Raw genomic sequence first — 57,671 nt, forward strand, 5'->3', positions numbered from 1 at the left:
GCCTGGCGCCGGCGCTTCATCGACGACGAGCAATTGGCACGCATTGCCGAGCCGCTGCGCAAATCGGGCTATGGCGAATATCTGCTCACCCAGTTGCGGCTGGGCCGATGAAGGTCGAGGCTACCGCCCTGCCCGGCGTCATGCTGCTCACGCCCCGCGTGTTCGGCGATGACCGGGGCTTTTTCCTCGAAAGCTGGAATGCATCGGTGTTTGCAGCTGCCGGGATTGGTGCGACGTTCGTGCAGGACAATCACAGCCGGTCGGCACGCGGCGTGCTGCGCGGGCTGCATTATCAACTCGCGAATCCGCAGGGCAAGCTGGTGCGCGTGACACAGGGCGCCGTGTTCGATGTCGCGGTCGATGTCCGCCGTTCCTCGCCGCATTTCGGGCAGTGGGTGGGCGCCGAACTGTCCGATACCAACAAGCAAATGCTGTATGTGCCGCCGGGTTTTGCACATGGTTTTGTCGTGCTGAGCGACACGGCCGATTTCCTCTACAAATGCACCAGCCTGTATGATCCGGCCAGTGAACGGTCGGTGCGATGGGACGATCCCGCCATCGGTATCGACTGGCCGACAACGGTGTCGCCGACGCTGTCCGCCAAGGACGCTGCCGCGCCGTGCCTTGCAGATGCGGAGGTGTTTCCATGAAGGTCCTGATCGCCGGCAGCGCCGGACAACTTGGCCGCGCCTTGCAGGCCTGTGCGCCGTCCGATGCCGTCATAACGGCTCCGGCCGAGGCAGATTTCGACATCACCGACCCGGACATGGTCGATGCCGTGGTCGCTGCCGCGCATCCCGATCTGGTCATCAACGCTGCCGCCTACACCGCCGTTGACCGCGCCGAAAGCGACGAGGCTGCAGCCCGCGCCGTCAACGTCAACGCCGTCGGCCTGATCGCCAGCGCCGCCCGCCATGCCGGGGCGCGGCTGGTGCATGTCTCGACCGATTTCGTTTTCGACGGCAATGCCAGCCGGCCTTACTTGCCCGATGCCCCGGCCAACCCGGTCAGCGCCTATGGCCGCACCAAATGGGCTGGCGAGGAAGCTGCGCGCGACCTGCACGGTGCCCCGCTGATCGTGCGCACTGCCTGGGTCTATGCCGCCACCGGCAACAATTTCGTCGCCACCATGCTGCGGCTGATGCGTGAACGCGACGAGGTGCGTGTCGTTGCCGACCAGATCGGCACCCCCACCCATGCCGCCAGCCTGGCCCGCGCCATCTGGGCGCTACAGGGCCAGACGCGCGTGTTTCACTGGACAGACGCCGGCGTTGCCAGCTGGTATGATTTTGCCGTCGCCATCCAGGAAGAGGCGTTGGCCATCGGTTTGCTGGCCCGCGAAGTGCCGGTCATTCCCATCCGGACCGAAGAGTATCCGACCCCGGCGCGGCGCCCGGCCTATGGCGTGCTCGACAAATCCGCGAGCACGGCTTTGATCGGCCCGGCGCGGCACTGGCGGGCGGAATTGCGCGACTGCCTCAAGGACATCAAGATGCACGCTGGTAACCGCACATGACACGGATGCTTGTGACGGGCGGCGCTGGCTTCATCGGGGCCAATTTCGTGCATTTCTGGGCGGCACATCGCCCAGATGACACCATCGTCGTGCTCGATGCGCTGACTTATGCCGGCAACCGCGCTAATCTGGCCGGCACCGATGTGGAATTCATCCACGGCGATATCCGCGACACCGCGCTGGTGGAAACACTGCTGGCAGGCCGCAACATCGACACTATCGTGCATTTCGCCGCCGAAAGCCATGTTGACCGCTCGCTGCACGGGCCTTCGGCTTTTGTCGACACCAACGTCATAGGCACGCTGTCGATGCTCAATGCCGCCCGCGCTGTCTGGCTGGCCGGCGACGGCAAGCCACACCGTTTCCACCACGTATCGACCGATGAAGTCTATGGCAGCCTCGGCGCCGATGACCCGGCGTTCAGCGAAACCACGGCATACGCCCCCAACAGCCCCTATTCGGCCAGCAAGGCCGCCAGCGACCATCTCGTGCGCGCCTGGCACCACAGCTATGGCCTGGCTGTCACCACGTCCAATTGCTCTAACAACTATGGTCCGTTCCAGTTTCCGGAAAAGCTGATCCCGCTGTTCCTGATCAACGCCCTGCATGGCCGGCCGCTGCCGATTTACGGTGATGGTATGCAGATCCGCGACTGGCTGCATGTCGAGGATCATTGCCGGGGCATCGCCGCCGTGCTGGACCGTGGCCGCATCGGCGAAGTGTACAACATCGGCGGCGGCGCCGAACTGCCCAACATCACTGTCATCGACACCTTGTGCGCTGCCGTGGACGCCGCCTTTGCCGCCGATCCGGCGCTGGTGCTGCGTTTCCCCGGCGCGCCGGCAGCGAAGGGCGTGGCAACCGCCAGCCTCAAGACATATGTCACCGACCGGCCCGGCCATGACCGCCGCTACGCCATCGATGAAACCAAGGCCCGCACCGAACTGGGCTATGCGCCGACACGCACGTTCGAACAGGGCTTTGCCGACACACTGGCCTGGTATCTGGGCAACGAACCCTGGTGGCGTGCCATCATGGACGGCAGCTATCGCACATGGGTGGACACCAACTACGCAGGGCGTTGAAGCTGGCCCGGAATCGGGCAGTTGAAGTCCGAAATCATTGGGGAACCTGGCACAGTACCGCTAGACTTGGGGCGTGATACGCCGCCTTTCCTCCCATGTTGTCCGCCGGGCGACAGCCATTCGCGCCCTGCTGAAAACACAAGCGGCGGGCGGTTATGTACTGATGGCGGCGGCGGCAGCGGCGTTGCTGATCGCCAATTCGCCAGCGTCCGGGGCCTATTTTCACATCCTGCACCGGATGCTCGGCCCGTTGTCGGTGCTGCACTGGATCAATGATGCGCTGATGGCGCTGATTTTCTTGCTCGTCGGCCTTGAGATCAAGCGCGAGATGATCGACGGCGAAATGTCGTCATGGCCGCGCCGCATCCTGCCCGGCGCGGCGGCGCTTGCAGGGATGGCGGTGCCGGCGCTGGTGTTCGTGATCGTCAATCGCGGCGTGCCTGCCAACCTTGCCGGCTGGGCGATCCCGTCGGCCACGGACATTGCCTTTGCGCTGGGCGTGCTGGCGCTGCTTGGCCCCCGAGTGCCGGCGTCGCTCAAGCTGCTGCTGACAGCCATCGCGGTCATCGACGACCTTGGTGCCATTGTCATCATCGCAATTGCCTATACCGACACGCTCGATCCGACGGCGCTCGGCGCGGCGGCGCTGCTGTGCGCGCTGCTCTGGGGGCTGAACCGCGCTCGGGTCATGGCGATCTGGCCTTATCTGATGGCCGGCGCGGCGCTTTGGGCCGCTGTCCACGCCTCGGGCATCCATGCAACGCTGGCCGGGGTGGCGACGGCGCTGGCGGTGCCGCTACGTCGGACCATTGCCCTGCCCGAGGACGCACATTCACCGCTGATCCGGCTGGAACATGCGCTGGCGCCTGTCGTGGCGTTTGCGATCGTGCCGCTGTTCGGCTTTGCCAATGCCGGCGTCGATCTGTCGGGGGTGACCATGGCGGCGGCGACGGCGCCGCTGCCACTGGGCATCGCGCTTGGGCTAGTGCTGGGCAAATCTCTCGGCATTTTCGGCAGCATCACGCTGCTGGTGCGTTCAGGACGGGCCAACGCGCCGGCCGGCGCCAGCACCCGCCAAATCGCCGGCTTGTCCATGCTATGCGGCATCGGCTTCACCATGAGCTTGTTCATAACCGCGCTGGCGTTCGGCGAAGGCAGCGTGCAGGAAAGCTCTGCCAAGATCGGCATCATCGCCGGGTCACTGGTGGCGGCGCTGGTCGGCATGGCCGTGCTGGGGTGTGGCAGGCAGCCATGAAGGCCTTGGCGCGGTTTCCCCATTTTCTGGTTTTTGCCGGCATTCTGGCGCTGCTATGGCCCATGCTGCTGCGCCATCTGAGCACCGATACGGCGTTGTTGCTGGGGTTTGATGTTGCCGTCCTTGGTTTTCTGCTGACTTTGGCACGGCGCATGCACCGGACCCCGGTTGGCATCCTGCGATCACGGGCGGCTGAACCGGGGCATGGCGTGCTCCGTGTTATCGCGATGGTGGTGATCGCCGTGGTATTGGTTGCGGTGGCAAAGGAACTTGGCGAGGGCGGACGGGCCACTGGCGGGCTCATCCTGGCGGCGGGCTCGCTCTCCATGGCGTGGCTGTTCGCCAACAGCCTGTTCGCATTGCATTACATGCATCTTTATTATCAGCCGGGAACAGCCTCTGGTGATCGCGGCGGCCTGGTATTTCCCGGCGATCGCAAACACCCCGATTTCTGGGATTTCTGCTATTTCGCCTTCACGATAGGCATGACATTCCAAGTGTCGGATGTCGTCATCACGGCGACGACTGTGCGCAGGCTTGTGTTGCTGCACAGCCTGTTGGCCTTTGCCTTCAATATCGCGGTGATTGCGCTGACCGTCAGCTTGGTGGCCAGCGCAATCGGCTGATCAGCCCAGATTGGCGCGCAGCATCCATGCCGTCTTTTCGTGCACCTGCATCCGCTGCGTCAGCAGATCGGCTGTCGGCTCGTCGTGCGCCTCGCTCGCAGCCGGGAATACCGCGCGGGCAGTGCGGACGACCGCCAACTGGTCCTCGGCAAGGATACGCACCATGTCTTCGGCGCCGGGCTTGCCGTCCGCTTCGGCAATGGACGACAGCGTGGCAAAGGCCGAATAACTACCGGGCGCAGGCTCGCCCAGTGCGCCGATGCGCTCGGCGATCACGACCACGGCAAGCGCCAGTTCGGTATACTGGCCCTCGAACATCAGGTGCAGCGAATTGAACTGCGGGCCTGTCACGTTCCAGTGGAAATTATGGGTCTTGAGATACAGCGTATAGGTGTCGGCCAGCAGCCGCGACAGACCGTGCGCGATGGCACGGCGCTGCTTGTCATCCATGCCAAGGTCGATGGATCCGGCGGGGGCGGTTTTCTTCTTGGGCATGGCGATTCTCCTTGAAGAACCAAGCGTATCGCAACGGCCGATGGCGTCCAGCGGCTTTTGCCACTGAACGCCATTACCGTTATCGATCAGCTTAGCGGCAGACGATCCGGTCGCGATCGATGCTGTTGCCGATCACCGCGCCCAGCGTGCCGCCGAGCAGGGCGCCGATGGTGCGATTGCGCCCCGGTGCGATAGCGGCGCCAAGCGTGCCGCCGGCAATGCCGCCGACGATCAGCCCGGTGGTGCCATCGCTGCGGCGGCAGTAATAGCGCCCGTCATAACCGCCATAGATCTGGTCGTTGTATCCAAGGTTGCGCGGGCGATAATTGCCCTGGCGATAGAAATGTTCGGCGTGCCAGCCGTCATGGCGCCAGTCGTCGCGGCCCCAGCCACGCCCACGGCCATTGCCCCGGCCATTGCCGTTACCGTTGCCCCAGCCATTGCCGTTGCCGTTGCCGACATAGCCATAGCCCTGGTTCCAGCCCTGGCCCTGGTTCCAACCCTGGCCCTGGCCGTTGCGGTCCCAGTTGTTCCAGCCGCCGTTCCAGCGAGCGCGGTCAAGGTCGCGGGCATCGCGCTGAAACTCGCCCTGCGCCCGGCGCAGTTCGCGGCGTTCCTCGCGGACATCGTCGCGGTCACCCCGGCGCCAAGCACGGTTCAGGTCCTGGCGTTCGTCCTGCACCCGTTCCCAGCTGCGCTGCACTTCGCGGGGCGATGCGGTCTGGCGGTCGCGCCGGTCGTCGCGGTCCCAGTTCTGTGCGGCCACCGGGGCGGCCATCGCCACCAGCGTCATCGCCATCAGTGTCTTTGCCGTGCGTGCCATCTCAAGCCTCCTTCTTGCCTAGCAACACCCTTTTGGCACGGCGGCGATGTGAGGTTCCTGAACGCGTATGTCAGCCGCTGTTCATGTATCCGGCAACGCCCAGAGCGGCACTTTCGAAGGCGCACCGGGGATTTCGGCGACAAAACGCGGCACGAGATACCCTGGCAGATCGGCGCGCAGTTCCGATTCGATTTCCCGCGCCCGGGCCAGCGGCACATCGAAATGGCTGGCACCTTCGACCGGGTCGGGCATGTGCAGATAATAGGGCAGCACGCCGCATTCCAGCAGGCGGCGGCCATGCGCGGCAAGCACCCCGGTATCATCATTGATACCCGCCAGCAGCACCGCCTGATTGAGCAATTGCACCCCGGCGCCGCGCACCGACAGCAGCGCTGCCTGCACCACGGCGTCCAGTTCCCGGGCATGGTTGGTATGGGTGACGATGACCACCGGCTTGCCCAGCCCGGCCAGCATGGCGAGCAGCGCGGGGGTGACGCGCGCCGGAACGACGGTGAGCGTGCGGGTGTGGATGCGGATGATGCGAACCTGGCGCATCGCCGCCAGCGCCGCCAGCACCGCCGACAGGCGCGTATCGGACAGCGTCAGCGGGTCGCCGCCCGACAGGATGACCTCGGTAATGGCAGGGTCGGCGGCGAGGGTGGCCAGCGCGGCGTCCAGCCCCGATTGCGGAATGATGGACGCGCCATAATCATAATGGCGGCGAAAACAGTAACGGCAGTGGATGGCGCAGGCGCCGGACACCAGCAGCAGCGCGCGGCTGCCATATTTGCGCAGTATTCCCTGGCCGGCAGTAAACCCGGCCTCGGCGAGCGGGTCGCGGCTGGTGATGCGCTTGCCCGGCACCTGTTCATCGGCGCGGGCCAGCACCTGCAGCAACAGCGGGTCGCGCGCATCGCCGGGGCGGATCAGCGACAGCGTGTGCGGCGGCACCATCATGGCAAACGCCGGATCGGCAATCACACCATAGGGCAGCATGGCGGCATCAAGGCCCAGCCGGTCCAGCAGAGCCTTGAGCGGCAAGCGTGCGGCACGAATATCATTCTGCCACGACGGCGCAGCATCAACGTCGGGGGCAGCGGATGGCACGGCGATTCCCTGAAAGACAGTCGGCTGGGCAAGGCATTGGACCGGATTTGCCGCCAGCGCCCGCTATTGGCGCGGAAATGGGAAGTAATGGTGGGCGCGACAGGGATTGAACCTGTGACCCCTGCCGTGTGAAAGCAGTGCTCTACCCCTGAGCTACGCGCCCCAACCTTGGGAGGCGGCTGGTTAGGACATGCCGGGGCGGCTGTAAAGCCCCCCGGCGCTGTCCCCGCTGCCGCCGCCCGGCAACCTAGTGGCGGACGGCCGGATCGGCGGACGGCAGCACCGGCGGCACCGGGATTTCCTCCGGCTCCGCCCATTCGATCGGCACCAGCGGGCGCGTCAGCGCAATCGCCAGCACTTCGTCGACATGGGCAACCGGAATGATCTTCAGCCCTTCGGTCACATTGAGCGGAATCTCGGCCAGATCCTTTTCATTTTCGGCCGGGATCATAACCGTGATGATGCCGCCGCGCAGCGCCGCCAGCAGTTTCTCCTTGAGGCCGCCGATGGGCAGCACGCGGCCGCGCAGCGTCACTTCGCCGGTCATCGCCACATCCTTGCGCACCGGCACGCCGGTCAGGGTGGAAATGATCGCGGTGACCATGGCAATGCCCGCCGACGGCCCGTCCTTGGGCGTGGCGCCTTCGGGCACATGGACATGGATATCACGCTTTTCAAAGACGCTGGGCTTGATGCCATAGTGGATGGCGCGCGAACGGGTGAACGACAGCGCGGCGGCAATGGATTCGGTCATCACATCACCCAGCTTGCCTGTGGTCTTGACGACACCCTTGCCGGGGCTAGTGACGGCTTCGATGGTCAGTAGCTCGCCGCCCACTTCGGTCCAGGCGAGACCGGTCACGGCGCCGACTTGGTCCTCGACCTCGCCAACGCCATAGCGGAATTTGCGAACACCCGCGAACTCGCCAAGGTTTTCGTCCGTGATGACAATGCTTTTCGCCTTGCCCTCAAGGATGCGGCGCAGCGCCTTGCGGGCCAGCTTGGCCAGCTCGCGTTCCAGCGTGCGCACCCCGGCTTCGCGCGTGTAATAGCGCACGAGATCGCGGATGGCGCTTTCCTCGATCACCAGTTCCGACGCCTTCAGGCCATGTGCTTCATACTGTTTTTCCAGCAGATGGCGCTTGGCGATCTCGACCTTTTCATCCTCGGTATAACCCGACAGATGGATGATCTCCATGCGGTCCAGCAACGGCTGCGGCATGTTGAGGCTGTTGGCCGTGGTCACGAACATCACGTCCGAAAGATCATAGTCGATCTCCAGATAATGGTCGTTGAACGCCTTGTTCTGTTCGGGGTCGAGCACCTCCAGCAGTGCCGATGCCGGATCACCCCGGAAATCCTGGCCCAGCTTGTCGATTTCATCGAGCAGGAACAGCGGATTGGACGTACCGGCTTTCTTCAGGTTCTGGATGATCTTGCCGGGCATCGAGCCGATATAGGTACGGCGGTGGCCGCGAATTTCGGCTTCGTCGCGCACGCCGCCAAGACTGTGGCGGATGAATTCCCGGCCCGTGGCACGCGCAATCGAGCGGCCAAGCGAGGTCTTGCCGACGCCGGGGGGTCCGACGAGACACAGGATCGGGCCTTTGAGTTTTTGCGTGCGGGCCTGCACGCCCAGATATTCGATGATGCGGTCCTTGACCTTTTCCAGGCCGAAATGGTCATCGTCCAGCACCTTTTGTGCCGCGACAATGTCCTTCTTGACCTTGGATTTCTTGGACCAGGGCAAGCCCAGGATGGTGTCGAGGTAATTGCGCACAACGGTGGCTTCGGCCGACTGCGGCGCCATCGCCTTGAACTTCTTCAGTTCGGCAATGACCTTTTCGCGGGCTTCCTTCGACAGCTTGGTGCCGGCAATCCGCTCCTCGATTTCGGTAACTTCGTCCTTGCCGTCCTCGCCTTCGCCCAGCTCGCGCTGGATCGCCTTCATCTGCTCGTTGAGGTAATATTCGCGCTGGGTCTTTTCCATCTGGCGCTTGACGCGGCTGCGGATCTTTTTCTCGACCTGCAGGACGCCCATTTCGCCTTCCATATGGCCGAACACCAGTTCGAGCCGGCGCAGCAGATCAGTTTCGGCAAGCAGCGCCTGCTTGTCGACGATCTTCAGGCCGAGATTGGCTGCGACAGTGTCGGCGAAACGCCCCGCTTCATCGATCTGGGCGATCTGGGCGGCGATTTCGGGCGCCGTCTTGCGGTTCATCTTGACATAGGATTCAAACTGTTTCGATGCCGAGCGCAGCAGCGCCTCGATCCGCGTTTCGTCGCCAATGATGTCCGGGCGATCGGCGACATCGGCCACCAGATGCCCGCCGTTGTCGTGCAGCTTGAGCAGCGTGGCGCGGCCCTGCCCTTCGACCAGCACCTTGACGGTGCCATCGGGCAGTTTCAGCAATTGCAGCACGGTGGCGATGGTGCCGACATCATACAGATCATCGGCGCCAGGATCTTCGTCGGCAGGGTTTTTCTGGGACAGCAGGAACACGGTCTTGCCGTCCAGCATCGCGGCTTCCAGCGCCGAAACGGATTTTTCGCGGCCGACAAACAGCGGCACGATCATCTGCGGAAACACGACAATGTCGCGAAGTGGCAGGACAGGCAACGTCTGCACCGGCGGCGGCGTCTGGGTGGTGGTGTCTTCGGTCATTTTCAAAACTCCCGCGCGGGCCGGCAACAAAGGCCCAGCGTTCTACACTGGCCTATCTGGGGTGCGCCTGCGCCCGCTTCAAGGCAATATGACCGCAGGCCGGCGGTGCGACTAGGGCAGAAACGTCCGATGCGGCAATTCATCTGGGGATGAAATGCGCAATTTGCGCGATTCAGCCGCGAACAGCGCGGAGGGCAATCAGCGCATCGATCGCGGCATCGTCATAGCCGGCGCGCGTCAACACATCGCGGCTGTGCTGGCCCAGATGCGGCGCCGGGCCGGGCACGGGCAAGTCACCGGAAAAACGTGCCGGCACCCGGGCGCCGCGCACCCGGCCCGTGGCGGCGTCATGCGGCACTTCGATGCAGATGGCGTTATGGACGACCTGCGGGTCATTCGGCACATCCGACAGGGCCGTGACTGCGCCGCCGACGGCGCCTTCGCGCACGAACGCCGCCATCAATTCGGCGCGGGTACGGGCGGCGATTTCGGCCGACACCTGCGGCGCCCATTCCTTCTGGTGCTTGATGCGCCCGCCGGTGCCGGCAAAGCGCGGGTCGGCGGCCAAGTCGGGGCGGTCCAATGCGCGGCACAAGGCGGCAAATTCGACATCCTGCAGGGCGCCAATCGCCACCTGGCCATCCCTGGCCTTCCACAGGCGCATCTGGGCGCCATATTCGGGCCAGCGCGCCGGCGCGTCATCCAGAAAACTGTCGTTGTACATGCTGTCGGGCCAGTTGAAGGCGATGGCCGCATCAAGCATCGCCACTTCGATCTTCTCGCCTCGCCCGGTGCGCGTTCGCCGGAACAAGGCCGATGTGATCGCCTGCGCCGCTGTCAGCGCCGTCACCTTGTCGGCAATCAGGCTGCGCACCAGCCCCGGCGTGCCTTCGCGGTCGATCTGGGTGGCCGCGATGCCCGACACGGCCTGGATGACCGGATCATAGACGCGGATGTTGCTGTAGGGGCCGTCCTGGCCAAAGCCGGTGATGGCGCAATAAATCAGGTTCGGATTCAGCGCCGCCAGATGGTCGGGCGAAAAGCCCAGCTTGGCCAGCACGCCGGGGCGGAAGTTTTCGATCAGCACATCGGCCGATGCGACCAGCCGTGTCAGCACCTCGCGCCCGGCATCGGATTTCAGGTCGAGGCACAGGCCTTGCTTGCCGCGATTGACGGCGATGAACATGGACGACAGGTCGCCCTTTTTCGGGCCAAGGCTGCGCACCGGATCGCCGCCGGGGCTTTCGACCTTGATGACCCGCGCACCCTGGTCGGCCAATATCGTCGCCGCCATCGGCCCCGACACGATCTGTGACAGGTCCAGAATCGTGATTCCGTCCAGTGGTCCGGCCATATGCACCCCCTCAGATCGTGATGTCCCGGTCCTTGGTTTCGGGCAGGAACAGCACGGTGATGACCAGCCCCATGGTGACGATGGCCACCGTGTACCAAAGGCCGGCAAATACATCGCCGCTTTTGACGACGATGTACTGCGAGATCACCGGAAGGAAGCCGCCGAAATAGCCAGTGCCGATATGATACGGGATCGACATCGAGGTATAGCGCACCTTGGCCGGGAACAGTTCGACCAGGATCGCGGCCACCGGCGCATAGGTCATGCCCGACAGGATGCCGATGCCGACAACCGCGATGATGACCTGCCATGGCACGGTGCGCGCCGGGTCGGCCTTTTCGGGCCAGCCGGCCTTGGCCAGCACGGCGGCAAGCGCATCCTTGTCAAAACCTTGCAGCGTCACGTCACCGACAGTGATCGCCAATGTATCGGCGTCGCGCTTGGCATAGCTGATGCCGCGTTTCGACAGATATTCCAGCGCCTTGCCGCATTCGGCTTCCTGCTTGGTGAACACATTGTAGTTGCAGGCCGGCAACGACACGGTGACGGGCGCGCTGGCGACGGCCTCGGCCAGCGCCGGGTTGGCGCCGCGCCCCATCAGGTGGAACAGCGGAAACACCAGCAGCAGCGTCAGCACATAGCCGATGACCAGCACCTTCTTGCGGCCGATGCGGTCCGACAATCCGCCAAAATAGACATAGGCCGGCGCCGACGCGAGCACGCCGATGCCCAGATACAGCAGCGCATCACGTTCGGCGAGGCGGGCGGTGTTCTGCAGAAAATACAGCGTTCCGAACTGGCTGGTGTAGAAAATGACCGTGAAGCCCGCCGATACGCCGAACAGCGCCACCAGCACCCGGCCGATGTTGCCCGGCGCCTTCAGGCTGTCGCGGAACGGGTTGGTCGATGTGGTGCCGGCAGCCTTCATGGCCTGGAAAACCGGGCTTTCCGCCAGCTTCATGCGCACCCAGAGCGAAATGCCGAGCAGCAACAGTGACATCAGGAACGGTATGCGCCAGCCCCAGGCAGCAAATTCCGCCTCTGGTATCAGCGCCTTGGTGCCGAGCACCACCGCCAGCGTCAGCATGAAGCCGCCGGCAGCCGCCGCCTGGATCCAGCTGGTATAGGCGCCGCGCCGGCCCCGGGGGGCATGTTCGGCCACATAGATGGCCGCGCCGCCATATTCGCCGCCGAGCGCCAGGCCTTGCAGGGTGCGCAGCAGCAGCAGCAGCAGCGGCGCGGTGATACCGGCCTGTTCATAGGTCGGCAGCAGCCCGATGCAGGCCGTGGCACCGCCCATCAGCGCGATAGTGACGAGGAAGGTGTATTTGCGCCCCACCCGGTCGCCGAACCAGCCGAACAGCAGCGCGCCCAGCGGCCGGAAGAAAAAGCCGATGGCAAAGGCGAACAGGCTGAACAACAGTTCCGTCGTCGGGTTGCCGGTGGCAAAAAACAGCTTGCCGAGCAACGCGGCAAGGATGCCGTAGAGGAAAAAATCATACCATTCGAACACGGTACCAAGCGAGGAGGCAATGATGACCAGCCGGTCGCGCTTGGGATCAGCTGCGTCCTCTTTGATGTAAGTTGCCAAACAGTCCTCCCCTTTTGCCAGCGTGTGTAGCGCAGCGGTCGGGGAGTGCAACCGGCGTGAAGTTCAGGTCGCGATCTGGGCCGGCAACCATGATGCCAGCCAGCGCCGGGCGATGATGTTGGCATCGTCAGCGGTGAAAGCGCTGGTTTCCATCGACAATTCCAGCCACAGGCCATCGACGAGCGCGGTGATGGCGACTGCGGCCTGCGGCGCGTCGGCAGGTGACACGCCTGCTGCCATGAGCAGTTTCTGAAGAGCGTCACGGTAGCCGGCATAGACTTCGGTGTGCAGCGAAGCGATGGCCGGGTCGGAACGCACCAGGCTCCAGAAGGCGGCCCAGGTGGCCAGCAATTCGGGCGCTGCGATCGGCGGGCGGAAACTGGCGGTGACATAGGCGATGAGGCGCGCCTGCGGATCGGTACCGGCAGCCTCCATGGCGTCGGCCAATGCGCGGGTGACGCCCTGCGCGACATGCACATAGGTGGCGGCAATCAATGCACCCAAACCGCTGAAATAATGCCGCAAAAGTCCGGGCGAGACACCGGCGCGGTCGCAGATGGCGCGCACCGTTGCGCCTCGGGCGCCAGCGGTGGCCAGCACATGGGCGCAGGCGGCAATCAGGTCGGCGGCGCGGCGGTCGGGGTCGCGGGCTGGCAGCAGGGCGCGCAGCACCAGCAACCTTGTGTCATCGGCCGTGGCAGAGGGGTTGGTCATGGCCGCAGTGTAACGCGATTGCGCCAAGGATGCGACGCTATTATACACTTGTACAATAGCGAAGGGGAATCTGGTGGCTGTAGGGCCCGAAATCGACACTGATCCACAGGCCGGCTGGTCACTGCCGGCGTGGATTTACCGTGATGCCGAATGGCATGACGCCGAGATGGCGCGGATCATCCGGCCATCATGGCAGATCGTGTGCCATGTGCATGGTATCCCAAATGCGGGCGATTTTCAAGTCCTTGAATATGTAGGAGAATCTATTGTCGTTTTGCGCGGCGACGATGGCGTGGTGCGGGCCTTTGCCAATGTCTGCCGGCACCGTGGATCGCGGCTTGTCGATGGTGTTTCAGGCTGCATCAGGAAGCTGGTCTGCCCCTATCATGCCTGGGTTTACGGCCTGGATGGCCGGCTGACGGGTGTGCCGTTGAAGTCCACATATCCGGAATTTTCAACTGAGAACCACGGCCTTTTCGGCGTGGAGATGGAGATCTGGCGCGGCTTCGTGTTTGTCCGGCTTGAAGGCGGCCTGCCTTCCGTTGCCGAAATGATGGCGCCCTGGGACGCCGAAATCGCCCCCTATCGCTTCGAGGACATGCAGCCTTTGCGGGCGGTGTCGGTGCGGCCGCGCAACGTGAACTGGAAGAATTTGTGCGACAATTATTCCGATAATCTGCACATTTTGCCGGCGCATCCGGGCCTCAAACGCATGTTCGGACCCAATTATGTGACGATTGCCGGGCCTTGGTCGGACTTTCTGGGCGGGCCGTTGCAGGATGTGGCGCGCACTGGCAGCTGGTCGGAGCGGCTGTATGCCAAATTCCTGCCCCGCGTCGATCACCTGCCTGAAAACCGCCAGCGCCATTGGTGGTACGTCAAGCTTTGGCCCAACATCGCGTTCGACATTTATGCCGACCAGATCGATTTCATGCAGTTCATTCCCACTGGCCCCACCACGACGGCACTGCGCGTCATCAGCTATGCACTGCCCGATGATCGCCGCGAGATGCGCGCCGCGCGCTACCTTTCCGACCGCATCAACCGCGAGGTGAATGCCGAGGATACCGTGCTGGTCGGGCGCGTGCAGGCCGGCATGTCGTCCAGCCATTTTACTGTCGGGCCGCTCAGCGAAACCGAAGTATGCCTGCGCAGTTTTGCCGCCAAGGTGCGGGCGATCCTGCCCGAATCCCGCCTGCCCCATCCTCCCGCGCCCGGCTGGAGCCGGCGCCACACACATCGGAACCCGAATGTCTCATGATGTCCTGATCGTCGGCGGCGGCCACAATGGGCTGGTCTGCGCCTTTTACCTTGCCAAGGCCGGCCTCAAGGTGCGGGTGCTGGAGGCCCGCGACATCATCGGCGGGGCGTGCGTGACCGAAGAATTCGCGCCGGGTTTTCGTAATTCCACCGCGAGCTACACCGTCAGCCTGTTGCGGCCCAAGGTCATCGCCGACATGCGGCTGCATGAACACGGTTTTCGCATTATCGAGCGGACGATCTCCAACTTCTTCCCGCTGGAGAATGATTATCTGAAACTGGGCGGCGGCACGGCGCGCACCCAGGCGGAATTTGCGCGGTTTTCCAAGAAGGACGCCGAAACCTTCCCGCGCTACGAAGCCGCGCTGGAGGGTGTGGCCGAAGTGTTGCGCGACATATCGCTGAAAACCCCGCCCAATGCCGGCGGCGGTGTCCATGCCCTGTTGTCGGCGGCGTTGCAGGGCCGCAAGCTGGCAGGGCTGGACCTTGAGGCGCAGCGCGATTGCCTTGATCTGTTCGTCAAATCGGCGCGCGATTTCCTTGATGGCTGGTATGAAAGCGATGCGGTCAAGGCGGCGTTCGGTTTCGATGCCGTCGTCGGCAACTATGCCAGCCCCGACACGCCGGGCAGCGCCTATGTGCTGCTCCACCATGTCTTTGGCGAGGTGAACGGCAAAAAGGGCATGTGGGGGCACAGCGTCGGCGGCATGGGCGCCATCACCATCGCCATGGCAAAGGCCTGCACATTGGCCGGGGTGGACATCAGCCTCGAAAGCCCGGTCGAGAAGATATTGGTGTCGGGCGGCAAGACAGTCGGCGTGCGCTTGCGTAGCGGCGAGGAGCTGACCGCACCCATCGTGGCGGCCAACGTCGGCCCGGCCATGCTGTACCGGCAGATGGTGGACGCCAGCGACCTGCCGGCCGAATTCAACCGCCGCATGAGCACATTCCGCACCGGTTCCGGCACGTTCCGCATGAATGTGGCTCTGTCGGAATTGCCGGATTTTTCGGTGCTGCCGGGCAAGGAAAAGGCCGAGCATCACACCGCCGGCATCATCATCGCGCCCAGTCTGGATTACATGGACCAGGCCTATACCGATGCGCGCGCCGGCGGCTGGTCAAAGAACCCGATTATCGAGATGAAGCTGCCGACCAGCGTCGATGACAGTCTGGCGCCGGCGGGGATGCATGTGTGCAGCCTGTTCTGCCAGCAGTTCGCGCCCGAATTGCCGGATGGTCGCAGTTGGGACGATGTGCGCGAGCAGGTCGCCGACCACATCATCGACCGCGTCACCGACCATGCCCCCAATTTCAAGGGCGCCGTCATTGCCCGGCAAATCCATTCGCCATTGGACCTTGAACGCAAATTCGGCCTCATCGGCGGGGATATCTTTCATGGCCGCATGAGCCTTGACCAGCTGTGGTCGGCGCGGCCCATTCTTGGCCATGGCGACTACCGGTCCCCGATTGCCGGCTTGTACATGTGCGGCAGCGGCACGCATCCCGGCGGCGGCGTGACCGGCGCGCCAGGCCACAATGCGGCGCGCGAGATATTGGCGGACCGGCAGTTCCTCGGCCGCTGGCGAAAGGTCGGATAGCGCTGGCGAAAAATCGGATATCGCTGGCGCCGGGCGGAATAGGCCGTTCGGCCCGGTTGACGGGGCAGAGGATTGGGCAGACGTTCAAGCCTGTCTGCGGAAGGATCCGACCATGCACCCTGCCCGCCTGTTCATGCCCGTTGTGCTCGCCGCCGGTCTTGTGCTGTCGGCGTGCAGCAATATCCAGCTTGTGTCGCGCTACGACGAGACGACCGATGCCGGCGCAGCGAAATTGCAGCGTGACCTGAGCAGTTTCTTTGTCGGCATCGATGCTGCACCGATGGGTGACGAGGCAACTTTTGCCGCCAACCAGGGGTTTTACAAGCGCGCCGCCATCGATGTGTCGGCATTGCAGGCGCGCGCTGCCGGGCTTTACAAGAACGCCATCACCATCGAGCAACTGGTGCTGGTGCGCGACAATCTTGCGTGGCTGGCGCTGCTCCACAAGGGCTGTGTGACGGCGCCGCTGAATGCCGAACAAAAGGAAGCGGTGCGCCAGAACGGCATCGATACCAGCCTGGATTGCCGGACCGATCATGGCGCCACCGCCGATGCCAGCGGGCGCGGCGACAGGCGCCTCAATCCGGCGCTGCTCGGCGTGGTGCACAGTTTGCTCGACCAGCAGCTTGGGTCGGTGATGGCTCTGGAAATGGCCAAGAAACGTGGGCAGGGAGGCTGAGATGGCGGAACTATCGGTCGGCACTCTGGCCAAGGCGATGATCGGCGCGGCCAAGGGCAGTTTCAACAGGGACTGGCCGGTGGTGAAGGAATTTGCCGAGGGCGAACTCAAGAAGCTGGCGCAAACGCTGGTGCAGATCGGCAGGCTGACGGCACTGGGCCGGGTCAACCATGCCGAGGCCAGCGTGCTGCTGGAGATGCAGAAAAACACGGCGCGGGCGGTGATGCTGGCGCTTCAGGGCATGAGCCTGTTGATGGTCGAACAAGCGATCAACGCCGCGTTGGGCGCGGTGCGCGATCTGGTCAATGGCGCGATCGGTTTTGCGCTGGTCTGAGGTTACGGATTGCTGCCGCGCTGCATGACCACCAGCACCGGCACGCCCGCAAGCAGCAGCAGCGCGCCCCAGCCCAAGGCCTCCTGCCCGGCGGCATAAATGGCAAAACCGGCATAGGCGAGGGCCAGCACGGCGATGCCGCCAAGCCAGCGACCGCCGATCGGCACGGTATCGCTGCGCGCCTGGAGCCGCAATTTCAGAACCGCCAGTGCCACCGCGACATAGGCGAACAGCATGGCGACAGTGGAAATCAGGATGATGAACTCGAACAGGCTGACCAGCGAACGGGTGTAGTTGGCCAGCACCAGCAGCCCCGACAGCCCCGCCGAGACGATGGTGGCGCGGGCCGGCACGGCGCGGCTGTTGACCGCAGCAAAAAAAGCCGGAAACACGCCGCCGATGGCCATGGCGCGCGGCATTTCGCCCGATATCATGATCCAACCGTTCATGGCGCCCAGCGCGGCGATGGCGGCAAAAAGCGCGATCATGCCGGCGGCGGCGTCACCCACGAACGGCCGCACGAAATCGGCAAACGGCGCATTCGATGCCGCCAGGCTGCCGGCCGGCACCAGCGCCAGCATGGCCGCCGAAATCAGCAGGTAAATTAGCCCGGTGGCCGCCGTGCCGCCCAGCGTGGCGATGGGCACGATACGGTCGGGATTGCGCACCTTGTCGGCCGGCAGTGTCGCCGATTCAAACCCGAGCATGGCCCAGAGCGTCAGCGTCACGCAGGTGATGACGCCGCCGCCGGTAACGCCGCCGGGCGGGGTGACGACAGCGGCTGCGCCATCACGCGCCAACAGCACGGCGGCAATGACCAGCACCGCCAGCAGCGGCAGCAATTTGAGCACGGTGGTGACGGCCGCGACAATGCCGCCGGTGCGCGCGCCGGTCAGGTTCAGCGCGCACAGCAGCGCCATCAACGCCACTGCAAGCCCGGCGCCAAGGCCGGGCACGGTCCCGATGGCCGGCACCAGCGCCGACAGGTTGGACATGACGGCGACGGCCAGCGCGGCATTGCCCACCCAGATGCCGATCCAGTAGCTCCAGGCGATGACAAAGGCCGCAGAGCGGCCAAAGGCGGCTTCGACATAGACATACGGACCGCCGGCACGCGGGAATGCGCGCGACAGGCCCGAAAAACAGGCGGCAAGGCACAAGGTGCCAAGGATGGTGATGACCCAGCCGCCGATCGCCGACCAGCCATAGGGCGCGAGGCTGGCCGGCAACAGAAAGACGCCGGAGCCGATCATGTTGCCGACGACAAGCGCGCAGCAACCGATCAGCCCCAGTGTTGGCGCAGGTGTGGGCGCAGATCGGGATTTCAGAAACTATATCCGAATTTCAGGCCGAAGGTGCGCGGGCGAATGATGTAATTGTAGAAGATGCCGCCCGAAGCCGTCTCGCCATCGGGATCGCCGCAGACGGTTTCGGAACATTGCACCGACCGCTGCGTGATGCCGCCGCTGTCGAACAGGTTGGTGACGTAAAATTCCGCTGACCATTTGTCATTGCGCACGCCGGTGGACACATCGAACGTGCCATAGGCCGCAAAATCGCCGGTGATGGCGCGGATGGCGGTACGCAAGTCGCCGGTGCGGGCCCCTTCATAGACATAGGCCGCCTGCACATGAGCGGTCATGTCCTTGCCGGCATCGAATTCATACCGCACCAGCGCGTTGGCCTTGAAACGCGGCGTGATCGGCAGCCGCGTGCCAATGGGCGCCAGCACGCTGTTGCCGGCATCGGTGCAAGTCGCCGACAGGCCGGGCGTGGCACAGAAATTGGTCACCAGCTTGGAATCGTTGAAGCTGCCGCCCGTTGCCAGCGTCAGGCCCTTGGTTGGCACCAGCTGGATATCATATTCGAAACCGCGAATACGGGCATTGCCGGCATTGGTCACGATGGTCAGGCCATTGAGGCCCAGCGCCGAAAACTGGATGTCACGCCAGTTCTGCTGATAGATGGCGCCATTGATGCGCAGCATGTTGTCGAGCCAACTGGTCTTGAAACCGAATTCGAAATTGTCGAGCGTATCGGCACGGAACGGGTTTAACCCGCCGCGCCGGTTAATGCCGCCGGGCCGAAAGCCCTGGCTGAACGTGGCATAAAGCAGATGGTCGTCGGTGACTTTCCAAGTGGCATTGGCCTTGAACAGCACATCGGTGCGCGCGGTCTGGGCATTCAGATTGGTGCATGGGCTGCCCGGCACGATGACGACGCGCGGCGTGAAGCAGCGCGCCTCGCCGGTGCCGCTGGAGAAGCCGGCGCCAAAGCCGAAAAATCCGACCAGCGTGTTGTCATAGCGATAAAGCCGGGCGCCGCCGGTCAGCGTCACGGCGTCGGTGACATCGAACGACACTTCGGCAAAGGCGGCATAGTCGCGGTCGATGCGCTTTTGCTTGGTCAGCCAGATGTTGTCGGGGTGGCCGGGCACGGCCAGATCATCGGCCAGATTGGTGATGACGTAGTTTTCTTCGATGTTGTGGGTCTGGCGCTGATAAAACAGGCCGGCGATGGCGCGCAGCCGCTCGGACTGGGGGCTGGAAATGCGCAGTTCGTGGCTCTGCCGGTTGAACTTGCCGCGTGACAGCACGCGCTGCGACGGGTTGATCACATTGCCGGCATTGTCGGTGATATAGGCACCCGACCCGAACAGCGCGTCGTAGAAATAGCTGTAGTCGGAATAATCGCTGTCAGCCGGCGTCGAACGCTTCATGTAGCCGCCGGCGTAGGTCAGGTCCCAATTGCCGATCTTGCCTTCGACGGTCAGCGATGCCTGATACCAGTCATCCTTGGCGTTTTCGGGCGCATAATGGCTGACCTGGCGCGAGCCAAGGTTGGATTGCTGCCCGAAGAAGCCGTTGATGCGCTGTTGCTGCACCTGGATGGCCGGCGTGATCGTCCAGTCATCGTCCAGTTCGATGCCCAGCGCGGCGCGGCCGCCCAGCGTATCGACGGTGTTGTAATTGTCCTTCACGAACGGGCGGTTGTCGATGGTGACGCCCGAGGACGGGTAGCGCCGCGTGTTGAAGATATTGTCGATATATCCCGCCGCCCGGTCGTACCAGCCGACAACCCGCAGGGCGATCTTGTCATTGATGGGCACGTTGACCATGCCCTCGATGACGCCGCCGAAGCCGCCGGAATCGATCTTGTTGCCTTCGACATCGAACCGCGCCGCAAAGCCGCTGGTGTCGGGCTTGTTGGTGATCATGCGGATGGTGCCGGCCATCGACGCGGCGCCATACAGCGTACCCTGCGGACCGGCCAGCGCCTCGACGCGTGCCATGTCATAGACGTGCAGATCGACCGGGCCGGTGATGGTGGTGACAGGCATTTCATCGAGATAGATGCCGACAGTGGGCTGCGAGGTCGAATGGTTGGCGTTTTCGCCGGTGGACACGCCCCGGAAGAAGATGCGCGCCGTGCCGGGGCCGTTGGTCTGGTAGCTGACGGACGGCAGAAATTTCACATAGTCGTTGAAGGCGCGGACCTGAAGCTGTTCAAGTTTTTCGGTGCCCAGCGCCTGGATCGAAATCGGCACGTCTTGCAGGTTCTGCGCGGATTTGGTCGCCGTCACGATGATTTCGGCAACCCCGGTCTCCTCGGCGGCCGCCGTCGTCTGCCCGAGTGTCGGCGCAGCCCATGCGGCGGCGATCGCGGTGCCGATCAGCAGCAAGGCGCGGCGGCCCTGCAGCTGCGCTTGAACCCGTTGCGACATGAAATTCCCCCGTTTCATCGGCCCTTACCCAGCCGTTATGCGAACAGTCTGCTACACGTCCGGATAGCTGTCCAGCAGCGAACCCAGCGCGGCACGCATCGGTGTCAACCATTTGTCATAGTGTTGCCAATGATCCACAGCCGAGGCGTACATCGGCTGGCGCACCTGCTGCGAACTGGCGGTGCGCACGGCCCGGTCGTTTTCATGGAAATTCAAGCACGAAGCCTCGAATTCCAGCCCGCAATAGGCCAGCAGACGGCGGATTTCGTCGTCCGGGCTCGCCACCATCCGTTCATAGATGACGCGGTGCACGCGCCCGGGCAGCACGGCATCGAAATGCGCCATCAGCCGGGCATAATCGGCCCAGTATCGCCCCACGTCCGCTAGCCCGTAACTGAATGCCTGCCCACGGGCAAAATGCTGTTTCCACGCCGAAAAACAACAGCCCATCGGGTGGCGCCGAGCATCGATGATGCGCGCGTTCGGCAAGATGAGGTGGACAAGCCCGGTTTGCAGGAAGTTGTTGGGCATCTTGTCGATGAACAGCGCGCGGCTGGTCTTGCGCTGCACGCGGGTGCTGTCCAGATACGCCTCCCCCAGCCGCCGCGCGCCCGACGCGTCAAGGCCGCGCACCGTTTCGGCATAAGGCTCCCCCACACCCAGGCTGCGGGCAAGCGCCATCAGGTCGGGGAGTTCGGACGTGCCCTCCACCTGTGAATGCGACGACAATATCTGTTCGATCAGTGTCGATCCCGAACGCGGCAGGCCGACCACGAAAATCGGATCAGGCGCATCGCAGCCCCAGCCGGCGCGCGCCGCATAAAATTCGCGCGTATACAGCGCCGCCTGCCGCGCCATGCCGGCGCTGGTGTCGCCCGCATCATAGGGCAGGCCGGCGCGGCGGCGGTCATTGGCGGCCAGGTAATGCGCGAAGGACGCAGGATAGTCCCGCGCGTCCTCCAGCGCCTTGCCAAGCGCGAAATCGAGGTGGAAGCGGTCATCCTCGCTCAGGTCACTGCGGGCCAACGCGCTGCGCATCGCGGCCATGTCATCGGCACCAAAGCGCACCGTCTTGAGGTTGGCCAGGCTCCACCACACTTCGCCAAGCTGCGGCGCAAGGCCGATGGCGTGGCGATAGGCGGCGACGGCATCGTCCTGCCGGCCAACGGTTTTCAGCACATGGCCAAGGCTCATCCACAGTTTCGGCTGGCCCGGCACCTGCGCTACCAGCGCATCATACAGCGTCACGGCACGGTCGAATTCGCCCAGCCGCACCAACACGGCGCCCGCCAGGATGCGATAATCCAGATCCTCGGCATCGATGGCCAGCAGATGTTCGACCTGCGCCATTGCGTCGGCAGCCTTGCCCTGGCGTTGCAGCACGATGGCGAGGTTGTGGCGGGCGGCATGGAATTGCGGCGCCAGTTCCACGGCGCGGCGCAGCAGTTTTTCGGCATCCCCCAGCCGGCCGATGCGCGCCGCCAGTTCGGCCAACATGCGAATGGCCGGCACATCGAACGGATCGCGTTTCAGCCGGGCCTTAAGCGCGCGTTCGGCCACCGGCAGGTCGCCTGCCACCAGCGCAAGGCCAGCGGCGAGCAATTCGGGATCGGTCGCCGCCGCCGCCAGCGCGCGCCGCTGCGCATCATCGGCGGCATCATGGTCGCCCAGCGCATGGCTGCGGTTGGCGATGGCCTGCCAGGCGGCGGCGTCTGTGATCTGGGTGGCCATGGTGACACGCTGGCGGGCTTCACCATTGGCTGTCAACCGCCCGAGGCATGGTTATTCGGTCTGCCCAAATCGCACCGGCTGTCCTAAAGTGCCGGCATGAGCCAGTTGCACCCCATTGTCGCCGCCGTCACCGACCGCATCATCGCCCGCAGCGCCGCCCGCCGCGCCGCCTATCTGGCGCATATCGGCCGGGCGCGGGACACCGGCATCAATCGCAGCCAATTGTCGTGCGGCAACCTTGCCCACGCCTTTGCCGCCTCCGAAGGCGACCAGGCCACCATTCGTGCAGGCAGGGCGCCGAACATCGGCATCGTCACCGCCTTCAATGACATGCTGTCGGCGCATCAGCCCTATGGGCGATACCCCGAACAGATGAAGCTGTTTGCCCGCGAGGTCGGCGCCACGGCGCAAGTCGCCGGCGGCGTGCCGGCAATGTGCGACGGCGTCACGCAAGGCCAGGTCGGCATGGAGTTGTCGCTGTTCAGCCGCGACACGATTGCGCTGTCCACCGCCGTCGGCCTCAGCCACGCCATGTTCGAAAGCGTCGCGCTGCTCGGCATCTGTGACAAGATTGTCCCCGGCATGCTGATCGGCGCGCTACGCTTCGGGCATCTGCCGACCATCCTGGTCCCCGGTGGCCCGATGCGTTCGGGCCTGCCCAACAAGGAAAAAGTGGCGGTGCGCGAGGCGTTTGCGCAAGGCAAGGTCGGCCGCGAGGAATTGCTGGAGGCCGAAAGCCAATCCTATCATTCGCCCGGCACCTGCACATTCTATGGCACGGCCAATTCCAACCAGATGATGATGGAGGTGATGGGCCTGCACATTCCCGGCGCAGCATTCGTCAATCCGGGCACGAAATTGCGTGATCGGCTGACCCGCGCCGCCGTCCACCAGCTTGCCGCCATCGGCTGGGACGGCGACGATTATCGCCCGCTGGGGCTTTGCGTCGATGAAAAGGCCATCGTCAACGCTGCGGTCGGCCTGCTGGCCACGGGCGGATCGACCAACCACGCCATCCATCTGCCGGCGATTGCACGCGCGGCGGGCATCATCATCGATTGGGAGGATCTCGACCGGCTGTCACACGCCGTGCCGTTGATCGCCCGCGTGTATCCGGGCGGGCCGGGCGATGTGAACCAGTTCCACGCCGCCGGCGGCATGGCCTTCACCATCCGCACCTTGCTGGATGCCGGCTTGCTGCACGGCGATATCATGACGGTGGCCGGTGCATCGCTGGCGGATTATGCCCGCGATCCGGTGCTGGACGGCGATGGCGCGCTGGCATGGGTGGACGTGCCGGACAGCCGCGACGAGACGATGTTGCGGCCGGTATCGCGGCCGTTCCGCCCCGATGGCGGCATGCGGCTGGTCACCGGCAATCTGGGCCGCGCCACCTTCAAGACCAGCGCGGTGGACGAAAGCCGCTGGACCATCGAGGCACCGGCGCGGGTGTTTGCCGACCAGAACGAGGTGGTCACCGCCTTCAAGGCCGGCGAGCTTGACCGCGATGTCGTGGTGGTGGTGCGTTTCCAGGGCCCGCGCGCCAACGGCATGCCCGAATTGCACAAGCTGATGCCCAGCCTGGGCGTGTTGCAGGAAAAGGGCTTCAAGGTGGCGCTGGTCACCGATGGCCGCATGTCCGGCGCCAGCGGCAAGGTGCCCGCCGCCATCCATGTCAGCCCCGAAGCCGAAATCGGCGGGCCATTGGCACGCCTGCGCGACGGCGATGTGGTGCGGCTGTGCGCGCGTGACGGGGTGTTGGCGGCACTGGTGGACGACGCCGAATGGGCGGCCCGCGTGCCGGAGCCGGCGCCAGTGCATGCCGACGGGACCGGGCGGGAGCTGTTCGGGTTTTTCCGGTCGGGGTGTGATGATGCGGAAGCGGGGGCGTCGGCAATGCTGGTGGCGGCGGGACTCTAACTGGCCTGATATCAGGCTGCGGGGCTTTCGGCGCCGGCGTGTTGGCGTAGGCGCTGGCGTGCCGGGCCGTGTCCGACCCATGGCCGCAGCAAAGCGAAGGCAGCCGTTGCAGCGCAGAACAGGGCCGTGCCCAGCGCCGTCGCTGCCAACAGCAGCGCTGCCTTGGCCGCAAGGCTAATGGCCAGAGGCTTGAGCCAAAAGGCCATCAGCACGATGATGGTCTGGTGGATGAGATAAGCCGGGAAGACCGCACCGGCGAGCGGTTCACGCCATGGATGATCAAAGGACAGCCAGCGCTGTCCGGCGCCCAGCAGCCCGACGATCATGCCCCAGGCCTGAATCGCCCGTGCAAGCCGGGAGACTGCCAGGTCGATGCCTTCAGGTGTTCCCGGCAGCCCGTTGATGGCGGCAGCCACGGCCCAACCGGCCACACCGAGCGCAAGGGCTGTCCGCCAATACAGCCGCACCTCATCCCAAAGTGTTCCGGCCGTGCCCATCGCCGCGCCGACAAGAAACGCGCCGCCGTACAGCCAGTGGAGGCACCAGTCGCTGACAAGATCATGACGCTCAGGAAAACGGTCGGCAAGGGTGATGCGAATTACGGCAATGGCCAGCATCGGCAGCCAGACGAAACGGCCGCCGGACAACGCGCGATCAATGGCCCCGGTCAGCCAAGCTCTGCCCTTGTTGCCGACAAACGCCAGCAAGCAAGTGTATACCCAGAGATAGACTACAAACCACAGATGGTTCCACGTCGGCAGGATGACACCCAAGTCGCCTTTGAAGCGGAAATATGCCTGCGACCAGAAGGCGTAAAACGAGCCCGACCACACGCCCTTGTCCTGGAGTTCGACCCACGACTGTGGCGGCACCACCAGCACAACGCCTGTCAGCAGCGGTAGCAGCAGCCGCCAGGACCGGCTGGCCAGGAAACCGACTTCACCTTTGCGCAACATTGCCGACGAGGCAATACCAGCAATAAGGAATAGCAGCATCAGCCGCCAGGCGTTGGTAAAAAGCATGACCGGTTCGAGCCATTCGAGACGCGCCAACTTTATGTGCCAGTCCCATGTTACGAATGCCATGCCGGCATGGTAGAGGATCAATAGACCAAAAGCGGCGATACGCAGCCAATCGAGGTCGAAGCGGCGTGCCGGTGACGGGTTTGAAGAGGTGGTTGGGGATACGGTGGTCATGGGCCGCCTTATCCTCTTGCCTTTGCCGCAGTTCAGCGTTGATGTGATGAACGGCGATGGGACTGGTACGGACGGCAGACGGGTGGGGATGAGCGGCACCGAAACAGGGACAGGCGGACAGGCGCTTCGCTGGGCGGCACTGCTGGTTACGGTGATGATGTTTGCCAAGGCCGTTGTTGATGCCCTGTCACTTGCTGATGGTGACCCGACCGTACCGGCCTCGCGGTTCCTGGCACTGGAGCTTACCAGTGCCGGTTTTTTTGCTGCCATGCTGCTGCCGATCTGGCTGGTTTCCCGTCGGCTGCGTCCCCCGCACCTGTCCTGGCCCCAGTCGCTCGCCGCTCATCTGGCGCTGAGCATACCGCTGGTCATGTCGCATGCGGCCTGGCTAGGCGCCACCCGCACGGCGGTGTTCGCGTTGATGGGCAATCAGTACCGGTTCGACTGGTCATGGGGCCAATTGCTGTTCGAATGGCGCAAGGATGCGCTCAGCCTGCTGGCGCTTGCAAGCCTCGGCTGGACCCTGGACCGACTATTCGGCCCGGCAAAGGCCGCGCAACCGACACCAGCGCCGTTCCGCCTCGCGGTGAAGGACGGTGCACGCACGCGGATGATCGCAGCAGACGAGATCAGCCACGCCAGCAGTGCCGGCAATTATGTAGAGATCGCTACCGATCACGGTTGTTTGCTCCACCGTGTCACCTTGGCGGCCCTGGCCGAGGAACTGGCGCCGCACGGCTTTGTGCGCATACACCGAGCCCATCTGGTACGAAGCGGAGCCGTCAGGGAGGTTGTGTCAGAAGGCAGCGGTGATTTTGCCGTCACCATGGCACATGGGCTGGTGCTTCCAGGCAGCCGCCGCTGGCGCAGCGCCTTGACCCGCATGGCGACATGACAGCGAACAATCCGGCAAGTGTCATGCCGCCATGGACCGGAGAGCCGCCTGTGCAGACAGCGGCGAGGCTCACACACAAAAAAGCCGGACCGCATCATCTGCGGCCCGGCCTTTTTCATTTCACGCTGCGGGCAAGCCCGCGCTGTTTACTTCGCCTTGGCGAGGTAGGTGGCCATGCGCTTGGTGGCGAGCGGCGGCAGCTTCACGGCCTTGGCGGCGGCGAGGTTGGCCGACGGGCCGTTACCGACCTGAACGAGGGCGACCATGCCCATCGACTGGTGCGGCAGGCACTTGATGCCGTACAGGCCAGGCTTGGTGACCTTGAGCACGAAGGTCTTGCCCATGGCGCCCTTCTGCTCGGCTTCGCCGGCCGGCAGGAAGCCGGCAATGGTCTGGGCGTTGTGGCCGGGGTTGGTGGCGACGAACTTGACGGTGTCACCGGGGGCGGCCTTCACGAACGCCGGTTCGAACACCATCGGCGTCTTGTCGGTGCCGACGTTGAGCATCTTGACGGTGATTTCCTTGGCGGCGGCCGGAACGGCGACCAACGCTGCGGCGACCATGGCGAAACCCAAAACCTTCATCGAATTCTCTCCTGATATGACCGCGACATGCGGCAAAGTTCACGCGTGGTGCTCCCTAGCCGCAACACCGGCCAAGGCTCAAGCCCTGTCATGCGGGACAGATTGTCCCGCCCCCAACATTATTGGACGGGCTATGGGGCGCTGTTTGCCGCAACATCGCTTTCGGATGCCTGAACGGCTGCGGGCCGGTCAGATTGAAATCACCAGCCCCATGGCCGGGTCGATGCGCCCGGCAGCCATCGATTTCCATGCCCGCGCCGCCGCCGCTGGGCCGCGCATCTCCTCGACATGCAGCCAAGACAGGGTAGCGGCAAACCGCTGCCAGGCACCAAGCAGCCGCGCGTCATAGCCTTGCGCGCCCCATTCCTTGACGCGGTCGGCAATGATCGTCGGCGCGAAAAACGGCTGGGGCCGCACGCCGGGCAGCGGCTGGCCTTTTTCGGACTGCCAATGCGTGTCGCCGACGACATGGCTTTCGATCAGGCGTTCGCCAAGATGGCTGTGAACGGCATGACGCACGGCGCCATTGCCGGAAAAATCCACCAGCGACACCGCCATGCCGGCCACCTCGTCGATGCTGTCATAGTCCAGCACATCGTCATAATAGCCGGTGGCAACGCAAAACGCGCGGTTGGCGGCGCTGGTGAGGCCGACGATGCGCTGCCGGCCGCGCGCCGCCTGCGCCAGGCCCAGCGCGGTTTTTGATGACGCCGATGTCAGCAGCAGCACATCTGCCGGGCTGGCGGACAGCATGGCATCGAGGACAAAGCTGGTCGCATACAATGGCCGGAACAGGCACTGGATGGTTTCTGCGCCCCATTCGGCGCTGGCCGGGACATAGCGGTTATAGACGGCCGCAAGACCCTGACGGTGGGACGCCATGTCATCAAAGCCGCGCCGGCTGACGGGGCCGGGCAACAGCACGGCATGGCTGGCCATCGGCCAATAGCCATAAAAGCGTTCGCCGACCCCAATGTCCTCGGCATGGCTTTCTACGGCGCGGGCAAAGCCCCAGACCGGCACGATGCCGCGACCTTCGGGGGCCGGCCAGAACTGCCAATAGGCAAAATCAACGCCGTGCGCCGCATAGGTGACATTATTAGCAGTCAGTGCGAACCGTTCGACGGCCAGCAACACCTCGCCGGGCGCCAGATCGCGGTCGTGGATATGGGCGGCGATTTCGCTGATATCGGCCCTTGCGACAGTCAGTTCGGTCAATGTGGCCATGGCTGGTCCCCCAAATCGTCAAATGCCGCCACGCCCCCCGGCGGGATCGGCGACACGCCCAGCCGCAGCGGCCGGTCGATCGTCACATCAGTGTCGCCATAGTTGAACACAAAGCGCAAGCCGCCGCGCCGCCGGGTGCGGACATGCGCCGGCAGGTTTTCGGTGGCGAGCCCGGCGCGGGCAGCAATATCGGCGATAACATGGCCCAGCAGCGCCACATCGGGCACGCCAGCGAGGTAATGGCAGCGGCTTTGCGCGATCCACAGCGGCCGGCCATCATAGAGGGAGTCTAGTACTTCGGTGCTGGCGCTTGTGTCGATATCCTCCATCCATCCGATGACGCTGCCCAGGTTGCCAGCCGGCAGCACGATGCCGGGCGACAGCGATTCAACACGGGCGACCTTGATGGCAATGAGCGATTGCAGCGCGCCGGGCGGCAAATCGGCAGGAATGGCGAAAGCCTGTGTCTTGGCGCCGGTGCGCGGGCCGGCGAGGATGTGCGCGCCGCTGGCGGCAAGGCGCGCGGCAAGGCCGTCATCGACGAACAGGCTGGCTGGCATGAGGACGAGTTTATAGCCCGCCAGATCGGCGCCCGGCGGCACGATATCGACATCAAGGCCAAGCTGGCGCGCGGCGCCGTACCAGCGCATCGCCTGTGCCAGCCCGTCATAATCGCGGCCCTGCGGCTGCGCTTGCAGGCCCCAGATGCTGTCATAATCGAAGATCAGCGCGGTCGGCGCGCGCTCGGTTTCGGGCGGTGGCCCCAACGCGCCAAGTTCGCCAATAACGGTTGCGGCCTCGGCAAAACCCGGCGCCGGCTGGTCATCGGGGCGCAGCAGGCCGGCATGCATCGCCTCCTGCCCCGTCGGCGCCTGCCGCCAGCGAAAATACGACAGGCGCTCGGCACCATGGGCAAACGCCTCAAGGCTCCAGAGCCGCACGGCGCCCGCAGCCGGCGCCGGGTTCCACGCCGCCCAGTTGACCGGACCGGGCTGTTGTTCGATCACCCACCAGCGCCCGCGCCCGACGCCGCGATACAGGTCATGGTGAAAGGCCGCGAGATCGGGGTGGCCGAGGCGCAGATAGCGGCGTTTTTCCTCCGGGGAAAACGGCCCCTGCCCCAGAAAGCCGATGGGATAGCTGTCCCAGGCGGCGATATCCATCGGCTCGCCGACCTTGTGATGATCGAACTCGGTAAATAACCCCATGTAATTGTGCAGGATATCGCACCCTGGCGCATGTTCGCGCAGGATATCGACCTGCGCCTGGTTGAACCGCGCCACCATGTCGGAGCTGTAGCGTTGCCAGTCGAGGCGGTGCGCCGGATGGCTTTCGGTGACGGTGCCGTACGGCGGGTCGATCTCGTCCCAGTGGCGATATTCCTGCGCCCAGAAACTGAGCCCCCATGCGGTGTTGAGCGCCTCGATGCTGCCAAAGCGCGCGGCCAGCCAGATGCGAAAGCCCGCGCGTGCCGCGTCCGATGTGCTGACCACCGTGTCATGGCAGCCATATTCATTGTCGGTCTGCCAGGTGGTGATGGCGCCGTGCCGGCCATAGCGGCGGGCAACGGCCTCGGTTATGCGGCAGGCCTGCCCGAGATAGGTGTCGCTGGAAAAACAGTAGTGCCGGCGTGAGCCGAAATGGCGGACCTGCCCGTTGCGGCCGCGCGCCAAAATGCCCGGATGGGCATCGACCAGCCATTTCGGCGGGGTGGCGGTGGGCGTGCCCATCACGACGTTCAGGCCCGCCGAGGCGCACAGGTCCAGCACCCGGTCCATCCAGCCCCAATCGAATTGACCGGGTTCGGGCTCTAGTCGGCTCCATGCGAATTCGCCGATACGCACGAAGGTGAGGCCCAGTTCGACCATGCGGCGGACATCGCTGGCCCATATGCTTTGCGGCCATTGTTCGGGATACCAGCAGACGCCGAGTTTCATGGGATTATCCGGCTAAGTGTAATGGCAAAAGCCGATTCCGGCTGCGCCAGAGGCAGGGCGATGCCATGCGCCATCAGCGCAGCACCGGTCATCGTGCGGCCATCGGCCCAGTCGGGGTGCAATGGCGTGCGGCTTGGCCAGGGTTTCGGAATTGTCACTACATATGAGCTATCATGTGAAAGTCCATGTAATTGAACGGTCTGTTCAAGTGCGCCCGTGCCGCTGATGCTGGCAATGATGCCGACAGCGGTTGCGCCATCGCTGGCGACACACAGCCACCCGGCAGCGCCCTCGCCGGCCTCAAGCCTGTGCATGGCGCCGGTGGCCAGCACCGCGCGCCAGTCCTTCCAGCGGGCGATTTCGCTGGCCAGAGTCGCGCGGTCAGAGTCCGTCATGCGAGCCGGATCGGCCTCGACGCCCAAATGGCCGGCCAGCATGGCGCGGGCACGAAACAACATCGACGCGCGGCGGCCGGAAATCGGGTTGGGGCTGGCACCGACATGCGCGCCGATGACTTCGGGCGGCAGGAACAGGCCCATGCAGTCATGGATGCTCCAGCGCACCAGCGGATCGGTCATGTCGCTCGGCCACAGCCGGGCGCAGCGTGTCATCATGGCAAAATCACTGCGGCCGCCGCCGCTGGCACAGGCCTCGATCTCCACATGCGGATGAGCGGCGCGAAGACGGTCGATCAGCGCCAGCATGGCCAGCACCGGCGCGCGGCTGTCGGCGGCGGGGAAAATGTCGCGGTTACAGTCCCATTTCAGATAGTCTATATTATTATCCATCAGTAAGTTATCGAGCATATTGAAGACATGATCTGAAATCTCGGGACGAGTCAGGTAGAGCATCCATTGTTGGCGCTGTGTCGGCTGCGACCGGCTAGCAAGGCCCAGCACCCAGTCCGGATGCGCGCGCGCCAGATCGCTGTCGGGCGACACCATTTCCGGCTCCACCCATAGCCCGAAACCCATGCCAAGCCCGCGCACATGAGCGATGACGGGACCAAGACCAGCGGGGAAACGGACGGAATCAGGAGCCCAGTCACCAAGCGCGCGGCGGTCATCGGTGCGGCCCTGGAACCAGCCATCATCGACGACGAAGCGTTCCACACCCAGAGCAGCGGCAGATGTGGCCAGCGCCTTCAGCCGGGCCTCGTCCATGGCGAAATACATGGCCTCCCAGCTGTTGAGATGCACCGGGCGCGGCCCCTGCCCGACACCGCTTGCAGCGCGGGCGGCGCGCAGCCAGCCATGAAAGGCGGCGCGGATAGGCGCGCGGCCTTGGCCGGACATTGCGAGCAGGACAGGCGGCGGCATGAACTTCTCGGCGGGCGCGATCATGACCGCGCCGGGGACGCCCATCTGCAGTTGCGCGGTGCCATCGGGGCGGGTTTCGATGCACAGTCGGCCATCGCCGGGCCAAGCAAGATGCGCGGCAAGGCATTGCCCGCTGGTTTCGCTGGCCTGTCCGTCGTCCAGCCCGACATAGCCGGCGCCGCCAAAGCCGCCGCGCCCGCCGCGCCCCTGCCGCACGATGCTGCCTTCGAACAAGGGCACGCGCGTTTCATGCCATTCGCCGGCCCAGCGGCCACCATACAGCGTCGCAGTCGTCACCCAGCCCGGCAGGGGAAGCGCCAGCGAGGCCAGCCAGTCGCAGCGCAGCGGCGCCGTGCCATTGTTGGTCAGCCGCACCTGCCAGACGAACAAACCTTGTTCAGCACGGACCTGAACATCCAGCAGCAAGCTGCTGTCTTTGCACGACATGTGAAACCGCAGACTGGCCGCGTCACCGACTGCATCGACCAGCCGCAGATCAGGATGGCCATCCGCCGTCAGCCCCGGTTCGCCGCCAAAGCCCCAACCATTCGCCGGCCACAGCGTGACTGCACCGGCACCGTCGTCGGGGCTGTTGGGCGGCACTGGCGGCGGGCGCCAATCAGGCATCACATCCTTCGGCAGGCGCGCGCCCAGATATGCCAGCGCCAGCCGGCCATTCTGGCCGGCAAGAACCAGGCTGGCAGAGCCGCTATCCAGCCGCCAACAGGTCACGCTGCCGGCACAGTCTTGCCGGGGTTCATGATCCCGAGCGGATCGAGAGCGGCCTTGATGGCGCGCATGGCACCGAGCGCGCCGGCGTCATGTTCATCGCGCATGGCATCCAGCTTGTGCATGCCGATGCCGTGTTCGCCGGTGATGGTGCCGCCGTGCGCCAGCGCCTGCACCGCGACTTCGGTGGCCAGTGCTTCGGCGCGCGCGCGTTCGCCGGCGTCAGCCGGGTCGAACAACACCAGCATGTGGAAATTGCCGTCGCCGACATGGCCGACGATGGGCGCCGTCAGCCCCAGCCGCGTGGCCGCCGCCGCACAGGCCGTGATGCAGTCCGCCAGCCGGCTGATCGGCACACAGGCATCTGTGGTGAGCGAATCCTTGCCCGGCGCCAGGCCGCGCGCGGCGTGATAGGCACTGTGGCGGGCCTTCCACAGCGCGGTGCGGGCCTCGGTGGTCGCAGCCTCGGCAAAGGCCGTGCCGCCGAATTCTGCCGCCAGCGCCCGCACGGTTGCCGCCTGTTCGGCAACCGCGGCTGGCCCGCCGTGAAATTCGAGGAACAGAGTCGGCAGCGCCGCCAGCCCGGACAGGCCCGACCAAGCGATGCAGGCCTGCATCTGGAGCGCGTCGAGCAGCTCGATGCGTGCTGGCCCGGCGCCCGACTGCATGACCGCGATGACGGTTTCGACGGCGGCGGCAAGGGCGGGGAACTGCACGGTGGCGGCCAGCACGCATTCGGGAATGCCGAACAGGCGCAATTGCACTTCGGTGATGATGCCCAGCGTGCCTTCGGAACCTATATACAGCCGTGTCAGGTCATAGCCCGCCGAGGATTTGCGCGCCCGGCCCCCGGTGCGGATCACGTCGCCGGCCGGCGTCACCACTGTCAGGCCCAGCACGACATCCTTCATGGTGCCGTAACGCACGGCGTTGGTGCCGCTGGCGCGGGTTGCCGCCATGCCGCCCAGACTGGCGTTGGCACCGGGATCAAGCGGGAAAAACAGGCCCTGGTCGCGCAGATGCAGGTTCAACGCCTCACGCGTGACGCCGGCCTCGACCCGGCAATCAAGGTCAGCGGCGTTGACGGCGATGATGCGGTCCATGGCCGACAGGTCGATGCAGACGCCGCCGTGCAGCGCCTGGACATGGCCTTCAAGGCTGGTGCCGGTGCCGAACGGGATGATCGGCGTGCGCGCGGCGGCGCAAGCAACGGCAATGGCGGCCACCTCGTCGGTGGTACGCGGGAAGGCGACGGCATCGGGCGGGGCGCTGTCGCGCAGGCCTTCGCCGCCGCCGGGTGCGGTGCAGATGGCGGCAGTGGTGCTCAGCCGGTCGCCGAGCGTGGCGGTGAGGCGGGCGTGGAGGGACGACTCAAGCGGCATTGGGCGACAGTAAGGGCGGCGGACGGGTTGTGCGAGGGGGGGATGCGAGTGGTGCCCCCCTCACCCGCCGCGCTGGCGCGCGAGTCGCCCTCTCCCGCAGCCGTCAAGTGATGCGAAGCGTCTGGGGAGAGGGAGGATCAGCGCGTCAGTTTCTTGTAGGTCAGCGCGGTCGGCCGGTCGGCGGCATCGCCGAGGCGGCGGCGCTTGTCTTCCTCATAGGCCTGGAAATTGCCTTCGAACCATTCGACATGGCTGTCACCTTCGAACGCGAGGATGTGCGTGGCGAGACGATCGAGGAAGAAGCGGTCATGGCTGATGACGACCGCGCAGCCGGCGAAGCTTTCCAGCGCTTCCTCAAGAGCGCGCAGGGTTTCGACGTCGAGATCGTTGGTCGGTTCATCGAGCAGCAGGACGTTGCCGCCCTTGACCAGCATCTTGGCCAGATGGACACGGTTGCGTTCCCCGCCCGAAAGCAGGCCGACCTTTTTCTGCTGGTCGGCGCCCTTGAAGTTGAACGATCCGACATAGGCGCGCGTCAGCACTTCGTTCTTGCCGAAATAGAACTTGTCGTTGCCCTGGCTGATTTCTTCCCAGACGTTCTTGTTGCCTTCAAGATGGTCGCGGCTCTGGTCGACATAGGCCATGCGCACGGTGTCGCCGATGCGGATGTTGCCGCCATCGGGGGTTTCCTGGCCGGTGATGATGCGGAACAGCGTCGTCTTGCCGGCGCCGTTGGGGCCGATGATGCCGACGATGCCGCCCGGTGGCAGGCTGAATGTCAGGTTTTCGAACAACAGCTTGTCGCCATAGGATTTGGTCAGGCCATTGGCCTCGATCACCGTATTGCCGAGGCGTTCGGGGATCTGGATGAGGATCTGTGCCTCGCCCAAACGGCGGTTGGCCTGTTTTTCGACCAGTTCGTCAAACGCCTTGATGCGGGCCTTGGATTTGGACTGGCGGGCCTTGGGGCTGGCGCGGATCCAGTCCAGTTCCTGCTTGATCGCCTTTTCGCGGCTGGCATCCTCGCGGTCTTCCTGGGACAGCCGCTTTTGCTTGGCTTCGAGCCAGTCGGAATAATTGCCTTCGAAGGGAATGGCGCGGCCGCGATCAAGCTCGAGCACCCATTTCACCACATTATCAAGGAAATAGCGGTCATGGGTGACAAGGATCACCATGCCCCTATAGTCGATGAGGTGGTTTTCCAGCCATTGCACGCTTTCGGCGTCGAGATGGTTGGTCGGCTCATCGAGCAGCAAGATGCCGGGCTTTTCGAGCAGCAGCTTGCACAGCGCGACGCGGCGCTTTTCCCCGCCGGACAGTTTTTCGACGCCGGAATCGCCCGGCGGGCAGCGCAGCGCGTCCATGGCGATTTCGAGCTGGTTGTCGAGCGTCCAGCCATCGACCGCATCGATCTTTTCCTGCAAATCGCCCATTTCGTTCATCAACGCGTCGAAATCGGTATCGTCCTGCGGATCGGCCATTTCGGCGCTGATGGCATTGAAACGGTCAACAAGATCAGCGGTGGCGCGCACGCCGTCCATGACGTTCTGCTTGACGGTCTTGCTGGCATCAAGCTGCGGCTCCTGCGGCAGATAGCCGACGGTCACGCCCTCGGCGGCCCAGGCTTCACCCAGATATTCGCGGTCGATGCCAGCGATGACCTTCATCAGAGTCGATTTGCCGGCGCCGTTGGGGCCGATGATGGCGATCTTGGCGCCGGGCAGGAAGCTGAGGGTGATGTCCTTGAAAGCCGGCTTGGACGCACCGGGATAGGTCTTGGACAGACCCTTCATGACATAGGCGTATTGATAGGCCACGAACGGCTCCGATAATCGAGAGATTGGAAATGCGTGGCTGCCTTAGCCCAAGGTGCGGCCCAATTCAAACGTTGCCGGCATTCAAACCTGTTCCCACACTCAGCGGCGGGCCGCAGGGTCCGGACAGACGGTGACCATCGGCAGCGCCGCCATCACTGGCTCGCCGCCCGGCCATGACAAACGCAATTGCACACCGTCTGGCGCGTCGGCAGCGATGGTCACGCGCACCAGCCGGCAATCATGGGCAAAACAGCCCTGCGCTGCCGGGTTGTCGGCGAGCGCCGCGCCGGGGCCGCCGACCAGTGTTTTCAGCGTGACGCCGGTGGCCGGTACGGCGGTGAGTTCTGCATCGCCCATGCCGGCGCCCGCGCCCATCAAGCGGATATCAGACGTGATGCTGGCCTGCGGGCAACTGCGGGTCGGCCGCCAGCGCGGCGCGATGGCAGCGATCGGGCCCAGAGGCAGGCTGGCCCGGCAGGCGGCGCGCGGGTTGCCGGGCCTTTGCGCCATGCCGGGCCGCGTGCACACCGGCAGGCGCCCGGTCATGTCTAGCGCCCAGTCCGGCGGGCAGCGCAAGGTGCGATCAGGGGCGGGACGCGCCGGTTCGCTTTGTGGCGGGGCCGGCGCTGCGACCATGCCGGTTTCAGGAAGTGCGGCACAGGCGCTGGGCGGCGCGACCGGATCCTTGGACTGGGCCGGATCCTTGGACTGGGCATGTGCCAGTGACGCCAGCAGCAGCAGACATACAGGCAAGATACGGGCGAGGTCCATCTGCGCTGCGATAGCCCGGCACGGCATCAAAGCCAACCGGGCGCCAGCGATTGGCGCAAACGAAAAGGGCCGGCGACATCGCTGTCGCCGGCCCTTCGATTATGCAGGGAACTCAGCGGAATTCGGGGTCGTGGCGCAGACGATCAGAATTGCGGCGGGTGCGACCTCGCTCCAGCGTATTGCTGCTGCGCGACCCGCCAGTACCGTTGAATGCACCCGCAAGGGCACTCGTCAACACGACGCCGGCTATCAGCCCAAGCAGGGCCGACATGGTGATCAAGGCAAGGTCGGAAGCGAAAAGCTGAGCAATCATGTCGTTAACACCCGTATGATACTAATTACCCCTTACTTAACTTAGGACATCGCCGGTTGTCGAGATGTTTCCAAGGTGTAAACCATAAAATAATGAAGTGTTGCGAATATGTCATGCATCCCGACGCCAGCTTCAGGCAATCCGGTACGGGCGGAACCAGATATCGCCTGCCAGCGTCTCGCCGGGGACAAGCCAGCGCTGGCCGGTCAACGCCTCCGGCTCGGGCCGGTTGACGGCATTGGTCATGTGGCTGACTGGTTCGACACAGAAAAATCCTGCGTCATTCGGGACATAGACAACGGTGTGCGTCAGCGTGTCCGATGCATCGATGGAAAGCGCCAGGCGGCGATCAGGCCAGACGACACGAATCGGCCCTTGCCGGCCCACATAGACCGTATCGACGATGCGGCTGGTCAAGGGCGCGCCGTGCCACCAATCCTGCGGGGCATCGGTCATGACCAGATGCATGGGCAGGCCATCGGGCGCTGTCTGCCATTCGCCCCGATGCAAGGCATGCAGGCGCGTCACGGCGTTGCAGGGCAGGAACGGATGAGCGCCTATCCCGGCGGGCATCGGGCTGTCGCTGCGGTTTTCCAGGATGAGGCGCTGGTGGAAACCGGTGGGCGTCAGTGCCAGATGCTGCTGGGCGCGCCATGCCCAGGGCCAGGCGCCGGCCGGCATGTCGAGGCGCAGCACGGCATGGGAGGCGCCATGTTCGATGACTGTCCAGCCCTGCTGCCAGCCCATGCCATGGATGGCATGGGGGTGATGCGGGTCGGCGGGATGGTTTCGCGGCAAGGTGACCGACCTGCCCCCGGCATGGAACCGGCCATGGGAGATGCGGTTGGAAAAGGGCACCAGCGGGAACGAGGCCAGCCCCAGTGGCGACGGGTCGTCGCGGCCGATGAACAGCGGTTGCCCGCCGATGGTGAACGCCGTGATGCCGCCGCCGCGTGCACGGTCCAGCGTCAGTTCGAGGTCGGCTGCAACAAGGCGCAACATGGGCAAGGCGATCAGAGAAGGACGGTGACGCCTTGCGCGGCGCTCGCCTCGGCATTGTCGGCAATGACGAAGCGCCAGTTGCCCTGTTCCAGCTGCCATGTGCGTGCCGCTGTGCGGTGGCGCAGCGCGGCCAGGGGCACGCGGATTTGCGCCATGCCGGTTTCGCCCGGCGCCAGGCTGATCCGGGCAAAGCCGGCAAGACGGCGCTGCCAGCACGGCGACACGCCGCCGGGCGGCTCCGCCCACAGCAGCACGACATGATCGCCGGCAACGGCGCCGTGATTGGTGACTGCAAGACGGAAATCGAGCATGCCTTCGCTCCGATGCGCACCGAGCGCGCGGATTTCGAACCGCGCATAGGACAGGCCATGGCCGAACGCGTAGCGCGCCGCCTTGCTGTCATGCGCCAGCAGCGCATAGCCGTGCCAGTGATCATAGGTGATAGCGACTGCATCACGGTCGAAGAACGGATAATCGCCGGCATCGCGCGCCACTGTGAAGGGCAGGCGCCCTGATGGACTGACTGCACCCGTCAACAGCCGGGCGAGCGCGGTGCCGCCTTCCATGCCGGCATAGAATGTCTGGAGGATGGCGGCGGTTGTGTCGTGCCATGCCTCCACCATCACCGCCGAGCCGGCGATGATCACGACAATGACGGGTGTCCCGGTCGCGGCGACGGCGTTGATAAGTGCTACCTGGTCGGCAGACAGGTCGAGGCTGGTGCGGTCGCCGCCGATGGCATGGGGGCGGCGCTTGCGGGCCTGTTTCACTTCGTCCGGCAAGACAGGTGCAGCATCGTCCTGGCCGAGCGTGAAGTCACCGGGGATGAACTCGCCTTCCTCACGCGCGGTATAGCCGGTGACGATTATGGCAGCGTCTGCGCCAGCAGCAGCCTCGACGGCGGCGGGGATATCGGTTTCATCGCCGGTCACGATGCGGTCCGCACCCAGCGCCGCTGCCAGCCCGGCCAGCGGCGTGACGATGTGCGGCGGGCGCACGCGGCTGGAGCCATTGTCGCCGGTGTTTTCGAGGCATGCGAGGCGGCCCAGCACGGCGAGGCGGCGCAGCCTTGCCGGATCGAGCGGCAGCACGCCATCGTTCCTGAGCAGCACCGCCGATTTTTCGGCAGCCTCAAGCGCCAGCGCGACATGGCCGGAGCTGGCCACCAGCGACATCGGATATTCGGGCAGCGGATCCTGCGCGGAAGCAAAGCGATACAGTGTCATTAGAATGCGCCGGCAAGCCGTGTCGATGACATGCGGGGCGATGGTGCCGGCCTCGACAGCAGCGAGCAGTTTCGGCCCGAACACCAACGGCTCGGGGTTTTCCACGTCCAGGCCCGCCGTGGCGCCATAGGGCTTGTATACCCCCATCACCCAGTCGGAGTGGACAAAACCTGTGAAGCCCCATTCGCCGCGCAATATGTCGGTGAGCAAATGCGTGTGCTGCCCGCAATATTCGCCGTTCATGAGGTTGTAGGCGCTCATGACGCTGGCGACGCCGGCATCGATGCAGGCCTTGAAATGCGGCAGATAAACCTCGTGCAGCGCGCGGTCGTCGATGCTGACATTGACCTTGAAACGGGTGTTTTCCATCGAATTCAGTGCGAAATGCTTGACGGTGGCGCAAACATTATGGGCTTGCAGCCCCTGCCCCAGCGCGCTGCCCATCGCGCCGAGATGCTGCGGATCCTCGCCATAGGTTTCCTGCGCGCGGCCCCAGGCGGGATGACGCAGCAGGTTGATGCACACAGCGCCCGACAGGTTGCAGCCCTGCGCGCGGATTTCGATGGCCATCGCCTCGCCGATGCGGCGTTCGAGATCGATATCGAAACTGGCGCCGCGCGCCATGGTGCAGGGAAAACAGGTGCTGTTGCCGCGTGCCGCGCCGCGCGGCCCATCGGTGAACCAGAACGCCGGCACACCCAGCCGCTCGATGCCGCCGCCGGCGCGATACGGCCGCGCCGCCCACAGGCCGCCGTCCTCCTTATAGGCAGCGAAAAACCCCTGCCCCGACATCATGCCGATTTTTTCGGTCAGGCTCGCCTGCGCCAGCACGGCGTCAACACGCGCCGCAATCTGGTCGAGGGTGAGGCCTTTTTCGGGGAGAAGGTCGGTCATTGCGGCTCCGGCGCGGACAGGATGGGCAGCGTATGGACACCGGTGATGACCGAGCGCCGGATTCTTGTCCAGACGCGGGCCCATATCGGGCGCACGCCATTGCCTCTGGCGATGCGGCCGGCAGCGCCTTAAGCAGGGTGCACAAAGTCAGGCAATTCAGGCAAACCCATGGCCCGCAGACAATCGAAAAACGATCCCTATGGCGACCTGCACAGGCAGGAGGAAGCGCCGGCGGCTGACGTCGTCTGCTGGCTGTGTGGCCGACCGAGCGGCAAGACCATCGTCTGGCACCACCCTGTGCCCAAGAGCCGGGGCGGGCGCGATGTCGTGCCCATGCATCCCATTTGCCAGCAAACGCTGATGGCCAACTTCACCAATTCCGAACTCCAGCGTTATGGCATGGATGTTGACTCCCTGCTGGCCAACCCCAGCGTGCGGAAATTCGTCGATTGGGTGGCCAACAAGGCCCCGGATTTCACGGCGGCAACCAGCAAGAAACAACGCTGACCGCATCATCCCGTGATGCATGGTTGCAGCTTGCGGTGCCGGCACCGCGTCTTATGCTGCGGTGCAAAGGGGAAATGATGATGCGCGGGACATTGCTTGGATTTGCAGCGGCGCTGGCCCTGGCGGCGCCGGCATGGAGCGAGGATTTTCGCATCACCATGCCGGCAGCGGGGGTGGACGCAAGCACCGATGGCCGGGTCATCCTCGTGATTGCCGCCGATAGCAGCAAGGCGCCCATCGCCCAGGTGTCGGCCGATTTCGATGGGGCGCAGGTGTTTGGCATCAATGTGGACGGGCTGAAGCCGGGCGGATCGGTCAGCATTGGCCCGGAAACTTTCGGCTTTCCCAAGCCCTTCCTAACTGCGGTGCCGGCGGGCGAATATACAGTACAAGCGGTGCTGCACAAATATCAGACATTCAAGCTGGCGAACGGCAAGACCGTTAAGCTGCCGGCCGCACGCGGCGCCGGGCAGAACTGGCGGGAGGAGCCGGGCAACATCGTGTCCGAACCCATCAAGATCAGTTTTGACCCCGCGCGCCCCGGCACCATCACCGTGCCGCTGACCAAGGTCTTGCCGCCGATTGCCGAGCCGAAGGACACCGAGTTCGTCCGCCATATCAAGGTACGGTCGGACATGCTGTCGAAATTCTGGGGCACCGATGTGTATATTCGCGGCCATGTGCTGGTGCCGCGCGATTTCGACAGGCATCCGGAGGCGCGTTACCCGCTGGCCATCTATCACGGGCATTTCCCGGAGAATTTCAACGGTTTTCGCACCACACCGCCCGATGAAACCGCGCCGTGCGTGCCGTCGGCGCGCTTCGGCCTGCCCTGCTACAACCGCACCGAGCAGCAAGAGGCGTATGATTTTCACAACAGCTGGGTGTCGGACAAATTCCCCCGGATACTCATTGTCGAAATCGACCACAGCAACCCGTATTATGACGACAGCTATGCCGTGAATTCGGCCAATCTCGGCCCTTATGGCGATGCGATCATGAAGGAATTCCTGCCCGCGCTTGAAGCGAAGTTTCGCGGGCTGGGTCAGGGCTGGGCGCGCTTTACTTATGGCGGATCGACCGGCGGCTGGGAGGCGCTGGCGGTGCAGCTGTTCTACCCCGATGATTTCAACGGCGCCTTTGCCGCCTGCCCCGACCCAGTAGATTTCCGGGCGATGACGGTGTTCAACCTCTATGACGACAAGAATGCCTATTGGCAGCAAGGCCCGTTCGGCCGCACGGCGCGGCCCGCGCACCGCAACTGGCTGGGCCAGGTCAGCCGCACCATGGCCGATGACAATCACCTCGAACTGGTGCTCGGCGACAAGACGCGCTCGGGCGGGCAATGGGACATCTGGGAAGCGGTATATTCGCCGATGGGCAGCGATGGTTATCCGCAGCGCATCTTCGACAAGCGCACCGGCGTGATCGACCCCAAGGTCGCGGCCTATTGGCGCGAGAATTACGACCTAGTCCACATCATGAAGCGCGACTGGGCCAAATTGGCGCCCAAGGTGGCTGGCAAGATCCATCTGTATGTCGGCGACATGGACAATTACTACCTCAACAACGCCGTCTATCTGGCCGAAGATTTCCTGAAATCCGCCGAGCCCGCAGCAAACGCAGAAGTCAAATACGGCGACCGCTTCGAGCATTGCTGGAACGGCGACCCGAACGTCTCCAACGCCCTGTCACGCCTGCGCTACAACACCATGTACATGGACAAGATGCTGGCGCGGATGCAGGCAACGGCACCAAAGGGTGCGGACCTGACGAGCTGGCGGTATTGAGGGGGAACTGGCAAGCAGTCGCATGGAAACGCGCGTCACCGTCATCAGCGATACGCACTGCAGGCATGACGAGATCGTCCTGCCTACTGGCGATTTGCTGATCCATTGCGGTGACATGTTCAATCTCTCCACAAAGGCGCCGGAGCAAATCCTCGCAATGGATGAGTGGTTCGGAAAGCAGAAGTTCGCGCAAATCCTGTGCACCGGCGGGAATCATGATCGTCAGCTTGAGGCCGAGTTGTCGCGGCAAGCACAGCCATTTCGGAATGCACATTTCCTGAAAGATGAAATCGTCGAATTCCGGGGACTGAAAATCTTCGGCGCCCCGTGGGTGCCGGAGTTGAGGACCCATGCATTCTTCCGAGATCCATCAGCGCTGGCGGCAGCCTGGGCCAGGGTTCCGCCTGACATCGATATCCTGGTCACGCATACGCCGCCAAAGGGCATTCTCGACAGATCCAGCAGGGACCGGTCGCTCGGCTGCCCCTCTCTGGCGAAGGAACTGAGGCGCATATCGCCGCGCGTGCATTGCTTTGGACATGTTCATGCGGCGGCAGGCCGGCAGCGGTTGGGCAAAACGCTGTTCATCAATGCGTCTTCTTATGACGGCAATACGGGTGCAATGCGGCCGCCGGTGACGTTCACTTTGTCATCCGGGGCCGCGTCACCGACGTCACAATCTTGGCGAACGCGGCTGGCACAACTCCGGCCAGGTCGCTGAAATAGCAAAAGGGCCGCCCCATGACAGGGCGGCCCTCTCTGGCGCGGAGCCGAAGCCTCAGGCCGCCTTGTCGGTGACCATCAGGCGCACCGGCTGTTTGATGCCGCTGACCACGTCCTTGTCGACCTGGACTTCTTCAAGGCCTTCGGTGCCGGGCAGGTCGAACATGGTATCGAGCAATATGCCCTCCATGATCGAACGAAGCCCGCGAGCGCCGGTCTTGCGTTCGATGGCGCGCTTGGCGATTGCGGACAGCGCGTCGGCGGTGAAGGACAGCTTGACGCCTTCCATCTCGAAAAGACGCGAATACTGCTTGGACAGGGCGTTCTTCGGCTCGGTGAGAATCTTGATGAGCGCCGGCTCGTCAAGGTCTTCGAGCGTGGCGATCACCGGCAGGCGGCCGATGAATTCGGGTATGAGCCCGAAGCGCAACAGATCTTCCGGCTCGCACTTCATCAGCAGCTGCCCGACACGGCGTTCCTCGGGTGCGGCAACATGCGCGCCGAAACCGATGGACTTGCCCTGAAGCCGGTCACCAATGATGCGATCGAGGCCCGAAAAGGCACCGCCGCAGATGAACAGGATGTTCGTCGTGTCCACCTGCAGGAATTCCTGCTGCGGATGCTTGCGCCCGCCCTGCGGCGGCACCGACGCGGTGGTGCCTTCCATGATCTTGAGCAGCGCCTGCTGCACGCCTTCGCCCGACACGTCGCGGGTGATCGACGGGTTGTCGGACTTGCGGGAAATCTTGTCGATTTCATCGATGTAGACGATGCCGCGCTGAGCCCGCTCGACATTGTAGTCGCTGGCTTGCAGCAGTTTCAGGATGATGTTTTCGACATCTTCACCGACATAGCCGGCCTCGGTCAGGGTCGTGGCATCGGCCATGGTGAACGGCACATCAAGGATGCGCGCCAGCGTCTGCGCCAGCAATGTCTTGCCGCAGCCGGTGGGGCCGACAAGCAGGATGTTCGACTTGGCAAGTTCGACCTCGGCGCCCTTGCCGCCGTGATTGAGGCGCTTGTAGTGATTGTGGACGGCCACCGACAGCACGCGCTTTGCATGTGTCTGGCCGATGACATAATCATCGAGCACCTTGCAGATTTCGCGCGGAGTCGGGACATCGCCGGATTTCTTGACCAGCGCGGTCTTGGTTTCTTCGCGGATGATGTCATTGCACAGTTCAACGCATTCATCGCAGATGAACACTGTTGGCCCCGCAATGAGCTTTCGCACCTCGTGCTGGCTCTTGCCGCAGAAGCTGCAGTAGAGCGTGCTTTTGCTGTCGCCGCCGCTCAGCTTGGTCATGACTATCCTCTCTCGCTTGGTTGCGAGTGTAGCTGGCAACAGGCCCTCCCGGCAAGGGCGGGCCGACGCCAATCTGTCACATTGGCGCCATATTGGTCAGTTCGGGCCGAAACAGCCCTGATCAAGCAGCGAGTTGCGCTTCGGCATCGGTCGGAAGCGGGCGGCGTTCTGCCACTTCGTCGATCAGGCCGAACTCCTTGGCTTCCTCGGCGCTCATGAACTTGTCGCGCTCCATGGCGCGTTCGATGGTCTCGATGTCCTTGCCGGTGTGCTTGACATACAGATCGTTCATGATGCCGCGAATCCGCAGGATCTCGCGGGCCTGGATTTCGATGTCGGTGGCCTGGCCCTGGGCGCCGCCGGACGGCTGATGCACCATGATGCGGGCATTTTTCAGCGCCACGCGCATGCCCGGCTCGCCGGCGGCAAGCAGGAAACTGCCCATCGACGATGCCTGGCCGACGCAGACGGTGCCGACCTTGGGGCGGATGTACTGCATGGTGTCATAGATCGCCATGCCGGCCGTGATCACGCCGCCCGGCGAGTTGATGTACATGAAGATGTCCTTCTTCGGATTTTCCGATTCCAGGAACAGCAACTGGGCAACGATGACGGACGCCATATGGTCTTCGACCTGGCCGGTCACGAAAACGATGCGTTCACGCAGCAGGCGCGAATAAATGTCGAACGAGCGCTCTCCGCGGTTGGAGGTCTCGATGACCATGGGAATGAGGCCAGCCATGGGATTGAAGCTAGGAGTGTCGAGCATGGGAATCCTTTGCATGAACCGACAAGGTCGGATGTTTGGCGGCCAGTTTCAAGCCCCCCTGTTGATCTATCTGGGCCATCGCGGCCAAATGGCGCGCCAGATGACGCGGCTGCCATGTGGTCACGGCGCTCTTACTTGCGGGCGGCGATATTCCAGAAGGCATAGGCAGCCAGGAAGCCGGCCAGCGTCTCGTGTTGGCCCGGCGCCGTGCCCACCGAAAGATCGCGGCAGGCCACGGGGGCGAAATGCGTGAATTCCGAACCCTCGGCGCCGCTGATGAACGCGGAATCGGGGGTCGAGGTGATTTTCAGGCTTTTGCCGGCGCGGTCGAAATATTCGATACGAACCGCCCGCGCAGTCTTGCCCGCACAATCATATTCGATGCTGGCGGCCATATAGTCGAACGGCAGGTCGCCCGTCTTCCATTGGCCGGCGGTGCTGACCACCACCTCGTTGAAGCGCGCAATGTTGCCTGTGCGCACAACGGACAGCGAATCCATGGCCGAACGAGCAGCCATGCCGCCGGCATAGACCCACCAGGCCTGTTTGGCCCGGGCAGCATCTGCAGCGGCGGCATCCTGAGCGGTGGCCTGCTGCGCCGGCAGCATGAACGCCGCCAGCAGCAGTGCAGCAACCGCTCTCAGGATCACGCAGCCGGCTTCTTGGCGGCGCGCTTGGGCTTGGCAGCGGGTTCGGCGGCGGCTTCGACAGCCGGTTCTGCGTCAGCCTTGGCGGCCTTGGCCTTCGCGGGCTTCTTGGCCGGGGCTTCGGCTTCGGTCACGATCTCGGCTGGCGCGGCCTTGGCCTTGGCGGCCTTCTTGGGCTTGGCCGGGGCGTGGTCATGGTCATGGTCGCAATCCGGACCATGGACATGGCCATGGTCGTGGCCCTGGGTGCCGGCCAGAGACAGCGGGCTTTCGTCCTCGCTTTCGATGGCGGCTTCAAGGTCGGCGCGGCTGACATGACGCTCGGTCAGTTCGGCCTTGCCGATGAGGAAATCAACGACCTTGTCTTCATACAGGGGCGCGCGCAACTGGGCAGCGGCCATGGCGTTTTCCTGGAAGAACTTCACCACCTTCTGCTGTTCGCCGGGCGAATAGCGCGCGGCTTCCTGGCCGATGAGGCGGTTCATTTCGGCCTGCGAAACGGTGATGTTGTTCTTCTGGCCGATTTCCGACAGCAGCAACCCAAGGCGGACGCGGCGCACGGCAATGCGGCGATAATCGTCGCGCTCGCCTTCGATCTGGGCGCGGGCGCTGTCAGGATTTTCGTCGCGGGCGGCTTCCTGCTCAAGCTGTTCCCAGATCTGGCCGAATTCGGCGTCGACCATCGATTCGGGCACGTCGAAATCATGACGCGATGCCAGAGTGTCGAGCAGCTTGCGCTTGAGGTGCGTGCGCGACAGGCCGCCAAGCTCGGCGTCGAGCTGATCCTTGAGGATTTCCTTGAGGGCATCGAGGCTGTCGAGGCCGAAGCCCTTGGCAAATTCGTCGTCGATGGCGGTGGCCACAGCGGTTTCGACGCCCTGCACGGTGATCGCGAATTGCGCGGCCTTGCCGGCAAGGTTTGCCGAGCCGTAATCGGCCGGGAACGTTACCTTGATGGTGCGTTCTTCATTGGCCTTGGCGCCGACCAGCTGGTCTTCGAAGCCGGGGATGAGCTGGCCGGAGCCAATCTTGACCCGCATGCCTTCGCCCTTGCCGCCGTCGAACAGCACGCCGTCAACGCTGCCTTCGAAATCGATGACCACTGTGTCCCCGGTCTTGGCCTTGTACTTGGCAGCCGCCGGCTCGGTCCGCTCGGATGATTCGGCGAGGCGGGCAATGGCTGCGTCCATCGCGGCAGCATCGGCGGGCACGACCAGTTTTTCGAGCGATATGCCGTCGATCGCGACATCGGCGATGACCGGCAGCACTTCGAGGCTGACCTTGAAGCGGGCGTCGCCGTCTTCGGCCAGTTCGCCATCGACATCGACCTGCGGCTGGGTGGCCGGGCGCAGGTTGTTTTCGCTGAGTACCTGGTTGACGCCGTCATTCAGTGCCGCCTGCAGCGCTTCGCCGCGCAGGGTCGGGCCATGCATCTTGCGCACCAGATTCGGCGGCACCTTGCCGGGACGGAAGCCTGGCATGCGGATCGTCTTGGAGACTTCGGCGAGCCGGGCATCAAGCCGCTTGGCGATGGCATCGGCCGGGATGACCAGCGAATATTCGCGGCGCAGGCCCTGGTTCATGGTTTCGGAGATGTGCATGGCAGAGGCTCGACTTTCTGGGCAAATCCGTGTCGCCCACGCGCGGCGCGACAGCTCTGGTGCGGGCGAAGGGACTCGAACCCCCACGTCTTTCGACACTGGTACCTAAAACCAGCGCGTCTACCAATTCCGCCACGCCCGCACTTGGGCAGGAAGCGCGCGTCTATATCAGGGGATGCGGCAAGCGCAAGGCTGCTTGTGTCAAAGCGCCCATGACTCTGGCAGGATTGGCAGCGGGATCGGCTGCAATCAGACGAGGTTCAGCGAATAGGCCGACATGCCGACACCGACCAGCACAAGGCTGAGCACGCCAGCCATCAGCCGGCCACGGTGCTTGGGCGTGCCTACAAAGCGCTTGATGAGCGGATGTTCGGAATTTCCGGTCGCGGCCCAAGCCATCAGCGCAAACCACAGGGCGAAGGAGAACAGCGCGATCACGTTGATTGCCGCGAGCAGGTGCCGGTCCGGATGGTCCGAGACATAGGCAACGGCAGTCGGCATGAAATTGAAAACAAACAGGAATATGAACCCGGTACCGAGCAGCCAAACCGTGTTGTAGTCGAGTTGCATGTCAGGCCCCTTGATAGCGCAGCGCGAATCACGCACCAACGCGTTCACCAATTCTTTACAATCGGACCCTGAATGCAAGTGAAATTTACTATATCTCAATCTTTCTGACGGAATAGTTAACCATCAGCCCGAAACGCCGAGCCAGGCCCGGAGCACCAGCGCCGTCGCCCCAACCACGGCGACACCGGCAGCCCACAAAAGAACAAACCAGCCCAATCGTTTCAAGGCCGGATGCATCAGTAATGGTCCTTTTCGCTGACCTTGCCACGGAATAGCCAATAGCCGTACCCGGTATAGGCGAGGATGATCGGCAGCATGATGCCGACACCGACCAGCATGAACGACTGCGCATTGGCGGCCGTGGCTGCCTGCCAGATGGTGACCTGCCCCGGCACTGCCCAGGGAAAGATGCAAATGCCCAGACCGGTGAAGCTGAGCAGGAACAGCATCTGTGCGAGCACAAAGGGCTGGATTTCACGGCGCAGCGCCAGCGCCCGGCGCAGGGCAAACGCGGTCACCGCCACCAGAATCGGCACCGGCGCGGTCCAGAACAGCCCCGGCGCCTCGAACCAGCGACTGAAATAATCGTGGCTCAAAAACGGCGTTGCGGCGCTGACGGAGGCGATGGCCACCAGCGTCGCCAGTCCGGCGCGCTTGGCAAGCCGAAACGCATGGTCCTGCACGCGGTGTTCTGTCCGCCAGATCAACCAACAGGCGCCAATCAACGCATAGCCGGCCACCACCGACGCGCCGGTGAGCAGCGAGAATGGCGACAGCCAGTCCCACCAGCCGCCGGCATAGCTGCGGCCCGACACCTTAACACCTTGCAGGATGGCGCCCAGGATAACGCCCTGCGAGAACGCCGCCAGCGTCGATCCGGCGAAGAACGCCCCGTCCCACAGCCAGACGCGCTTGGTGCGGACCCGGTATTTGAAGGCAACGCCCCGAAAGATCAGCCCCAGCAACATGGCGATGAGCGGCGCATAAACCGCCGGCATCAGGATCGCATAGGCGAGTGGGAAGGCCGCGAACACGCCGCCACCGCCCAGCACCAGCCAGGTCTGGTTGGCATCCCACACCGGTTTGATGGTGGCGATTGCCGTGTCGCGTTCGCCGCCCGGTGCCAGCGCCGGGAACAGGATGCCGATACCAAGATCAAAGCCGTCGGTGATGACATAGACGAAGATCGCCGTGCCGATGATCGCGGCCCAGATGAGCGTCAGGATGGGGTCTGCTGCCATGGTCCTACTCCGCCAGTGCGATGGCGGCTTCGGGCGGCAGGCTGCCGACTTCGATCGCCGTTTCTGGCCCGGGTATTGGCTCGCCAGGGCCGGGTTCGTCATTCATCAGCTTTAGGATGAACCAGGTGCCGACGCCGAACACGAAGAAATAGACGATGACAAAGGCGACCAGAGACGCCGCCACCGCCGGCGCGGCCAATGGCGAGGCGCTGTCGGCCGTGCGCAGCACGCCAAAGATCGTGAAGGGCTGGCGCCCGACTTCGGTGGTGATCCAGCCAGCGAGCACGGCGACGAAACCGCTCGGCCCCATCGCCAGCGCCATGCGGTGGAGCCAGGGCGCCGCGAACAGATTGCCTCGCGCCCGCGCCCACAGGCTCCACAGGCCCATCACCAGCATCAGCACACCCAGCCCCACCATGATGCGAAAGGCAAAGAAGGGGATCGTCACCTTGGCGCGGTTTTCCGGCGCGACCTTGTCGAGGCCGTCCATCGGCGCCGCCAGGTCGTTCTTGAGAACCAACGAACCAAGACCGGGGATTTCGACCTTGTGGCGCATTACCTGCGCCGCATCATCGGGAATACCGAACAGGATAAGCGGCGCGCCGCCGCCCTGCCCGCCCGGATAGCTGTCATAATGCCCCTCCATCGCCGAGATTTTTGCCGGCTGATAGGTAAGCGTGTTTGACCCGTGTTCATGGCCCGCCAATATCTGCATCGGCGCGACAATGGCCGCCATCCACATCGCCATGGAGAACATGATGCGCGTTGCTTCTTGCGGCGTCCGGCCGATGCGGCGGTCGCGCAGCAAATGCCAGGCACCGACGCCGCCGACAACCAGCGCCGTGGTCAGATAGGCGCCCAGAACGACATGGACGAGCCGATAGGGCATCGACGGGTTGAAAATGACCGCCAGCCAGTCCGTGGCATAGAATTGCCCGTTGGCGGCAATGCCATAGCCTTGCGGCGTCTGCATCCAACTGTTGACCGCAATGATCCAGAACGCCGAAATCGTGGTGCCGGCGGCAACAAGGCAGGTGGCGGCGAAATGCAGGCGCTTGCCGACCCGGTTCAGCCCGAACAGCATGACGCCCAGAAAGCCCGATTCCATGAAGAACGCCGTAAGCACTTCATAGGCCATCAGCGGCCCGATGACCGGACCCGCCTTGTCGGAAAACACCGCCCAGTTCGATCCGAACTGATAGGCCATGACGATACCCGACACGACGCCCATGCCAAAGACGATAGCGAAGATTTTCAGCCAGTACTGGAACAGCGACAGATAGACGTCGCGGCCGGTCTTGAGCCACAGCCCCTCGAGCACGGCGAGAAAGCTGGCCAATCCGATGGAAAAGGCCGGAAAAATAAAGTGGAAGGACACGGTGAAGGCAAATTGCATCCGCGCCAATGTCAGGGCAGAAAAATCGTCGAACATCATGGTCCTTCCCGACACGCCGGGCTTTGGCTAGGGCAGTACAACGGATTCGGGGCAGCTATAGTGACATCTGACATTGAAATCGCCCGGGCAGCGACACTGTGCCCCATCACCGACATTGCCGCACGTGCCGGCCTGCCTGCCGAAGCGCTGGAGCCCCATGGCCGCCATATCGCAAAGGTGTCGGCAGCAGCGGTGGCAGAATTGGCGGCCCGCCCGCGCGGCAAGCTGGTCCTGGTCACCGCTATCAACCCCACCCCGGCGGGCGAGGGCAAGACGACAACCACCATCGGGCTGGGTGATGCGCTGAACCGTATCGGCCGGCGCGCGGTTATTGCGCTGCGTGAACCCAGCCTTGGCCCGGTGTTCGGGCGCAAGGGCGGCGCGACCGGCGGCGGCCAGAGCCAGGTCGTGCCGATGGAGCGCATCAACCTGCATTTCACCGGCGATTTCCATGCCATCACCTCGGCACACAATCTGCTGGCCGCCATGATCGACAATGCGGTGCATTTTGCGCTGCCGACCGCGACCGGCGCGCCGCTGGATGCCCGGCACATTGTCTGGCGCCGGGTCATGGACATGAACGACCGCGCGCTGCGCCAGGTCGTTACCGGCATCGGCGCCGGCAACGGACAGGTGCGCGAAACCGGCTTTGACATCACGGTGGCGTCCGAAGTCATGGCAATCTTGTGCCTGGCGGACGATATGTCCGACCTTGCGGCGCGGCTGGCGCGTATTCGCATCGGGCGCGACACGGCGGGCCGGTTCGTGACAGCGGGCGATATCGGTGCCGCCGGCGCCATGGCGGCGTTGCTGGTTGATGCGATGCAGCCCAATCTGGTGCAGACCATCCATGGTTCGGCGGCGCTGGTGCATGGCGGGCCGTTCGCCAATATCGCCCATGGTTGCAATTCGGTGGTGGCCACCCGCAGCGCGCTGGCACTGGGCGAATTCTGCGTCACCGAGGCCGGGTTCGGCGCCGATCTGGGCGCGGAGAAATTCTGCAACATCAAATGCGTCAGCGCCGGGTTGACGCCGGCGGTTGCCGTTGTCGTGGCAACAGTGCGCGCGCTGAAATACCATGGCGGCGCCGCGCTGGCCGATCTGGGCACGCCGGATGCCGCCGTGCTGGCGCGCGGCCTTGAAAATCTGACCCGTCATGTCGAGAACTTGGGCGCGTTCGGCCTGCCGGTTGTGGTCGCGCTGAATGCATTTGGCGGCGACACGGACGGCGAGCACGCGCAGGTGCTGGCGCATTGCCGCGACGTGCTGGGCGTGCCGGCGCATCTGTGCCGCCACTGGGCCGATGGCCCGGCGGGCGCCGAAGATCTGGCGCGCACAGTCGCCGCATTGGCCGATGCCAACAGCGACCCGGCGGCGCGGTTCCAGCCGCTGTATCCGGCCGCCATGCCACTGGCGGAGAAAATGGCGGTCATCGCCCGGCGCATCTACCGCGCTGCCGATGTGGTGCTGTCGCCGGCTGCGGCGCGGCAGGTCAAGCTGCTGGAGGAACAGGGTTTGGGCGCCCTGCCCGTCTGCATGGCCAAGACGCCGTACAGTTTCACCGCCGACGAAAAGCAGCGCGGCGCCGTGTCGGGGCATGTGCTGCCGATCCGCGAGGTTCGCCTGTCGGCTGGCGCCGGCTTTGTCGTGGCGCTTTGCGGCGATATAAGCACCATGCCTGGCCTGCCGCGCGCGCCTGCTGCGCTGGGCATTCATCTGGACGCAGGGGGGCGGATCGAGGGCCTGAGCTGAGGCAGGCCTGGCCCCAGGGTCCTGACCCTAGAGCATCCAGGCGAAAGGCAGCCGCCCGACCAGCCAGATGGCGGCACGCTGCCAGGCGGCGGTTCCGGGTTCGGCATCAAGCCGCTCCGGCTTGCTGTCCCAGGCAAGCTGGCCATCTTCGAGCCGCAGCGACCAGGCAAACTCCGGCAGGGCCGCATCCAGTTCCGCCTCGAGGCGTGCGGCGAGCGCCGGCGCCGCAATCAGAAAGCCCACTTCGGTGTTGAGCCGCCACGACCGCGGATCGAAGTTCACCGATCCGACGAACAGGCTTGTGCCATCCGCGATGAACGTCTTGGCATGCAGCGCCGAGGCGCTGGTGCGGAAAAAGCTGGCGCTGCTGCCGTTTCGGCGCAGTCGGCGCGGCACCAGGCCAAGCCGCACCCTGCCCGCACCACTGCCCTTCATTTCCCACAGCCGCACGCCGGCCGCCAGCAACCGGCGCCGCAGCGGTGCATAGCCGGCATGGACAACCACCACATTGCCTGATCGCAGCGAATTGGTCAGCACATCGACCTGCACGCCGCGCGCCGCCAGGTCTGCGAGCAGGCGGATCCCCTCGGCCATGGGCACGAAATACGCCGACACCAGCACAAGGCGCCGGCTGATGGGTGACAGCGCCGCCAGCAATTTGGGCAACAGCAGGTCGGACGGGGCAGCCACACCCAGCAGCTTGCCGGGCGGATCGCTCATGATGCACACATCCGCCCATTCGAAATCACTGGTTTCGTCCATCAACGCACGCACCGCGTCACTGGCCGCAGCGCTTTCATATCGTGCGCGCAGCGCGGTGCCGGACGGCGCGGCAGGCGATCTGGACTGGGGACGCACGATGCTGGCCAGCGGATAGGCGGCCGCGCAATGCCAATAGCTGTCGAAATCGGCGTCCACGGCAGCGACGATGGCGCCGATGGCCAGCACATCCAGATCGGTGACCAGTTCGGCATGGCCGGCATCGAAATATTCATCGCCGATGTTGCGGCCGCCGATCACGGCGGCAACACCGTCCACCACCAGGCCCTTGTTGTGCATGCGGCGGTTCAGGCGGGAAAAATCGAACAGCAGGTTGAGCAGCTTGGGGCGGCGCAGGCGGAACGGGTTGACCAGCCTGACAGCGATGCCTGGATGGCTGTCGAGGTGCATGAGACGGGCATCGAGACCGGTGGTGCCAAAATCATCGAGCAGCAGGCGCACCTGCACGCCGCGGTCTGCCGCCGCCTCAAGTGCGTCCAGCAGCAACCCGCCGGCCACATCATCCCGCCAGATGTAATATTGCACATCGATGCACACGCTGGCCTTGCGGATCAGCAGCAGCCGCACGGCAAGCGACTGGGGACCGTCATGCAAAAGCTGCACGCCGCTTTTGCCGGGACGGGCCGCGCAAAGCGGCCCCAGCAATGCCGCCAGCGGGCCGGTTGCGGGCACGCGACGCGCGTGTTCGTGCGTGTTTTGCGAGTGCGGGACCGGCAGCCGCAGCCAGTGGCGCACCAGCAGCCAGGCAAGAGCAGTAGCAAAAGTGCCAGCAGCGGCAGCGGTCATGTCAATCATCGGCCAGGCCCACCCAGATCGGCAGATGATCGGACGCCTGCCGAGCCAACGGGGAGGCGTGGACCCCGGCCGCCGCAAGCTTGAGCGCATGATGGGCAAAAACCCGGTCGAGGCGGCCGATGGGCAGGCGCGCCGGAAAGCTGGGAGGCAGCGGTACCGCCGCCAGTCGCCCGGCCAATGCAGCGATGGTGCCGCCGCCCGACCGCCATTCGTTCAGGTCCCCCATCAGCAAGGCCGGCGGGTTGCCGGGCCGGGCGGCCATGGCGGCCAGCATGGCGCGGGCCTGACGGGTGCGCCACAGGCCGGACAGATCAAGATGCGCGCCGACGAGCCGGATCAACCGTGGCCCGGCACCGGCGTGCGGGGCATGAGGCGCGATGATATCGACCATAACCGCGCCGCGCGGCTCCAGCGCCGGCAGCGGGATGCGCGCTGCATGGGCAAGTGTAACGGGACCACGCAGCAGGACAGCATTGCCGTGCCAGCCCATGGCGCGTGGCTGATCGGCCAGCGGTGCCGCCTGCCAGCCGCGCGACGCCAGCAGCGCCGCCGGCAACACGGCGGTGCGAACGCCAAAACGGGTATCGGCCTCTTGCAATAGGGCGACTGCTGCGCCGAGCTCGTCGAGAACATCGAGGATGCGTTCAGGATTGTGCCGGCCGTCGGCGCCCACGGCCTTGTGAATATTGTAGCTGGCAATCGTCAGCATGGCGGGCCGCAGCAGCGGGCGGCAGCGGTATCGCGGTCATGTGTCACCCCATGCGCCATGGCAGCAGGGTTAGCGCCAGTTGGCCGCCAAGACAAATGCCGGTGGCCGGGTCAGGCGCCGCCGGGGGACCATTTGGGGGGTCGCGGGACAAGCAGCGCGATGATAGCATCCGCCATCTGAACGGGGAGGCCGACGCGCAACAGGAAATCGATCCCATTTCGGCGCAGGACACTTTGTCGGCGCATGACGGGCGCCGGCTCTGGCAGTGGCAGAACCGGCTGATGCCGTTCGTGTTCGGCGGCATCGCGCTGATGGGGGCGTTTTTCCTTGTCGCCAGTTTCATCCAGCTTGAACGGTTTTCCGACGCCGTCCGCTATGCCCCCGATACGAGGCTGGAAAAATCGCTGGCGCAGCTCGATGCGCCGATTGCGGTGCTGCCGGCCGGCGAGGCGGCAGAACTCGTGCGTTGGAAAACGCTGGCGGTGCTGGAGGCCGAAACCGTTCGCCAGCGGTATGCACAGGTCAATGCGACACTGCTGCTGCGCGCCTGGACGCGCCAGATAGGTTTCGTCACCGGCATGATCATGGCGCTGGTGGGCGCGCTGTTCATCCTGACGCGCCTGTCGGAGGAACGCACCGAGCTTGGCGGAGAAACTACCGGCATCAAGGCCAGCCTGTCCACCAGTTCGCCCGGTATCGTGATGGCGGTGCTGGGCACGGTGCTGATGGTGGTGACGCTGACATCACCGTTCAATTTCGCCACCAATGATGTCGCGGTCTATGTGGGCGGCGCGGCACAGGCGGCTGACATTCCGGCACCTGCCACCCTGCCCGGCAGTGACGCCGAACAGCGCGAATTGTTCGGGCCGGATGCAGCACGGCCGGACGCAGCGCAGGGAGCAGACGATGCAGAACCTGGACCAACGGCGGGATAGACGCGGTCTTGCAGCGGCGCTGCTGCTGCTGGCACTGGCATCTCCGGCCAGCGCCGATCCGCGGTATGATCGCGGCAAGGGCGACTGGCTGGCGCGCAGCTATCCGCCGGCCCGCAGCAATTTGCTGGACTATCGCAGCGCCGGTTTCGGCCGCACCGCCGAGGTCGATTACATGCTGGGCACCAGCGGCTGCCGCATTGCCGACCAGCGAAAATGGGGCGCGCGGGTGCTGGGGTCGATCCTGTATCGCTACCCGCTGACGCCCTCAAGCCGCACGCTGGTGGCGCGCGAACAGGGGCTGTGCCTTGGCGCGATGGCAATGCCGGTGCTGGCAGACGGCACGGCGCGCACATCGCTGGCGGTTGCAGCCGGCGCCATGGCGCGCGGCAAGGCCTATTATCTCGCCAATGGCGACCAGCCGGTGGCCACCTATGCCGCGCGCAGCCTGGGGCCATTGGACATGGCGCAACTGACGGCGCGGGTGGTGCCTCTGGGCCAGCCCGAACGGATTGCCGAGGCCTTGCGCAAGGCGGCACCGAAGGATGCGCGGATCAAGGTCATCGGGCGTTTCGCCTTTGTCACCACATCGGGCCAGACCGACGTGCAATTGCAGGCGATTGCGGCCCGGCTGGAGACCTATCTGGCGTTTCTGGACAGCGGCTTCGGTTTGAAACTGCCGGACAATTACCTCACGCTGTGGCTCGTGCCGCAGCAGTATCAGCTGCGGCAGACAGCCCGCACGCTGCACAACCTTGATGTCAGCCCGGCGACCATCGGATACACATTCCAGGACGATCAATCCGCTGTGGCGCTGATTCCGGGCACCGTCACCGGCACCTTGCTGCACGAGCTTTTTCACCTCGTGGTGCGGTCGAGTTTTGGCGATGTGCCGCAATGGCTCGATGAAGGCATGGCGGCGCTGTACGAAGTGTCGGTGACGAAAAACGGCAAGGTGCTGGGCACGCGCAACTGGCGCGGGCCGGTGCTGGCGAAATACTGGACGATCCGTCCATCGCTGCGCGAGGTCATCACCAGCCCGTGGTTTGCCAGCGATACGCCGGGCGAGGACATGGAATATCGCGGGCCGCCGCAATCCACGCAGTCCATCATGGTGCAGTTTGCGACCACCCGCTATTTTGCGCTTTACCTGCAAGAGCATGGCAAGCTGGCGAAGGTTTTTGCCCGGATGCAGGCTTTGCAGCCCGGCGACAGCGATGACCCGGCAGCAGCAGCGCTGGCGGCGGTCGAGGCCGAGGTCGGCCCCATCGCTGCGGTGCAAACCCACTTCGACCGCTGGTTCCTTGCGCAGGAAAATTTGCCGGCAGCGCCAGCCACACAGGGTAATATGAACAAAGGCGACTGATCGCAGGAGCAACCTTGCCGGAAGGGGGCGCCAGACCGCCTTGCTGATCCCAGACTGGCTTGCAGGCCATTGCCAGCGAGGAAAAAGGTCAGTATTGTTGACCTACTTCGCAGTTGCAACAGAAAGTCACCGATGGTCGCCGGCCTGCCTCCCGTATCGCTTGATGACAAATATCGTTTCACCGAAGGCCGGGTTTTCATGTCGGGCGTGCAGGCGCTGGTGCGGCTGCCGCTGGTGCAAAAGGCGCGCGACCGCGCCGCCGGACTGAACACGGCGGGCTTCATCTCGGGGTATCGCGGCTCGCCGCTTGGCGGCTATGACCAGGAATTGTGGCGCGCCAAGAAACTGCTGGCCGCAGATGACATTGTTTTCACTCCCGGCATCAACGAGGAACTGGGGGCCACCGCCGTCTGGGGCAGCCAGCATGTCGGCATGAACCCCGGCGCGAAATTCGATGGCGTGTTCGGCATCTGGTACGGCAAGGGCCCCGGTCTTGATCGCGCCATGGATGTGCTCAAGCACGCCAATGCCGCAGGCACTTCGCCCCATGGCGGCGTGCTGGCGATTGTTGGCGACGATCACGGCGCCAAATCCTCCACCCTGCCCCACCAGTCCGACCATAATTTCCAGGCGGCGTTCGTGCCGTTCCTGGCGCCGGCTTCGGTGCATGAATTCGTCGAATACGGCCTGCTCGGCCTGGCCATGAGCCGTTTTGCCGGCACCTGGGTCGGTTTCAAGGCCACCGCCGATACGGTCGAAACCTCGGCCACCATCGATCTTGCCCGCGAACACCGCCAGATCATCATCCCCGATTTCGAATTTCCCGATGGCGGCGTCCATATCCGGGGCAGCGACGTGTGGCGCGAGGAAGATACACGCCTGCAACGTTACAAGGGCTTTGCCGCCATGGCCTTTGCAAAGGCCAACAACATCAACCACATGGTCTGGGACACGCCGCGTCCGCGTTTCGGCATCGTCA

The 57,671-nt window shown here is 64.3% G+C and carries 48 protein-coding genes, 2 tRNA genes and 1 pseudogene (1 of these 51 running past the window's edge); 19 read left to right on the plus strand and 32 right to left on the minus strand.

What is annotated here, in order from left to right; translation table 11 throughout:
- The 6 genes and pseudogenes from RMQ73_RS02460 to RMQ73_RS02485 all read left to right on the plus strand — a co-directional run.
- Positions 1–111 (plus strand): annotated as a pseudogene (locus tag RMQ73_RS02460) (glucose-1-phosphate thymidylyltransferase); the annotation flags it as partial.
- Positions 108–650, plus strand: a complete 543-nt coding sequence (rfbC, locus tag RMQ73_RS02465) for a dTDP-4-dehydrorhamnose 3,5-epimerase (RefSeq protein WP_310496399.1) — start codon at positions 108–110, stop codon at positions 648–650. The pseudogene RMQ73_RS02460 and the gene rfbC, both read left to right, overlap by 4 nt.
- Positions 647–1,516, plus strand: coding sequence for a dTDP-4-dehydrorhamnose reductase (gene rfbD / locus RMQ73_RS02470; protein ID WP_310496400.1), 870 nt, complete (start codon positions 647–649; stop codon positions 1,514–1,516). Before rfbC ends, rfbD begins: the two co-directional genes overlap by 4 nt.
- Positions 1,513–2,601 carry a dTDP-glucose 4,6-dehydratase gene (gene rfbB, locus RMQ73_RS02475; protein ID WP_310496401.1) on the plus strand — a complete coding sequence of 363 codons (1,089 nt, stop codon included), beginning with the start codon at positions 1,513–1,515 and terminating at the stop codon, positions 2,599–2,601. Before rfbD ends, rfbB begins: the two co-directional genes overlap by 4 nt.
- A 73-nt stretch (positions 2,602–2,674) precedes the next feature.
- Complete coding sequence (gene nhaA, locus RMQ73_RS02480; RefSeq protein WP_310496402.1) at positions 2,675–3,856, plus strand: Na+/H+ antiporter NhaA; 1,182 nt, start codon at positions 2,675–2,677, stop codon at positions 3,854–3,856.
- On the plus strand, positions 3,853–4,482 hold the full coding sequence (locus RMQ73_RS02485; protein ID WP_310496403.1) for a DUF1345 domain-containing protein: 630 nt from the start codon (positions 3,853–3,855) through the stop codon (positions 4,480–4,482). The genes nhaA and RMQ73_RS02485 overlap by 4 nt, the downstream gene beginning before the upstream one ends.
- Here the strand turns inward: RMQ73_RS02485 and RMQ73_RS02490 are convergent, their stop codons facing one another.
- The 8 genes from RMQ73_RS02490 to RMQ73_RS02525 all read right to left on the minus strand — a co-directional run bounded on the left by RMQ73_RS02490 (position 4,483) and on the right by RMQ73_RS02525 (position 13,258).
- Positions 4,483–4,977 carry a Dps family protein gene (locus tag RMQ73_RS02490; RefSeq protein ID WP_310496404.1) on the minus strand — a complete coding sequence of 165 codons (495 nt, stop codon included), beginning with the start codon at positions 4,975–4,977 and terminating at the stop codon, positions 4,483–4,485.
- Between the two features lie 91 nt (positions 4,978–5,068).
- Positions 5,069–5,800 carry a glycine zipper 2TM domain-containing protein gene (locus RMQ73_RS02495; RefSeq protein ID WP_310496405.1) on the minus strand — a complete coding sequence of 244 codons (732 nt, stop codon included), beginning with the start codon at positions 5,798–5,800 and terminating at the stop codon, positions 5,069–5,071.
- Between the two features lie 81 nt (positions 5,801–5,881).
- Positions 5,882–6,907 (minus strand): KamA family radical SAM protein, encoded by a 1,026-nt coding sequence (locus tag RMQ73_RS02500; RefSeq protein WP_310496406.1) that lies wholly within the window; start codon positions 6,905–6,907, stop codon positions 5,882–5,884.
- Between the two features lie 88 nt (positions 6,908–6,995).
- Positions 6,996–7,070, minus strand: a tRNA-Val gene (locus RMQ73_RS02505).
- An 84-nt stretch (positions 7,071–7,154) separates the two neighbouring features.
- Entirely contained in the window at positions 7,155–9,572 is a 2,418-nt protein-coding gene (gene lon / locus RMQ73_RS02510) for an endopeptidase La (RefSeq protein WP_310496407.1), read from the minus strand.
- A gap of 172 nt (positions 9,573–9,744) precedes the next feature.
- Entirely contained in the window at positions 9,745–10,926 is a 1,182-nt protein-coding gene (locus RMQ73_RS02515; RefSeq protein WP_310496408.1) for a CoA transferase, read from the minus strand.
- 10 nt (positions 10,927–10,936) lie between these two features.
- Positions 10,937–12,517, minus strand: coding sequence for an MFS transporter (locus tag RMQ73_RS02520; protein WP_310496409.1), 1,581 nt, complete (start codon positions 12,515–12,517; stop codon positions 10,937–10,939).
- Between the two features lie 63 nt (positions 12,518–12,580).
- Entirely contained in the window at positions 12,581–13,258 is a 678-nt protein-coding gene (locus tag RMQ73_RS02525) for a TetR family transcriptional regulator C-terminal domain-containing protein (RefSeq protein WP_310496410.1), read from the minus strand.
- Positions 13,259–13,304: 46 nt separating this feature from the next.
- On the opposite strand from RMQ73_RS02525, the gene RMQ73_RS02530 reads away from it, so the two are divergent.
- The 4 genes from RMQ73_RS02530 (at position 13,305) to RMQ73_RS02545 (ending at position 17,102) form a co-directional block, all read left to right on the plus strand.
- Positions 13,305–14,492 (plus strand): aromatic ring-hydroxylating dioxygenase subunit alpha, encoded by a 1,188-nt coding sequence (locus RMQ73_RS02530; RefSeq protein ID WP_310496411.1) that lies wholly within the window; start codon positions 13,305–13,307, stop codon positions 14,490–14,492.
- Complete coding sequence (locus RMQ73_RS02535; protein ID WP_310496412.1) at positions 14,482–16,089, plus strand: NAD(P)/FAD-dependent oxidoreductase; 1,608 nt, start codon at positions 14,482–14,484, stop codon at positions 16,087–16,089. Before RMQ73_RS02530 ends, RMQ73_RS02535 begins: the two co-directional genes overlap by 11 nt.
- A gap of 112 nt (positions 16,090–16,201) precedes the next feature.
- Complete coding sequence (locus RMQ73_RS02540; RefSeq protein WP_310496413.1) at positions 16,202–16,768, plus strand: hypothetical protein; 567 nt, start codon at positions 16,202–16,204, stop codon at positions 16,766–16,768.
- Position 16,769: 1 nt separating this feature from the next.
- Positions 16,770–17,102, plus strand: a complete 333-nt coding sequence (locus RMQ73_RS02545; RefSeq protein ID WP_310496414.1) for a hypothetical protein — start codon at positions 16,770–16,772, stop codon at positions 17,100–17,102.
- 2 nt (positions 17,103–17,104) lie between these two features.
- Here the strand turns inward: RMQ73_RS02545 and RMQ73_RS02550 are convergent, their stop codons facing one another.
- Genes RMQ73_RS02550 through RMQ73_RS02560 form a run of 3 tightly spaced genes read right to left on the minus strand, consistent with a single transcriptional unit; the run spans position 17,105 to position 22,557 of the window.
- On the minus strand, positions 17,105–18,430 hold the full coding sequence (locus RMQ73_RS02550) for an amino acid permease (protein ID WP_310496448.1): 1,326 nt from the start codon (positions 18,428–18,430) through the stop codon (positions 17,105–17,107).
- Complete coding sequence (locus RMQ73_RS02555) at positions 18,427–20,826, minus strand: TonB-dependent receptor (RefSeq protein WP_310496416.1); 2,400 nt, start codon at positions 20,824–20,826, stop codon at positions 18,427–18,429. Before RMQ73_RS02555 ends, RMQ73_RS02550 begins: the two co-directional genes overlap by 4 nt.
- 51 nt (positions 20,827–20,877) lie before the next feature.
- Positions 20,878–22,557: a sulfotransferase gene (locus RMQ73_RS02560; protein ID WP_310496417.1), complete on the minus strand. Its 1,680-nt coding sequence runs from the start codon at positions 22,555–22,557 to the stop codon at positions 20,878–20,880.
- A gap of 96 nt (positions 22,558–22,653) precedes the next feature.
- Between RMQ73_RS02560 and edd the strand changes: the two genes are divergently transcribed.
- The gene (edd, locus tag RMQ73_RS02565; protein ID WP_310496419.1) at positions 22,654–24,477 is read left to right on the plus strand and encodes a phosphogluconate dehydratase; all 1,824 of its coding nucleotides are present in this window, start codon (positions 22,654–22,656) and stop codon (positions 24,475–24,477) included.
- Between the two features lie 11 nt (positions 24,478–24,488).
- Here the strand turns inward: edd and RMQ73_RS02570 are convergent, their stop codons facing one another.
- Positions 24,489–25,673 (minus strand): acyltransferase, encoded by a 1,185-nt coding sequence (locus RMQ73_RS02570; protein WP_310496420.1) that lies wholly within the window; start codon positions 25,671–25,673, stop codon positions 24,489–24,491.
- An 88-nt stretch (positions 25,674–25,761) separates the two neighbouring features.
- Here RMQ73_RS02570 and RMQ73_RS02575 point away from each other — a divergent pair, with 88 nt between their 5' ends.
- Positions 25,762–26,568 (plus strand): LytTR family DNA-binding domain-containing protein, encoded by an 807-nt coding sequence (locus RMQ73_RS02575; protein ID WP_310496421.1) that lies wholly within the window; start codon positions 25,762–25,764, stop codon positions 26,566–26,568.
- 146 nt (positions 26,569–26,714) lie between these two features.
- Here the strand turns inward: RMQ73_RS02575 and RMQ73_RS02580 are convergent, their stop codons facing one another.
- The 10 genes from RMQ73_RS02580 to RMQ73_RS02625 form a co-directional block, all read right to left on the minus strand.
- Complete coding sequence (locus RMQ73_RS02580; protein ID WP_310496422.1) at positions 26,715–27,152, minus strand: pseudoazurin; 438 nt, start codon at positions 27,150–27,152, stop codon at positions 26,715–26,717.
- A 189-nt stretch (positions 27,153–27,341) separates the two neighbouring features.
- Complete coding sequence (locus RMQ73_RS02585) at positions 27,342–28,379, minus strand: DUF2855 family protein (protein WP_310496423.1); 1,038 nt, start codon at positions 28,377–28,379, stop codon at positions 27,342–27,344.
- A complete protein-coding gene (locus RMQ73_RS02590) occupies positions 28,367–30,316 on the minus strand; it encodes a beta-galactosidase (protein ID WP_310496424.1) in 1,950 nt (649 codons plus the stop codon). Before RMQ73_RS02590 ends, RMQ73_RS02585 begins: the two co-directional genes overlap by 13 nt.
- The gene (locus RMQ73_RS02595) at positions 30,313–32,367 is read right to left on the minus strand and encodes an alpha-galactosidase (protein WP_310496425.1); all 2,055 of its coding nucleotides are present in this window, start codon (positions 32,365–32,367) and stop codon (positions 30,313–30,315) included. The genes RMQ73_RS02590 and RMQ73_RS02595 overlap by 4 nt, the downstream gene beginning before the upstream one ends.
- The gene (locus tag RMQ73_RS02600; RefSeq protein WP_310496426.1) at positions 32,364–33,746 is read right to left on the minus strand and encodes an FAD-linked oxidase C-terminal domain-containing protein; all 1,383 of its coding nucleotides are present in this window, start codon (positions 33,744–33,746) and stop codon (positions 32,364–32,366) included. Before RMQ73_RS02600 ends, RMQ73_RS02595 begins: the two co-directional genes overlap by 4 nt.
- 137 nt (positions 33,747–33,883) lie before the next feature.
- Positions 33,884–35,563 carry an energy-dependent translational throttle protein EttA gene (gene ettA, locus RMQ73_RS02605; protein WP_310496427.1) on the minus strand — a complete coding sequence of 560 codons (1,680 nt, stop codon included), beginning with the start codon at positions 35,561–35,563 and terminating at the stop codon, positions 33,884–33,886.
- 99 nt (positions 35,564–35,662) lie between these two features.
- The gene (locus RMQ73_RS02610; protein ID WP_310496428.1) at positions 35,663–36,334 is read right to left on the minus strand and encodes a hypothetical protein; all 672 of its coding nucleotides are present in this window, start codon (positions 36,332–36,334) and stop codon (positions 35,663–35,665) included.
- Between the two features lie 112 nt (positions 36,335–36,446).
- The gene (locus RMQ73_RS02615) at positions 36,447–36,647 is read right to left on the minus strand and encodes a hypothetical protein (RefSeq protein WP_310496429.1); all 201 of its coding nucleotides are present in this window, start codon (positions 36,645–36,647) and stop codon (positions 36,447–36,449) included.
- A gap of 132 nt (positions 36,648–36,779) precedes the next feature.
- Positions 36,780–37,649 (minus strand): aldose 1-epimerase, encoded by an 870-nt coding sequence (locus RMQ73_RS02620; RefSeq protein WP_310496430.1) that lies wholly within the window; start codon positions 37,647–37,649, stop codon positions 36,780–36,782.
- A gap of 11 nt (positions 37,650–37,660) precedes the next feature.
- The gene (locus RMQ73_RS02625; RefSeq protein ID WP_310496431.1) at positions 37,661–39,769 is read right to left on the minus strand and encodes a glycoside hydrolase family 3 C-terminal domain-containing protein; all 2,109 of its coding nucleotides are present in this window, start codon (positions 39,767–39,769) and stop codon (positions 37,661–37,663) included.
- A 168-nt stretch (positions 39,770–39,937) separates the two neighbouring features.
- Here RMQ73_RS02625 and RMQ73_RS02630 point away from each other — a divergent pair, with 168 nt between their 5' ends.
- From RMQ73_RS02630 to RMQ73_RS02640, 3 genes are all read left to right on the plus strand, one after another.
- Positions 39,938–40,276, plus strand: coding sequence for a hypothetical protein (locus RMQ73_RS02630; protein WP_310496432.1), 339 nt, complete (start codon positions 39,938–39,940; stop codon positions 40,274–40,276).
- A 74-nt stretch (positions 40,277–40,350) separates the two neighbouring features.
- Entirely contained in the window at positions 40,351–42,066 is a 1,716-nt protein-coding gene (locus tag RMQ73_RS02635; protein ID WP_310496433.1) for an alpha/beta hydrolase-fold protein, read from the plus strand.
- 22 nt (positions 42,067–42,088) lie between these two features.
- On the plus strand, positions 42,089–42,787 hold the full coding sequence (locus RMQ73_RS02640; RefSeq protein ID WP_310496434.1) for a metallophosphatase domain-containing protein: 699 nt from the start codon (positions 42,089–42,091) through the stop codon (positions 42,785–42,787).
- A gap of 57 nt (positions 42,788–42,844) precedes the next feature.
- Here the strand turns inward: RMQ73_RS02640 and clpX are convergent, their stop codons facing one another.
- From clpX to RMQ73_RS02680, 8 genes are all read right to left on the minus strand, one after another.
- Positions 42,845–44,095 (minus strand): ATP-dependent Clp protease ATP-binding subunit ClpX, encoded by a 1,251-nt coding sequence (gene clpX / locus RMQ73_RS02645; RefSeq protein ID WP_310496435.1) that lies wholly within the window; start codon positions 44,093–44,095, stop codon positions 42,845–42,847.
- Between the two features lie 121 nt (positions 44,096–44,216).
- Positions 44,217–44,864: an ATP-dependent Clp endopeptidase proteolytic subunit ClpP gene (gene clpP, locus RMQ73_RS02650; protein ID WP_310496436.1), complete on the minus strand. Its 648-nt coding sequence runs from the start codon at positions 44,862–44,864 to the stop codon at positions 44,217–44,219.
- 131 nt (positions 44,865–44,995) lie between these two features.
- Positions 44,996–45,514 (minus strand): surface-adhesin E family protein, encoded by a 519-nt coding sequence (locus RMQ73_RS02655; RefSeq protein WP_310496438.1) that lies wholly within the window; start codon positions 45,512–45,514, stop codon positions 44,996–44,998.
- Positions 45,511–47,112, minus strand: a complete 1,602-nt coding sequence (tig, locus tag RMQ73_RS02660) for a trigger factor (RefSeq protein ID WP_310496439.1) — start codon at positions 47,110–47,112, stop codon at positions 45,511–45,513. Before tig ends, RMQ73_RS02655 begins: the two co-directional genes overlap by 4 nt.
- A 57-nt stretch (positions 47,113–47,169) precedes the next feature.
- A tRNA-Leu gene (locus RMQ73_RS02665) sits at positions 47,170–47,254 on the minus strand.
- Positions 47,255–47,361: 107 nt separating this feature from the next.
- A complete protein-coding gene (locus RMQ73_RS02670) occupies positions 47,362–47,682 on the minus strand; it encodes a superinfection immunity protein (protein ID WP_310496440.1) in 321 nt (106 codons plus the stop codon).
- 236 nt (positions 47,683–47,918) lie between these two features.
- The gene (cydB, locus tag RMQ73_RS02675) at positions 47,919–48,923 is read right to left on the minus strand and encodes a cytochrome d ubiquinol oxidase subunit II (RefSeq protein WP_310496441.1); all 1,005 of its coding nucleotides are present in this window, start codon (positions 48,921–48,923) and stop codon (positions 47,919–47,921) included.
- 4 nt (positions 48,924–48,927) lie between these two features.
- A complete protein-coding gene (locus RMQ73_RS02680; RefSeq protein WP_310496449.1) occupies positions 48,928–50,355 on the minus strand; it encodes a cytochrome ubiquinol oxidase subunit I in 1,428 nt (475 codons plus the stop codon).
- A 63-nt stretch (positions 50,356–50,418) separates the two neighbouring features.
- On the opposite strand from RMQ73_RS02680, the gene RMQ73_RS02685 reads away from it, so the two are divergent.
- On the plus strand, positions 50,419–52,110 hold the full coding sequence (locus tag RMQ73_RS02685) for a formate--tetrahydrofolate ligase (protein ID WP_310496442.1): 1,692 nt from the start codon (positions 50,419–50,421) through the stop codon (positions 52,108–52,110).
- A 27-nt stretch (positions 52,111–52,137) separates the two neighbouring features.
- Here the strand turns inward: RMQ73_RS02685 and RMQ73_RS02690 are convergent, their stop codons facing one another.
- The gene (locus RMQ73_RS02690; RefSeq protein ID WP_310496443.1) at positions 52,138–53,685 is read right to left on the minus strand and encodes a phospholipase D family protein; all 1,548 of its coding nucleotides are present in this window, start codon (positions 53,683–53,685) and stop codon (positions 52,138–52,140) included.
- Positions 53,678–54,394: an endonuclease/exonuclease/phosphatase family protein gene (locus tag RMQ73_RS02695; RefSeq protein WP_310496444.1), complete on the minus strand. Its 717-nt coding sequence runs from the start codon at positions 54,392–54,394 to the stop codon at positions 53,678–53,680. Before RMQ73_RS02695 ends, RMQ73_RS02690 begins: the two co-directional genes overlap by 8 nt.
- Positions 54,395–54,495: 101 nt before the next feature.
- Here RMQ73_RS02695 and RMQ73_RS02700 point away from each other — a divergent pair, with 101 nt between their 5' ends.
- The 3 genes from RMQ73_RS02700 to RMQ73_RS02710 all read left to right on the plus strand — a co-directional run.
- Positions 54,496–55,329, plus strand: a complete 834-nt coding sequence (locus RMQ73_RS02700; RefSeq protein WP_310496445.1) for a hypothetical protein — start codon at positions 54,496–54,498, stop codon at positions 55,327–55,329.
- On the plus strand, positions 55,301–56,692 hold the full coding sequence (locus RMQ73_RS02705) for a hypothetical protein (RefSeq protein ID WP_310496446.1): 1,392 nt from the start codon (positions 55,301–55,303) through the stop codon (positions 56,690–56,692). Before RMQ73_RS02700 ends, RMQ73_RS02705 begins: the two co-directional genes overlap by 29 nt.
- A gap of 132 nt (positions 56,693–56,824) precedes the next feature.
- On the plus strand, positions 56,825–57,671 hold the 5' end (the start) of the coding sequence (locus RMQ73_RS02710) for an indolepyruvate ferredoxin oxidoreductase family protein (RefSeq protein ID WP_310496447.1). Its footprint extends 2,585 nt past the window's final position; the window shows 847 of its 3,432 coding nt (coding positions 1–847); it begins with the start codon at positions 56,825–56,827; its stop codon lies beyond the right edge, outside the window.

Source organism: Sandarakinorhabdus sp., assembly GCF_031430775.1.
Lineage (GTDB): Bacteria > Pseudomonadota > Alphaproteobacteria > Sphingomonadales > Sphingomonadaceae > Sandarakinorhabdus.

Coding starts and splice junctions, on each gene's coding strand:
- rfbC (WP_310496399.1), top strand. CDS start 108: ATGAAGGTCGAGGCTACCGCCCTGCCCGGCGTCATGCTGCTCACGCCC.
- rfbD (WP_310496400.1), top strand. CDS start 647: ATGAAGGTCCTGATCGCCGGCAGCGCCGGACAACTTGGCCGCGCCTTG.
- rfbB (WP_310496401.1), top strand. CDS start 1,513: ATGACACGGATGCTTGTGACGGGCGGCGCTGGCTTCATCGGGGCCAAT.
- RMQ73_RS02485 (WP_310496403.1), top strand. CDS start 3,853: ATGAAGGCCTTGGCGCGGTTTCCCCATTTTCTGGTTTTTGCCGGCATT.
- RMQ73_RS02490 (WP_310496404.1), bottom strand. CDS start 4,977: ATGCCCAAGAAGAAAACCGCCCCCGCCGGATCCATCGACCTTGGCATG.
- RMQ73_RS02495 (WP_310496405.1), bottom strand. CDS start 5,800: ATGGCACGCACGGCAAAGACACTGATGGCGATGACGCTGGTGGCGATG.
- lon (WP_310496407.1), bottom strand. CDS start 9,572: ATGACCGAAGACACCACCACCCAGACGCCGCCGCCGGTGCAGACGTTG.
- RMQ73_RS02515 (WP_310496408.1), bottom strand. CDS start 10,926: ATGGCCGGACCACTGGACGGAATCACGATTCTGGACCTGTCACAGATC.
- RMQ73_RS02535 (WP_310496412.1), top strand. CDS start 14,482: ATGTCTCATGATGTCCTGATCGTCGGCGGCGGCCACAATGGGCTGGTC.
- RMQ73_RS02540 (WP_310496413.1), top strand. CDS start 16,202: ATGCACCCTGCCCGCCTGTTCATGCCCGTTGTGCTCGCCGCCGGTCTT.
- RMQ73_RS02545 (WP_310496414.1), top strand. CDS start 16,770: ATGGCGGAACTATCGGTCGGCACTCTGGCCAAGGCGATGATCGGCGCG.
- RMQ73_RS02555 (WP_310496416.1), bottom strand. CDS start 20,826: ATGTCGCAACGGGTTCAAGCGCAGCTGCAGGGCCGCCGCGCCTTGCTG.
- RMQ73_RS02560 (WP_310496417.1), bottom strand. CDS start 22,557: ATGGCCACCCAGATCACAGACGCCGCCGCCTGGCAGGCCATCGCCAAC.
- edd (WP_310496419.1), top strand. CDS start 22,654: ATGAGCCAGTTGCACCCCATTGTCGCCGCCGTCACCGACCGCATCATC.
- RMQ73_RS02570 (WP_310496420.1), bottom strand. CDS start 25,673: ATGACCACCGTATCCCCAACCACCTCTTCAAACCCGTCACCGGCACGC.
- RMQ73_RS02575 (WP_310496421.1), top strand. CDS start 25,762: ATGAGCGGCACCGAAACAGGGACAGGCGGACAGGCGCTTCGCTGGGCG.
- RMQ73_RS02580 (WP_310496422.1), bottom strand. CDS start 27,152: ATGAAGGTTTTGGGTTTCGCCATGGTCGCCGCAGCGTTGGTCGCCGTT.
- RMQ73_RS02585 (WP_310496423.1), bottom strand. CDS start 28,379: ATGGCCACATTGACCGAACTGACTGTCGCAAGGGCCGATATCAGCGAA.
- RMQ73_RS02590 (WP_310496424.1), bottom strand. CDS start 30,316: ATGAAACTCGGCGTCTGCTGGTATCCCGAACAATGGCCGCAAAGCATA.
- RMQ73_RS02600 (WP_310496426.1), bottom strand. CDS start 33,746: ATGCCGCTTGAGTCGTCCCTCCACGCCCGCCTCACCGCCACGCTCGGC.
- RMQ73_RS02610 (WP_310496428.1), bottom strand. CDS start 36,334: ATGGACCTCGCCCGTATCTTGCCTGTATGTCTGCTGCTGCTGGCGTCA.
- RMQ73_RS02615 (WP_310496429.1), bottom strand. CDS start 36,647: ATGATTGCTCAGCTTTTCGCTTCCGACCTTGCCTTGATCACCATGTCG.
- RMQ73_RS02620 (WP_310496430.1), bottom strand. CDS start 37,649: ATGTTGCGCCTTGTTGCAGCCGACCTCGAACTGACGCTGGACCGTGCA.
- RMQ73_RS02625 (WP_310496431.1), bottom strand. CDS start 39,769: ATGACCGACCTTCTCCCCGAAAAAGGCCTCACCCTCGACCAGATTGCG.
- RMQ73_RS02630 (WP_310496432.1), top strand. CDS start 39,938: ATGGCCCGCAGACAATCGAAAAACGATCCCTATGGCGACCTGCACAGG.
- RMQ73_RS02635 (WP_310496433.1), top strand. CDS start 40,351: ATGATGATGCGCGGGACATTGCTTGGATTTGCAGCGGCGCTGGCCCTG.
- RMQ73_RS02640 (WP_310496434.1), top strand. CDS start 42,089: ATGGAAACGCGCGTCACCGTCATCAGCGATACGCACTGCAGGCATGAC.
- clpX (WP_310496435.1), bottom strand. CDS start 44,095: ATGACCAAGCTGAGCGGCGGCGACAGCAAAAGCACGCTCTACTGCAGC.
- clpP (WP_310496436.1), bottom strand. CDS start 44,864: ATGCTCGACACTCCTAGCTTCAATCCCATGGCTGGCCTCATTCCCATG.
- tig (WP_310496439.1), bottom strand. CDS start 47,112: ATGCACATCTCCGAAACCATGAACCAGGGCCTGCGCCGCGAATATTCG.
- RMQ73_RS02670 (WP_310496440.1), bottom strand. CDS start 47,682: ATGCAACTCGACTACAACACGGTTTGGCTGCTCGGTACCGGGTTCATA.
- cydB (WP_310496441.1), bottom strand. CDS start 48,923: ATGGCAGCAGACCCCATCCTGACGCTCATCTGGGCCGCGATCATCGGC.
- RMQ73_RS02680 (WP_310496449.1), bottom strand. CDS start 50,355: ATGTTCGACGATTTTTCTGCCCTGACATTGGCGCGGATGCAATTTGCC.
- RMQ73_RS02690 (WP_310496443.1), bottom strand. CDS start 53,685: ATGATTGACATGACCGCTGCCGCTGCTGGCACTTTTGCTACTGCTCTT.
- RMQ73_RS02695 (WP_310496444.1), bottom strand. CDS start 54,394: ATGCTGACGATTGCCAGCTACAATATTCACAAGGCCGTGGGCGCCGAC.
- RMQ73_RS02705 (WP_310496446.1), top strand. CDS start 55,301: ATGCAGAACCTGGACCAACGGCGGGATAGACGCGGTCTTGCAGCGGCG.